Origin of the sequence: Veillonella dispar, assembly GCF_900637515.1 — a bacterium.
Lineage (GTDB): Bacteria > Bacillota > Negativicutes > Veillonellales > Veillonellaceae > Veillonella > Veillonella dispar.
The window spans coordinates 1,555,001-1,612,671 of record NZ_LR134375.1; the positions used below are offsets into that span (position 1 = coordinate 1,555,001).

The 57,671-nt window shown below is 39.1% G+C and carries 48 protein-coding genes, 3 tRNA genes and 1 rRNA gene; 4 read left to right on the forward strand and 48 right to left on the reverse strand.

From position 1 onward, the window contains the following. Positions 1–11: 11 nt before the first annotated feature. The 14 genes from EL171_RS07210 to cshA form a co-directional block, all read right to left on the reverse strand. Positions 12–1,574 (reverse strand): 16S ribosomal RNA (locus EL171_RS07210). Positions 1,575–1,907: 333 nt separating this feature from the next. Further along, positions 1,908–1,983: transfer RNA gene (locus tag EL171_RS07215), tRNA-Lys, on the reverse strand. Between the two features lie 4 nt (positions 1,984–1,987). Continuing rightward, positions 1,988–2,062 (reverse strand) — tRNA-Gln (locus tag EL171_RS07220). 24 nt (positions 2,063–2,086) lie between these two features. After that, a tRNA-His gene (locus tag EL171_RS07225) sits at positions 2,087–2,162 on the reverse strand. A gap of 217 nt (positions 2,163–2,379) precedes the next feature. Beyond that, positions 2,380–3,219 (reverse strand): polyamine aminopropyltransferase, encoded by an 840-nt coding sequence (gene speE, locus EL171_RS07230; protein WP_005385685.1) that lies wholly within the window; start codon positions 3,217–3,219, stop codon positions 2,380–2,382. Positions 3,220–3,301: 82 nt separating this feature from the next. Further along, positions 3,302–3,931 (reverse strand): hypothetical protein, encoded by a 630-nt coding sequence (locus EL171_RS07235; RefSeq protein WP_005385684.1) that lies wholly within the window; start codon positions 3,929–3,931, stop codon positions 3,302–3,304. A gap of 4 nt (positions 3,932–3,935) precedes the next feature. Further along, positions 3,936–4,370 carry a peptidylprolyl isomerase gene (locus tag EL171_RS07240; protein ID WP_005385683.1) on the reverse strand — a complete coding sequence of 145 codons (435 nt, stop codon included), beginning with the start codon at positions 4,368–4,370 and terminating at the stop codon, positions 3,936–3,938. Beyond that, on the reverse strand, positions 4,367–5,074 hold the full coding sequence (locus EL171_RS07245) for a tRNA threonylcarbamoyladenosine dehydratase (protein WP_005385682.1): 708 nt from the start codon (positions 5,072–5,074) through the stop codon (positions 4,367–4,369). The genes EL171_RS07240 and EL171_RS07245 overlap by 4 nt, the downstream gene beginning before the upstream one ends. After that, positions 5,074–5,448: a VOC family protein gene (locus EL171_RS07250; protein WP_004695332.1), complete on the reverse strand. Its 375-nt coding sequence runs from the start codon at positions 5,446–5,448 to the stop codon at positions 5,074–5,076. The genes EL171_RS07245 and EL171_RS07250 overlap by 1 nt, the downstream gene beginning before the upstream one ends. Positions 5,449–5,527: 79 nt before the next feature. Next, positions 5,528–8,611, reverse strand: a complete 3,084-nt coding sequence (locus EL171_RS07255; protein ID WP_005385680.1) for an AAA family ATPase — start codon at positions 8,609–8,611, stop codon at positions 5,528–5,530. Next, positions 8,612–9,847: an exonuclease SbcCD subunit D gene (locus EL171_RS07260; protein WP_005385679.1), complete on the reverse strand. Its 1,236-nt coding sequence runs from the start codon at positions 9,845–9,847 to the stop codon at positions 8,612–8,614. An 86-nt stretch (positions 9,848–9,933) separates the two neighbouring features. Then, positions 9,934–10,770 (reverse strand): deoxyribonuclease IV, encoded by an 837-nt coding sequence (locus tag EL171_RS07265; RefSeq protein ID WP_005385676.1) that lies wholly within the window; start codon positions 10,768–10,770, stop codon positions 9,934–9,936. Between the two features lie 177 nt (positions 10,771–10,947). After that, complete coding sequence (locus EL171_RS07270; RefSeq protein ID WP_005385669.1) at positions 10,948–11,367, reverse strand: Fur family transcriptional regulator; 420 nt, start codon at positions 11,365–11,367, stop codon at positions 10,948–10,950. 176 nt (positions 11,368–11,543) lie between these two features. Beyond that, entirely contained in the window at positions 11,544–13,109 is a 1,566-nt protein-coding gene (cshA, locus tag EL171_RS07275) for a degradosome RNA helicase CshA (RefSeq protein WP_005385668.1), read from the reverse strand. A gap of 792 nt (positions 13,110–13,901) precedes the next feature. Here cshA and EL171_RS07285 point away from each other — a divergent pair. Then, a complete protein-coding gene (locus EL171_RS07285; RefSeq protein WP_005385664.1) occupies positions 13,902–14,477 on the forward strand; it encodes a hypothetical protein in 576 nt (191 codons plus the stop codon). Between the two features lie 69 nt (positions 14,478–14,546). On the opposite strand, the gene EL171_RS07290 is transcribed toward EL171_RS07285, so the two are convergent. The 8 genes from EL171_RS07290 to recQ all read right to left on the reverse strand — a co-directional run bounded on the left by EL171_RS07290 (position 14,547) and on the right by recQ (position 24,183). Beyond that, on the reverse strand, positions 14,547–15,011 hold the full coding sequence (locus tag EL171_RS07290; protein WP_005385663.1) for a hypothetical protein: 465 nt from the start codon (positions 15,009–15,011) through the stop codon (positions 14,547–14,549). Positions 15,012–15,103: 92 nt separating this feature from the next. Beyond that, entirely contained in the window at positions 15,104–16,057 is a 954-nt protein-coding gene (locus EL171_RS07295) for a hypothetical protein (protein WP_005385662.1), read from the reverse strand. Between the two features lie 65 nt (positions 16,058–16,122). Further along, positions 16,123–16,515 (reverse strand): hypothetical protein, encoded by a 393-nt coding sequence (locus EL171_RS07300; protein ID WP_005385661.1) that lies wholly within the window; start codon positions 16,513–16,515, stop codon positions 16,123–16,125. Between the two features lie 159 nt (positions 16,516–16,674). After that, the gene (locus EL171_RS07305; RefSeq protein WP_005385660.1) at positions 16,675–18,159 is read right to left on the reverse strand and encodes an aldehyde dehydrogenase family protein; all 1,485 of its coding nucleotides are present in this window, start codon (positions 18,157–18,159) and stop codon (positions 16,675–16,677) included. A 285-nt stretch (positions 18,160–18,444) separates the two neighbouring features. Beyond that, the gene (locus EL171_RS07310) at positions 18,445–20,769 is read right to left on the reverse strand and encodes a Tex family protein (protein WP_005385659.1); all 2,325 of its coding nucleotides are present in this window, start codon (positions 20,767–20,769) and stop codon (positions 18,445–18,447) included. Beyond that, positions 20,766–21,260 (reverse strand): dihydrofolate reductase, encoded by a 495-nt coding sequence (locus EL171_RS07315; RefSeq protein WP_005385658.1) that lies wholly within the window; start codon positions 21,258–21,260, stop codon positions 20,766–20,768. Before EL171_RS07315 ends, EL171_RS07310 begins: the two co-directional genes overlap by 4 nt. 131 nt (positions 21,261–21,391) lie before the next feature. Then, positions 21,392–22,183: a thymidylate synthase gene (locus tag EL171_RS07320; RefSeq protein ID WP_005385657.1), complete on the reverse strand. Its 792-nt coding sequence runs from the start codon at positions 22,181–22,183 to the stop codon at positions 21,392–21,394. 116 nt (positions 22,184–22,299) lie between these two features. Next, a complete protein-coding gene (gene recQ / locus EL171_RS07325) occupies positions 22,300–24,183 on the reverse strand; it encodes a DNA helicase RecQ (RefSeq protein WP_005385656.1) in 1,884 nt (627 codons plus the stop codon). A gap of 323 nt (positions 24,184–24,506) precedes the next feature. Here recQ and putP point away from each other — a divergent pair, with 323 nt between their 5' ends. Further along, complete coding sequence (gene putP / locus EL171_RS07330; RefSeq protein WP_005385655.1) at positions 24,507–25,994, forward strand: sodium/proline symporter PutP; 1,488 nt, start codon at positions 24,507–24,509, stop codon at positions 25,992–25,994. A 75-nt stretch (positions 25,995–26,069) separates the two neighbouring features. Here the strand turns inward: putP and EL171_RS07335 are convergent, their stop codons facing one another. The 3 genes from EL171_RS07335 to nifJ all read right to left on the reverse strand — a co-directional run bounded on the left by EL171_RS07335 (position 26,070) and on the right by nifJ (position 32,873). Then, on the reverse strand, positions 26,070–27,098 hold the full coding sequence (locus EL171_RS07335; protein WP_005385653.1) for a helix-turn-helix transcriptional regulator: 1,029 nt from the start codon (positions 27,096–27,098) through the stop codon (positions 26,070–26,072). A gap of 349 nt (positions 27,099–27,447) precedes the next feature. Continuing rightward, positions 27,448–29,064: a methyltransferase regulatory domain-containing protein gene (locus EL171_RS07340; RefSeq protein ID WP_005385651.1), complete on the reverse strand. Its 1,617-nt coding sequence runs from the start codon at positions 29,062–29,064 to the stop codon at positions 27,448–27,450. Positions 29,065–29,336: 272 nt separating this feature from the next. Further along, positions 29,337–32,873, reverse strand: coding sequence for a pyruvate:ferredoxin (flavodoxin) oxidoreductase (gene nifJ / locus EL171_RS07345; RefSeq protein WP_005385648.1), 3,537 nt, complete (start codon positions 32,871–32,873; stop codon positions 29,337–29,339). Positions 32,874–33,258: 385 nt separating this feature from the next. On the opposite strand from nifJ, the gene EL171_RS07350 reads away from it, so the two are divergent. Both EL171_RS07350 and EL171_RS07355 read left to right on the forward strand, forming a co-directional pair. After that, positions 33,259–34,182: a LysR family transcriptional regulator gene (locus EL171_RS07350; protein ID WP_005385647.1), complete on the forward strand. Its 924-nt coding sequence runs from the start codon at positions 33,259–33,261 to the stop codon at positions 34,180–34,182. Next, complete coding sequence (locus tag EL171_RS07355) at positions 34,182–34,601, forward strand: hypothetical protein (protein WP_005385645.1); 420 nt, start codon at positions 34,182–34,184, stop codon at positions 34,599–34,601. The genes EL171_RS07350 and EL171_RS07355 overlap by 1 nt, the downstream gene beginning before the upstream one ends. 70 nt (positions 34,602–34,671) lie before the next feature. Here the strand turns inward: EL171_RS07355 and EL171_RS07360 are convergent, their stop codons facing one another. The 23 genes from EL171_RS07360 to EL171_RS07475 form a co-directional block, all read right to left on the reverse strand. Further along, a complete protein-coding gene (locus tag EL171_RS07360; protein ID WP_005385642.1) occupies positions 34,672–35,568 on the reverse strand; it encodes a hypothetical protein in 897 nt (298 codons plus the stop codon). Between the two features lie 156 nt (positions 35,569–35,724). Further along, positions 35,725–37,038 carry an MFS transporter gene (locus tag EL171_RS07365; RefSeq protein WP_005385640.1) on the reverse strand — a complete coding sequence of 438 codons (1,314 nt, stop codon included), beginning with the start codon at positions 37,036–37,038 and terminating at the stop codon, positions 35,725–35,727. Positions 37,039–37,279: 241 nt separating this feature from the next. Then, complete coding sequence (locus tag EL171_RS07370; RefSeq protein WP_024066296.1) at positions 37,280–37,636, reverse strand: cupin domain-containing protein; 357 nt, start codon at positions 37,634–37,636, stop codon at positions 37,280–37,282. A 28-nt stretch (positions 37,637–37,664) separates the two neighbouring features. Next, complete coding sequence (locus EL171_RS07375; RefSeq protein ID WP_004695284.1) at positions 37,665–38,540, reverse strand: DUF4261 domain-containing protein; 876 nt, start codon at positions 38,538–38,540, stop codon at positions 37,665–37,667. Positions 38,541–38,556: 16 nt separating this feature from the next. Further along, the gene (locus EL171_RS07380; RefSeq protein WP_005385633.1) at positions 38,557–39,060 is read right to left on the reverse strand and encodes a hypothetical protein; all 504 of its coding nucleotides are present in this window, start codon (positions 39,058–39,060) and stop codon (positions 38,557–38,559) included. A gap of 249 nt (positions 39,061–39,309) precedes the next feature. Then, positions 39,310–40,857, reverse strand: a complete 1,548-nt coding sequence (gene citF / locus EL171_RS07385; RefSeq protein WP_005385631.1) for a citrate lyase subunit alpha — start codon at positions 40,855–40,857, stop codon at positions 39,310–39,312. Further along, on the reverse strand, positions 40,847–41,812 hold the full coding sequence (locus EL171_RS07390; protein ID WP_004695279.1) for an HpcH/HpaI aldolase/citrate lyase family protein: 966 nt from the start codon (positions 41,810–41,812) through the stop codon (positions 40,847–40,849). The genes citF and EL171_RS07390 overlap by 11 nt, the downstream gene beginning before the upstream one ends. Further along, on the reverse strand, positions 41,812–42,081 hold the full coding sequence (gene citD, locus EL171_RS07395; protein WP_005385629.1) for a citrate lyase acyl carrier protein: 270 nt from the start codon (positions 42,079–42,081) through the stop codon (positions 41,812–41,814). Before citD ends, EL171_RS07390 begins: the two co-directional genes overlap by 1 nt. 103 nt (positions 42,082–42,184) lie before the next feature. Next, positions 42,185–43,588: a DASS family sodium-coupled anion symporter gene (locus tag EL171_RS07400; RefSeq protein ID WP_005385627.1), complete on the reverse strand. Its 1,404-nt coding sequence runs from the start codon at positions 43,586–43,588 to the stop codon at positions 42,185–42,187. A gap of 394 nt (positions 43,589–43,982) precedes the next feature. Then, positions 43,983–44,894: a LysR family transcriptional regulator gene (locus tag EL171_RS07405; protein ID WP_005385625.1), complete on the reverse strand. Its 912-nt coding sequence runs from the start codon at positions 44,892–44,894 to the stop codon at positions 43,983–43,985. An 11-nt stretch (positions 44,895–44,905) separates the two neighbouring features. Then, positions 44,906–45,649 (reverse strand): Bax inhibitor-1/YccA family protein, encoded by a 744-nt coding sequence (locus EL171_RS07410; RefSeq protein ID WP_005385623.1) that lies wholly within the window; start codon positions 45,647–45,649, stop codon positions 44,906–44,908. A gap of 35 nt (positions 45,650–45,684) precedes the next feature. After that, complete coding sequence (gene pyk / locus EL171_RS07415) at positions 45,685–47,433, reverse strand: pyruvate kinase (protein WP_005385621.1); 1,749 nt, start codon at positions 47,431–47,433, stop codon at positions 45,685–45,687. 75 nt (positions 47,434–47,508) lie between these two features. Beyond that, the gene (locus EL171_RS07420) at positions 47,509–50,916 is read right to left on the reverse strand and encodes a DNA polymerase III subunit alpha (RefSeq protein ID WP_005385619.1); all 3,408 of its coding nucleotides are present in this window, start codon (positions 50,914–50,916) and stop codon (positions 47,509–47,511) included. Between the two features lie 12 nt (positions 50,917–50,928). Then, complete coding sequence (locus EL171_RS07425; protein ID WP_005385617.1) at positions 50,929–51,696, reverse strand: M48 family metallopeptidase; 768 nt, start codon at positions 51,694–51,696, stop codon at positions 50,929–50,931. A gap of 143 nt (positions 51,697–51,839) precedes the next feature. Further along, complete coding sequence (locus EL171_RS07430; protein WP_005385615.1) at positions 51,840–52,349, reverse strand: hypothetical protein; 510 nt, start codon at positions 52,347–52,349, stop codon at positions 51,840–51,842. 154 nt (positions 52,350–52,503) lie between these two features. Beyond that, positions 52,504–52,881 carry a hypothetical protein gene (locus tag EL171_RS07435; RefSeq protein WP_005385614.1) on the reverse strand — a complete coding sequence of 126 codons (378 nt, stop codon included), beginning with the start codon at positions 52,879–52,881 and terminating at the stop codon, positions 52,504–52,506. A gap of 215 nt (positions 52,882–53,096) precedes the next feature. Continuing rightward, positions 53,097–53,546, reverse strand: a complete 450-nt coding sequence (locus tag EL171_RS07440; RefSeq protein ID WP_005385612.1) for a hypothetical protein — start codon at positions 53,544–53,546, stop codon at positions 53,097–53,099. A 166-nt stretch (positions 53,547–53,712) separates the two neighbouring features. Next, positions 53,713–54,144, reverse strand: coding sequence for a hypothetical protein (locus EL171_RS07445; RefSeq protein WP_005385610.1), 432 nt, complete (start codon positions 54,142–54,144; stop codon positions 53,713–53,715). Between the two features lie 59 nt (positions 54,145–54,203). Beyond that, positions 54,204–54,614: a hypothetical protein gene (locus tag EL171_RS07450; RefSeq protein ID WP_232013608.1), complete on the reverse strand. Its 411-nt coding sequence runs from the start codon at positions 54,612–54,614 to the stop codon at positions 54,204–54,206. Between the two features lie 102 nt (positions 54,615–54,716). Continuing rightward, entirely contained in the window at positions 54,717–55,589 is an 873-nt protein-coding gene (locus tag EL171_RS07455; RefSeq protein WP_005385606.1) for a hypothetical protein, read from the reverse strand. A 370-nt stretch (positions 55,590–55,959) separates the two neighbouring features. Further along, positions 55,960–56,724, reverse strand: coding sequence for a DUF3969 family protein (locus tag EL171_RS07465; RefSeq protein WP_005385602.1), 765 nt, complete (start codon positions 56,722–56,724; stop codon positions 55,960–55,962). Between the two features lie 75 nt (positions 56,725–56,799). Beyond that, entirely contained in the window at positions 56,800–57,048 is a 249-nt protein-coding gene (locus tag EL171_RS07470) for a hypothetical protein (RefSeq protein WP_005385601.1), read from the reverse strand. A 56-nt stretch (positions 57,049–57,104) separates the two neighbouring features. Then, positions 57,105–57,533 carry a hypothetical protein gene (locus EL171_RS07475; protein WP_005385600.1) on the reverse strand — a complete coding sequence of 143 codons (429 nt, stop codon included), beginning with the start codon at positions 57,531–57,533 and terminating at the stop codon, positions 57,105–57,107. Positions 57,534–57,671 lie beyond the last annotated feature (138 nt).

Here is a 57,671-nt window from a genome sequence, read left to right on the forward strand (position 1 = left end):
TGTCTCCCTAGAAAGGAGGTGATCCAGCCGCACCTTCCGATACGGCTACCTTGTTACGACTTCACCCCAATCATCGACTTTACCTTAGACGGCTGGCTCCCGAAGGTTACCCCACCGGCTTTGGGCACTTCCGACTTTCGTGGTGTGACGGGCGGTGTGTACAAGGCCCGGGAACGTATTCACCGCAGTATGCTGACCTGCGATTACTAGCGATTCCGACTTCACGTAGGCGAGTTGCAGCCTACGATCCGAACTGAGAGAGTGTTTCTCGGGTTTGCTCCACCTCGCGGTATTGCTTCCGTCTATTAACTCCCATTGTAGTACGTGTGTAGCCCAGGTCATAAGGGGCATGATGATTTGACGTCATCCCCGCCTTCCTCCGCATTGTCTGCGGCAGTCTCTCATGAGTTCCCACCCAAAGTGCTGGCAACATAAGATAGGGGTTGCGCTCGTTGCGGGACTTAACCCAACATCTCACGACACGAGCTGACGACAACCGTGCACCACCTGTTTTCTGGCTTCCGAAGAAGAGGAACTATCTCTAGTTCTGTCCATCAATGTCAAGACCTGGTAAGGTTCTTCGCGTTGCGTCGAATTAAACCACATACTCCACCGCTTGTGCGGGCCCCCGTCAATTCCTTTGAGTTTCAACCTTGCGGTCGTACTCCCCAGGCGGGGTACTTATTGCGTTAACTCCGGCACAGAAGGGGTCGATACCTCCTACACCTAGTACCCATCGTTTACGGCCAGGACTACCGGGGTATCTAATCCCGTTCGCTCCCCTGGCTTTCGCGCCTCAGCGTCAGTTTTCGTCCAGAAAGTCGCCTTCGCCACTGGTGTTCTTCCTAATATCTACGCATTTCACCGCTACACTAGGAATTCCACTTTCCTCTCCGATACTCTAGATTGGCAGTTTCCATCCCATCACGGGGTTAAGCCCCGAACTTTTAAGACAGACTGACCAATCCGCCTGCGCGCGCTTTACGCCCAATAATTCCGGACAACGCTTGCCACCTACGTATTACCGCGGCTGCTGGCACGTAGTTAGCCGTGGCTTTCTATTCCGGTACCGTCAATCCTTCTAACTATTCGCAAGAAGGCCTTTCGTCCCGATTAACAGAGCTTTACAACCCGAAGGCCGTCATCACTCACGCGGCGTTGCTCCGTCAGACTTTCGTCCATTGCGGAAGATTCCCCACTGCTGCCTCCCGTAGGAGTCTGGGCCGTGTCTCAGTCCCAATGTGGCCGTTCATCCTCTCAGACCGGCTACTGATCATCGCCTTGGTGGGCCGTTACCCCTCCAACTAGCTAATCAGACGCAATCCCCTCCTTCAGTGATAGCTTATAAATAGAGGCCACCTTTCATCTATCCTCGATGCCGAGGTTAGATCGTATGCGGTATTAGCAGTCGTTTCCAACTGTTGTCCCCCTCTGAAGGGCAGGTTGATTACGCGTTACTCACCCGTTCGCCACTAAGATTGATAGAAGCAAGCTTCCATCGCTCTTCGTTCGACTTGCATGTGTTAAGCACGCCGCCAGCGTTCGTCCTGAGCCAGGATCAAACTCTCCAAGATATCTTGAAGCTATTTGAATAGCTCATTATTTGTTGTCGTTACATTTAAGTAACTTTGAATTATGGTTGGTTTTGACTATGTCAAAACCCGCACTCTGGCATATGTTCAATCGTATTGATTGATTACCTATCATTGTTCAGTTTTCAAAGATCTGTTACGTTAGGTTGTTGCCCTAACGACTTGTATAGTATATCAATCTAATCTTAAATCGTCAACCTCTTTTTCAAAGATTTTTTCAACTTATTTTTGATTGATTTTATACATACAATCATAACCAAATACTCTATGAATAGAGATAGAAAACTCACAAACCGAAGTTTGTGAGTTTTAATTTGGTGACTCACCCGCGACTCGAACGCGGGACACCCTGATTAAAAGTCAGGTGCTCTGCCAACTGAGCTAGTGAGTCATGTTGGCAGGGGTGGCTGGGATCGAACCAGCGCATAACGGAGTCAAAGTCCGTTGCCTTACCACTTGGCGACACCCCTACAATGATTATGATGTGTAGGTTATGGGGTGAGTAGTGGGGATCGAACCCACGCGTAACGGAGCCACAATCCGCCGTGTTAACCGCTTCACCATACCCACCACCTTGTAGGTATCGAAGACGTTGTCTTCGTAACAAAGAGAATTATATCTGTTCTAGAGATTTGTGTCAACACCTTTTTCTCAATTTCATTTAACTTTTACAATAAAAATCAAGAAACGTATTATCTCTAATATAAACCCTTTAACCTTATATACATAAGGAAGCACTTCGGAAGCAAATGCCTCACGAATGGTGCTTCCCTATTATACATATAAATTACTTAGTTAGCAAATAGTTTTTTACAAAATTTGGCAAAGCAAAAGCAGCCTTTTGAATTTCAGCATTATAGTACTTAGTTTCAAAGTTTTGTTCACGGTTTGGAGTCCATGTTAATGGATCAAATGTTTTGGAGCCTAAAGTGAAGCAATGCATGCCTGCTGGGTAAATTGGAATAAATGCAGTATATAAACGTGCAATTGGGAAGTGATTATTTACGTAACCAAACACTTTTTCAACAAGCGGTTGATGTAACATAGGAGATTCTGTTTGTTGTACAAATAAGCCATCTTTTTTAAGAGCTTTTAATGTATTTTTATAGAACTCTTCAGTAAATAAACCTTCACCAGGACCGATTGGGTCGGAGCAGTCTACAATAATTACATCATAGTAATCTTCTGCTTCTGCCATAAAGCCAATGCCATCACCAATTTTTACAGTTAATTTAGGATTGTTTTCAATCATAGCTTTAGCAATAGTTGGTAAATATTGTTTAGCAAGCTCTACAACCTTACCATCGATTTCAACCATTGTTACTTCTTTTACACAATCATGGCGTACACATTCTCTAGCTACGCCACCATCACCGCCACCGATGATTAATACACGTTCAGGATTTGGATGTAAAAACAATGGAACATGACTCATCATTTCATGGTAGATGAACTCTTCACGCTCAGACGTTTGGAATACACCATCTAATGCGAGCATCGTACCGTACTCTTTAGATTTAAACACTTCAATTTTTTGGAACTCAGATTCACCAGAGTATAATACCTCTTCTGCTTCAGCGCTAAGACGTAAATGAGGAGTTTGTTCCTCTGTAATCCATTGACTCATGTAGTACCTCCTACTTTTATACTACAATACGCACCGCAGATGATTGCGATGCGTATGTATATTACGTTAATTGCTCTGTTTCTTAATCTTTACGACTAATATAACAGAAACCGCCACCTAAAATAGTGTCTTTCATCCAATTTGCTAACGAGAAATCACGGATTTCACCTTCATCAAAGATGCCACAGCGAATATCATCGCCATCCATAAATATCTTGTGAATTGGAACCCAATGCCATGTATAAAGAGCTTTTTCTTTACCCTTATGACGATTCAAAAATGCTACAGGCACATCTTGCGCCAATGCATCATGAATAAACTGAGCTGCAGCCTCCACCTCTACACGAGATGCGCAGAACGGAGATACATTCAACATATGTACATCATAAGATAGGCCTTTATCCTCCAGTAAACGAGTAAGACCACGTTCCATCCATTGAGTCTTATAAACACCACCACCAAAGCGTGGCTTTACATATTTCCAAACTAAGTTCATCCGTTCTAAAGCAAGCGTTTGATCGGATGTGGTTTCTAAATCTAATAAGCCATCCCTAAATAGCGAATAACTCAAAACTTGTGATGCCGATGTAGGACCACAACCAGACAGGCGTTGCCACTCATCTGTGAACCACTCTTGGTCATACCCATATGATGTCTTTCCGTCTACATCAATATATAGCCATTCCGGATGTTTAATAGATACATCATTCATGAGATTAACCTTCGATTACTTCAACAGTTTCCATGATAGCACCTTGATGGATACCATCAACTACGTCCATACCTTCAATTACTTTACCAAATACTGTATGTACACCATCCAAATGAGGTTGTGGTTCGTATACGATAAAGAATTGGCTACCACCAGTATTAGGACCACGGTGAGCCATAGACAATGCACCACGTTCGTGTTTGTGTGGGTTACCAATTAATTCATCTTTAATTGTGTAGCCAGGACCACCTGTACCATTGCCATTAGGGCAACCACCTTGAGCTACGAAACCAGGAATTACACGGTGGAAACGAAGACCATTGTAGAAACCTTTATTGATCAAATCAATGAAGTTTTGTACTGTGCCAGGAGCTTCTTTATCAAATAATTCAATTACAATATCGCCGCCGTCAGCCATATGGATTTTTGCTTTTTTCATTGTTCAGGTACCTCCAAAATTGTACGCAACACATGTGCTGCTAATATAAAACCTGCCACTGGTGGCACAAAACTACATGTACCAGGGCTTGTTGCTTCGCCGCGGAACTGTGGTTTTGTTGGTTTTTCTGTAGAAAATAAAACTAATTGCTTTTTAATACCCCGTTTTTTGAGCTCCCGACGCATAACGCGCGCCAAAGGACATGTATGAGACTTATTGATATCAGCAATCATAAGTTTTTCAGGGTAAAAGCGATTGCCGCCGCCCATACAAGAAATAACAGGGATGCTTTCACGTTGACACACCTCAATAATATTAAGTTTTGCCGTTACCATATCGATGGCATCGATTACATAATCAACGTTCAAGCTTTGAATAAATCCAGGGTAATTTTCCTCCGTATACATAATATCATGAGTTTCTATCACTACATCTGGATTAATAGAAAGTGCTCGTGCCTTTGCGACCTCTACCTTACGCTCTCCAATTGTGTCATGGGTCGTAATCATTTGGCGGTTTAAGTTACTAGGTGCAATAGAGTCGCCATCGATAAGAACGATGCGTCCCACACCAGCTCGAACTAGTGCCTCGAGGGCACCGCCACCAACGCCACCAACACCAAAGAGAGCCACAGACGTATCTTTTAAGGTTTTGATTTTATCAGGACCAACTAGCCACTCTAAACGAGTTAACATATATTCCATTAGTATTTACCTGCTGGAATGATTTCTGTCCAATACCCGTCTGGATCGGCAATAAAGTAAATGCCCATGTCAGCATTTTCGTACGCTACAACGCCCATCTCTTTATGCTTTTTTAGAGCTGCTTCGTAGTCATCTACATAAAATGCCAAGTGGAATTCATTGTCCCCTAAATTATAAGGGCGATCCCAGTCGCGTAACCATGTAAGTTCTAGTTCATGCGCTGTGTATGGACTTTTTAAATATACAAGAGTGAAAGCACCACTTGGATCTTCCAAACGACGAGATTCCTCAAGTAATAAGGCCTCTTTATAGAATGCTAAACTCTTATCAAGATCCTTAACATTTATATTATTATGAGCAAATGAAAACTTCATAGGACCTCCTTAATTAATTCCAGTATGTTTTTGTAGGAATTCTCCTCTTTTAATAGTATCACATTTGACAATTCTATAGCTAGTTAATAACAAATTTTGCCGTACTACCATCGTCACCACGTGTGACCTCTAAGTGGGCCGGTATACGAGTCTTTAATTCAGGTACATGGGAAATCATGCCGATAAGACGACCTGATGATTGTAATTTCACCAGTGTTTCCATGGCGAGTTCCAATGTATCAGGATCAAGTGTACCAAAGCCTTCGTCGATAAACATCGTATCCATATGAATACCACCTGCATAACTTTGGATGACATCCGCAAGACCTAAGGCAAGGGCCATAGAGGCCAAGAATGTTTCACCACCAGACAAGGTGTTCGCTGGTCTTGATTGACCTGTGAAAGCATCCATAACTGCCAAATCTAGGCCTTGTTTGCCTCGTCCACCACCAGTATAGTCAGAACGTTCCAAGGAATAGCGATTACGGCTCATCGTTTGAAGACGTAAATTAGCTGCATATACAACTTCATCTAAAATAGCTCCCAATACGTAGCGCTCAAAGGTTACATTTTTGAACCCTTGTTCACCGCCATTTGCCAAGTCATTTAGGCGACTTAAGAAAGTGACTTCCTCACGGGCTTCGCCCATAACCTGTTCAAGTGTCTCTAGGGAAGCCAGTGTTGTTTCAATATGTTTCGTTTCTTTATCCCAAGCCGCAAGAGAACCCACCAAATTATCGCGCTGCTCTACTGCCGCATCATATACTTCATTGGAAACCGTATCACTTGGCTCCACTACAGATTGAGCATGTTTCAATGCCGCATCATATACAGCTTGAGTTTTATTGAAAGCCTCGTCCAATGCATGTAGTTCAGTTCTAAACGTATCTAAAGCCTTATAATCATCCAACGCATCTATAAAATCATCTTCACTCAAAGAAATCGATTGCAATGATTCTACATATTCTTGATAAATTACATCAAGATTTTTTGTGTCTTCCTGCACTTGAGCAGATAAGGTTTCTAGACGTCCCCGTTTAGCATTAAGTACTTCTCTAGCAGAATCTAGATTTGCTTTACAAACCTTCACCTGTTCATCGTAGTCTGCAAGCTCAGATGCCAATGATTCTATCTCTTTATGCCATGCAGCTACATCCGTAGTTGGCAAGCTTTCAGAAAGAGCATCAATCTTAGCCTGTACAGTACTAATCTGAACCTCTAAATTATGCAAATTATCAAGTAGTTCCTTATGAGCCATCTCCAATTTCGCTAGTATATCTTTAGCCGCACTGAGGTCACCCTCAGTGTTAGCTATAGTGTTGCTCAGCTGTTCAGTGTCGCTACGCAAGGTTGAAAGCTGCTCCATTTGAGATACTAAGCCTTGTTGAACAGAAGCAAAAGCCTCTTCTGAAAAATTATCAATCCATGTTTTGAGTTTAGAGACTTGATCTTCAACTTGTTCATCTAACTCATGTAAACGAAGAGCTAACGTTTCTTTCTGACCAATTTCACTAGCTTGCTTTTGTAACTCAAGATCACGCACTGCACGAGCATCTTCTATCTCCTCTTTAGTAGGATATAACTCAGGCTTGACTGCCAACTGTGGATGCTCTGTAGAGCCGCATACTGGACAAGGTTCGTTATCTTTCACTAAACGAACGAGTTCAAAGGCACGCCCTTCTGCCATCAAATGTTCTAACCGTTCAAGCTGTACCTTTGAATTCTTTACGGATTCATCAATCGTCGCTAATGCCTTATCTTTAGCATCAATATCATTTTGAACCTTCTGTTTCTCAGCGACCAATTCAGAATATCGTTGCAAATGACTTAACTGTTCTTGGATACGAGGAATAGAGTCTAAGACTTTGCTATTACCTTGTAACTGTTGCCTGTCTGCAACTAACTTTGCCTCTAAATCAGCTACTGTCTTATGCTGCGCCTGTAACGCAGCTTCGCTTTTCTCACGATCCTGTGTTACTAATGTACTCTTTAATGTGCTCAATTCCTTATTTAGCAGTGCTAACTCATTAAATTGTCCTGATTGTTGTTCCATTTGGGCCAGCGTAGTTCGCTTAGTTTGCATAGTTTCAGCTTGAGCTTCTAATGCGGCATAAGCCTCTATACATTTAGACTCATATTGAGTTGCACTGTCCACATTTTTTTCAGCCTCTGAAAGTGACGTTTCCAAGGTTTTTAACACCGACTGTTTATCACTAACCTGTTTATATAGCTCAAAACTTGGCGTTAAAGAGGTCAGGAACTGTACCTTTTCACGTAAGCTAGCACGCTCCGCTTCTCTTGCTTTCACGAGGTCTAATTTAGAGGTAGCCTCTGCAAGAGATTGTTGTGCTTGGTTATATAAGGCCCACTCATTTCTCAACGTATTGAACTGCTCTACTACAATTACAGCTTTATCACGATCAATAACAAGAGCATCTCGGTGTGGCTCTCTATGTTTCAAAAGATCTCGTACATGTTCAATGGTTAGTACTGGTATATCTTCGTCATGTGGAATGGATTGTAGCAATGCATTCTGTTTTGTTACATTTTCTTCAATCCCTGCTTTTGCGTCATCATAAGCAGCTTTTAAGGCATCTTGTAATCTTCGGTATAACTCGGTTCTAAAGAGTGTATGTAATAACTCTTCCCGTTCACTGGTGGAGGCTACTAGTAATTTTCGGAATTCCCCTTGCGGTAAAAGAACCACCTGTAAGAATTGATCCTTACGAAAGCCTATGATACGTTGAATCGTATCGCGAATAGCAGCCGCAGAGGTGGCAATGACCTTCCATTTCCCATCTTTCATTTTGTATACAGTAGCACTAGCATTCTGCTCACGCATACCCGTACCACGTTTCTTTGCAACCATTTGCTTTGGCAATCGTTCAACACGGTACAGAGCATCACCGATAGCAAAGGAAAAATCTACCCGCGTCATACGATCAGGTTCTGCAAAGTCACTGCGGATAGCATCTGTTTTGCGCACTTCCCCACTAGGCTCACCATACAAGGCATACACCATAGCATCTAGTATAGATGTTTTACCTGCCCCCGTAGGACCAGAGATGAGGAACATAGAATGGGCTTGAAGCTCGTTAAAGTCCAAGGTAACCGAATCGCGGTACGGACCAAAGGCTTCTATAGTTAAAGATATAGGCTTCATTTAGTCCTCCTTTAAAATTCGGTCCCACACAGAGTTGATGTATTGTTGCTCTCGCTCTGTTAATGGTTCTTTCCATACAGTTTCGGCAAATTGATTAAATAATTCACGCTCGTTTAACTCTTTAAATACAGCTTCATCCATATCTGCCATAGGCGTTGCTACACGACCAACTAAATCAATGGTCATACAGCGATGGTATACTTGGCGCAATTTAGCCATTCCATCCATAATAGGCATCGTATCTAGCAAACGGGCCTGTACATAATCATCTTTATGCTTAGCCTGTAATTCCTTATTGTTTAACAGGTCTTCAAAATAACCTTCTAAAATCACTACGTCACGTTTCGCCTCTACAGGAATGGTGCTAATATCTACGTTACCTTTTTTATCCATATCTATGATGGTAAAAGACTTCTTCTGCGTATGCTCATCAAAGGAATATTTTAAAGGCGATCCGCTATAGCGAATATAGTCTGCCCCCATCCGTTGCGGGCCATGCAGATGTCCAAGGGCTGTATAGTGAAAGTCCTTAAAGACTTGTGGACTTACTTGTTCACTACCACCGACAGACAATGTGCGCTCAGAACCACCTACTTCACCGCCCATTACAAAAGCATGACTAATGGCAATGCTGCACATACCCTTTGGCACTTGTTTGTACAAGTAGTCACTCCAGGCCTGATACATTTGATCGTAATTATGTAAATTAAGTGAGGCTGGCTCTTGCTCCTCAGTCTCCACATAGGAGAACAGGGAGTCCTCGGTCATATCTATATCAACAGGTTTTGATACAGATGCACCCAAACCTAATGCATCACCTATACGACGCGGCTCGCTAAAGGGCATAGGGCAAATAGCGACCTTACCGTCAGCCCCTTCAAATTCAAACGGTTGTAATGCGTGATGAGGGGATCCCCAAATATGGATTCCAGAACGACTCAACATAGAACGCCCTACCTCAAGGCGTTCTGCGCCATCGTGGTTACCGCTAACTACAAAGAGTGGAACCTTGTAGTCCATAGCAAGACGAGTAATGATGGAATCCCATAATTCAATGGCTTCAATAGGTGGCACTGCTCGATCAAAAATATCCCCTGCTAGCAATATGCCATCGATTTTTTCATCCTTCAAAATAGTAAAGAACTGATTCTCCAACACATGAGCTTGGTCTTCGGTTAAGTACTGACCATAAAAAATACGTCCTAAATGCCAATCGGCAGTATGTAAAAAACGCATTTTAACCCCCTTTCCAGCTCTCCCTATATCTTATGTAAATGTAGTTATATAAATTATTATATAACTAAAACTACGTTTCAGCTTAATTATTGATTCTCTACAATAGAGCGCAACATAGCAATCTCTTTCGCATAGCCGTCTAATTCATTTGGCGTTTCCAAATAGAACGGCAAGTTCGTCAATTTAGGATGTGTCACAATGCGAGCGATGGCATCGATACCGATATGACCTTCCCCAATTTTTTCATGGCGATCTTTATGAGCGCCCATCGGATTTTTAGAGTCGTTCAAGTGAATCGCTTTCAAACGGTCTAATCCTACAATACGATCAAACTCGTCAATAACACCATCTAGATTATTGACAATATCGTAACCACCTTCGTGGATATGGCACGTATCAACGCATACGCCCATATACTCTTTAAGTTTAACACCATCGATGATGCGTGCAATCTCTTCAAAACGAGAACCAATTTCTGTGCCCTTACCAGCCATTACTTCCAATAGAACGGTTGTTTTCATGCCAGGGAATAAGATTTCGTTCAAACATTCTACGATATATTCGATGCCTTGATCCACACCTTGCTTCACATGGCTACCTGGGTGAAAGTTATACATTTGACCCGGTAAATATTCCATGCGCTCCAAGTCTTCTTTCATGGATTGTTTAGCAAAGGCGCGCAAATCTTCCTTTGCAGCACATGGGTTATATGTATATGGTGCATGAGCTAATAAAGTACCAAAGTTATGTTCTTTCATATATGCACCAAGGCTGTTCATATCCTCTAAGTCGAGAGCTCGCATACCACCGCCACGAGGATTGCGTGTAAAGTATTGGAATGTATTGCCACCAATTTTAGTAGCTTCCTTCCCCATATTTAAATAACCTTTGCTAATTGATAAATGACTGCCGATGACAAACATACTACTCCTTTATATTTATATAATTCTATAATTCTATAATTTTATAATTCTAACATACTTAATTCTAAGAACTATTCTATTACGCTTACATCTATTCCAAAAGCCTAATGAATATAAGACATATATAACTAATATAACCCCTACCGTGAAGGAGCCCTTCGCGACAGGGGTTATGTATTAATGGCTTTCTTTTTTAGCACACTCAGGGCATACACCTTCAAAGGTAATATGTTGACCTGTGATTTGATACTCGCTACCTTGATCAGCAATTGTTTTGATAGCTTGTAAATCAATGCCCATCATATCCTCTACCTTATTACAACGAATGCAACGGATATGGGAATGAGCTTGTGTGTCCCAATCGTAATGAGCGCGCTCATCACCTACTTCTAAAATTTTTACAAGACCGATTTTTTCAAAAATCTCCATCGTCTTGTACACTGTTGCCAAGCTCATGCTTGGATGTTCAGGGCGCAACGTATGATACAACATTTCTGCTGTTGGATGATCATGATGACCACGCAAGGCATCATAAATCGCAATACGTTGTGGGGTTACTTTGAACCCTTGGCTACGCAGAATTTGTGCGATATCCATAATACTCTACTCTACCTTTCTCCACTTGGAAATCTATAAGGCATCGACCATTATCGGCCATTCACAAGAAATAATTATTATCTATTATAGCAGAATTCTCAACACTTATCAAGATAGATAGTATTAACTATTAAGTAATAAAAAATGTGGATTGCCCGAAAGCAATCCACATTCTATTATTCTTTAAAGTAAGGTTTGAAACCTTCACCTTGATGACGAGGTTTTCTGTCACCACGTGGACGATCAGATCTACGATCATCTCTGCGACGGTCATCACGACGTTCACCTCTACGGTCATCACGACTGCGACGAGGGCGATCATCACGACGACGATCTCCATCACGGCGGCGATCACCATCTCTACGACGGTCACCACGGCGGCGGTCACCACGACCACCTTCACGGCGACGGCGTACACGTAATGGTTTTTCTTCTGTAATATTTACAGGAGTCGTATCAGGTTCTTTTGTTAACAATTTAAGAGCTGCTGCCAATAGTGTTACGGAATCTGTATCGTTTAACAATTCCTCTGCACTAGATTTGAATGGCGCTAATGCTTCTAAATTATCTGTCATTTCAACGAGGCTTTCAATTGCCAAACGTTGTTGACCTTCAAGAACTTCACCTAAGGAAGGTGCACGGCGGCGTGCGATTTTACGTTTTGTTAAACGCTCGATAGCATGTAAATGCTCCATTTCACGAGGGATAACGAACGTGAAAGCTTGACCAGCTTTACCGGCACGGCCTGTACGACCTACGCGGTGTGTGTAGCTTTCAGGATCTTGAGGCATATCATAGTTATATACGTGAGATACGCCAGAAATATCAAGACCACGAGCTGCCACATCAGTAGCCACGAGAATATCGATGGTACCTTCGCGGAATTGACGAATTACGCTGTCCCGTTTTTGTTGAGATAAATCGCCATGAATACCTTCCGCCATGTAACCACGTTTTTTAAGACCTTCAGTTACTTCATCAACACGACGTTTTGTACGTGTGAAGATAATAGCAAGTTCAGGTGTTTGAATATCGAACAAGCGGCAAAGAACATCGAATTTTTGACGGTCTTGCACTTCGATATAATATTGTTCAATTAAGTCCATCGTAACTTGAGTCGGTTTCATACGAATCAATGTTGGCTCTGTCAAATATGTTTCAGCTAATTGTTGGATAGCTTTAGGCATAGTTGCGGAGAACAACAATGTTTGATGGTCTTCTGGGATAGCACCCAAGATTTTATTGATATCATCAACAAAGCCCATGTTTAACATTTCGTCGGCTTCGTCCAATACCACAACTTTCACATGGTCAAAGTGGATAGAACCACGATCCATATGGTCCATCAATCGGCCTGGAGTGGCAACGATGATTTGAGGGTTCTTTTTCAATGCACGGAACTGACGATTGATATCTTGACCACCATAAATAGGTAGTGCTGTGATATTCGTGTATTGAGCCATTTTGTTAAGCTCTTCAGCTACTTGGATAGCTAATTCTCGTGTAGGGGATAAAATAACTACTTGAACGTGACGCTCATTTCCGTCTACGCGTTCCAATACAGGCAAGCCAAATGCTGCTGTCTTACCAGTACCTGTTTGAGCTTGACCGATCATGTCTTTACCGCTCATGGCTACTGGGATAGCTTCCTGCTGAATTGGCGTAGGCTCTTCAAAGCCCATATCGTTTAACGCTCTTAGAACAGGTTCGCTAATCATTAATTGTTCAAATTTTTCTAACATCTAAATGTGTTTCCTCCTATCGCGCACGAATTATGCGCGTTAGAATAGTATATCATATTTCAAAGGTGAGCGCTATAAGAGTAATTACGAATCTAAACTAAATAGGCTTTCTTCTCCCCCTAAAACGTTCTATTAAAACAATTCCACCTGAAACACACAAGAAAACAATATATGATAAATAAATAGGCATATACAAACATTCAACAAGAACAACCCATAGAAGTAATAGTAATTTAGAAATCCATTTCGTTGTTATTCTATCGGCCATCATAAATATAGATAAATTAATAATTATTTTAATGATTATCGCAGCGATTATAACGATTGACGTAAATTCTTCTCTATAATCTGTCAGTTCATATAAGGGATATAATAAATAACTCAAAAGAGCGCTAAGTATTATTAAGAGCCAAATATTGAGTCCCTGTAAAAGTTTAGCTTTACTATAGTAAAATACTCCAACCAAAAGAAAGAGTAAAATGCTAAGTAATATTCCTATAACTAATAGATAATCTATGTGAATCATGGTATATACCGCCCTCTCAAACAACACATTTTCATATGGCTACAATTATAACATAGCGTATACAGTCACAGGTAATAGACTCGTTAAGTACAAAAGAGGTGCCTCGTTGTTATAGTTTATAGGCGAATTGTATGGTATTAATCAACTATATAAGTAAAAATATGTTTTAGGTATAATATAATTAAAAGAATATACTTCAAAATATCGCCAATAATTAAGCAATTACGATTTAATGAACTTTCTAAAGTAGTATAAAAGGAATACCAATGAAACCATTTACTCTTAAAAGATTTGTATTACTACCGTTGATTGTACTATCCCTTATACTAACAACGGGTTGTCATCTTCTCTCACATTACAGCCAAGAGGAAGTTCAACAATATATAAGTAAGAATTATCCTAACCTAACATATCACTTGGAGTCACAAAGGAATAATACATGGCAAGTCACCTTTGACAAGTATCCACAAATGCCTATTGAAATATCTGAAGTCATGCACACCTCTGCACCTGTTGTACCACAAGTTGATCGAGTACTGATAACCAACATTCCGCTGATAACAGCATTCCCATTAATGAAAAACTATCTAACGGCAGAGGAGCTATCCTATGCCACATATGATACATCTTCTTTGTATATTGAAATGCCTATCCCCTATTCGGCTATACAACATCAAGATGTAATAAACTTTTACAATCGTATGGATCAATTCTGCAAAGAATATGCTGCAACATATCCAGATTTCAAAGAAAAAATATATATTAGAGTCATTATAAAACCATCTGATGGATCTGATGCACCGCAAGAGTATAGAAAAATATTTCGCTTATCCCAATATTAATAAAAGAGGTGTCGCCTGAGTGGCACCTCTTTTACTTATGAAACGATTAGTCAAGACTATATAGCATAGCTATTTGATTTCATAAAAAGTTTTTTTCTCATAATCATATCCTATTGCCCACTCTACTAAAGACACCGGAATATCCTCATTATCATAATCTTTACCTCTCCAAATTGCATTATCTCTAAAGTAACTAAGTCCATTTTGAACTAATTTGGTTTCTAAGCAGAATTCACCTGCCAAGCTTAGATTATTTTCTAAAAGTATGCCTCTTACTATTAAACATTCATATTCCCAACCTTCATAATTTAAGTACTCAAAATATCGCAACGCAATTTGAGCATCCCACAAGTCATTTAGAACCATAACTTTAAAGAGAGTATTTACTACTTCATACTCATTAGATATATAATAATCATTTATTAGCAAAAATCTATATATCTGCTCACCTTCATCTGCATTAACTTTGCCAGAACTCAAAATGTCTTGTAAATTATTCATTTTTAACATTTTACTTATTCGAAATTGATCCATAATAATGCTCCTCATTGCAACTATAGGCAAAGGATATAATTTTATACTTCTTATTCCTACCCAGTACAAATACTCTTCACTATATATTGATTCTATTTACTTAAGTATTGCTGTAAGGTCTGGTTTTCTAATGGTCCTAATTGTAATGCCTTCCTATTTTTAATTGCATTAATAGCTAATGCTTCAAAGGTATCTTTATCAAAATCAGAAAACTCATTAAAGGAATCAAATACTATGAATTGTTGATTCATTAAGTTAGGTAATACCGTTAAATCTTTCATCCTTACTTTATTTAACTCATTTTGTGCATAAGATTCATATCCCTCATCACCTAAATTATTCTTGCTAAACCTACCTATATTAAGATTGTCAGAATAATAGCTATATATGCCTTTCTGGGAAAAATCAATTTTAGTCAATTTTCCAAATTCAAAATTATAATAAGCATTATTTCTTAAAATATGCTCACTACCATACTTACCAATAATATGCCCTGTAGAAAGATCTACTATATCATTATGCTTAACCATATCTTCCTTTCTATATGATACATAGAAAGGTAGCTTTATAGTATATCCAGCGTGTGGACCTGTATATCGTTTCTCACTATCAAAAAAGATCTCATGCCATATATCTCTATCAGTTTCATCAAGACTAGAAATATTAGGGTATAACTCATCAAGGCTCACATTAAAATGTGTTTCTTTAACATCTATCCGAGGGATGAAAGTATTATATTTATTAAGATCTTTATTCCAAGTATCTAATAAACTTACATTTTCATCAAAAATACCAATACCATCTAAAGTTATATAATAAAGTTTATTATCCACCTCATGAACAGCAACTACTTTATCAGCAATCTTATGATCTTCATCGTCATAAAATAATGTACTATTACGAAATTCAGTTAAATGAATGGAGCTATTCTTAAACTCACTACTACCAACTAACAATAAAATTACTATTACCATTAAAGTAATATAAATTAATAATATGGCAGCAACAACACAACCAATCCATTTCAATACTCGCTTTGAATTCATAGGCACCCTCTCAAAACAATATCTATATTGATATTACCTAATAGTTTTCTATTTTTGGTTTACTACTAAAAAAATACATCACGAAATGCATACATATATACAGCAATAAATATCAATATCGACAATATAGCAATAAACCCCCGTTTAAAATATACACTATTTTTCTTTTGTAAAAATCCTGTACAGATAGTGAGAAGGCTCATAACAACCCATCCACCCCCATAAGTTATAATGAATCCATAATCCCAATAGATTATAAACTTAAAATCTATTAAAACAATACTTATAATACTAATTATACTTAGATACTTAGTTAAGGGACCAAAAGCTCTATGTTTTTTTATATATTCATACGCTTCGTCAACGATCTGCTTACTTATTTCAAGTTTATAAAGCATTACACTCAATACTATAGATACAATAATGAACTCTATACCTAATATATCTAATTTACTCATTGTCTCTCCAATCTCTTTTACAACACACTCTTAGTTGGCCTTAATTATAGCATACAGTATACATCCATATATAAGAAACTACCCTCAAATTAAACGCAAAAAAGGCACCTCTTATGAGGTGCCTCTTTATTATAGTTTATTGAAGAGATTTATATTTTATTAATCTAAGTCGTAGAATCCAGATGGTTTATCACTCAAGTTGATAATGATGTTTTTCATTTGAGTGTAGTGTTCAAGGATAACTTTATGAGTTTCACGGCCGATACCAGATTGTTTGTAGCCACCGAATGGTGCACCTGCTGGGATGGAGTTATATGTATTAACCCACATACGACCTGTTTCGATTGCACGAGCTACGCGGATGGCACGGTTAAGGTTTTGCGTGAATACGCCACCGCCAAGACCGTATAAGCTGTCATTAGCTTGTTCGATCACTTCTTCTTCGCTGTGGAATTTAATAACAACCGCTACAGGACCGAAGATTTCTTCGCGAGCTACGCGCATATCGTTTGTAGCGTCTACGATAAGTGTAGGTCTAATGAAGCAACCTTTACCAAGTTCGCCGTCAGTAACGCGTACACCACCAGCTGCAATGCGAGCGCCTTCTTCTTTAGCAAGATCTACATAGCTAAGTACTTTCTTAACTTGATCTTCATAAATCAAGGCACCAAGTTGTGTAGATTCTTCCCAAGGTAAACCAACTTTTACTTTATCAAATAAAGCGGAAAGTTCAGCTACAAATTTATCATAAATTGTATCTTGTACGAAGATACGGGAACCTGCGCAGCATACTTGACCCTGGTTGAAGAGGATACCGAGCATTGCCCCATCAAGAGCTTGTTTCCAGTTTGCATCTTCAAAGAAAATATTCGCAGATTTACCACCTAATTCCAATGTAGCAGGAATCAAGCGTTCAGATGCTGCTTTATATACATCAAGACCTACTTCAGTGGAGCCTGTGAAAGCAAGTTTGCTGAAACCAGGATGATCAAGGATATATTGACCAGATTTAGAGCCTTTACCTGTTACGATATTTACAACCCCTGCTGGCAAGATTTCTTTCAAAATATCACCTACTTCTAAAAGGCTAAGGGATGTATGGCTAGAAGGTTTGATAACAACTGTACACCCTGCTGCAAGTGCTGGTGCCAATTTCCAAGCTGCCATTAGGAACGGGAAGTTCCAAGGTACTACTTGACCTACAACGCCAATCGGTTCACGAAGGATGAGGTTCAATGTATTTTCATCAAATACTTGTGCGGAGCCTTCTTCGGAACGAAGTACACCTGCGAAGTAACGGAAATGGTCAGCACCAAGCGGAATATCTACATTTAAAGTTTCACGGATCGGTTTACCATTGTCATATGTTTCAACTTGTGCCAAGTGCTCTTTATGAGCATCAATAGCGTCAGCAATTTTTAACAAGTAATCAGCGCGCTCTACTTGAGATACTTTTTTCCAAGTTTTAAAAGCTTCTGTTGCAGCGTCTACCGCTTTATCAACATCGTCTTTTGTAGCCTCTGCACAGATAGCAAGTTGTTCGCCATTAGAAGGGTTATATACATTAAATTCAGCACCATCAGATGCCGCTACCCATTCATTATTAATTAAAAGTCCATATCTTTCTTTAAGGTTTAAGCACATAGCATTACCTCCTATTTAGGAACATATATTGAGGAAGATCTCCTCTGTAATTTCATCATACGCCTTATATCTAAATTTTTCAATAAGATATATCGTTTTCGATATATCCATTCCGCATTATTATACATAGTTTTAGGTTATATAGAAAAACCGCACCCTCTAAGACCATAGGGAGTGCGGTTTCGGGGACCATGATTTTTAGTCAAGAATAATTCTCAACTGATTATTATTTATATAATGTAATATAATATAAAATTCTATTCTTGAAGCCAAAAATATATGAGATTATCCGTTACGACGGTCCCCATTATTACGGTTCCCACCATTGCGATTATTATTTTGTCGACCACCATTATTACGGTCATTATTACGGTTATTGTCACGATTGTTATTTCGACGTTGACCATTATTATTTCTATTGCGGTTATTATCGTTATTCTTTGGTTTTTCTGGTTGCAATGCTTTTACAGATAAACCGATACGATTACGTTTTACATCAACAGAAATGATTTGAGCTTCGATGATGTCGCCTACAGCAAGCACATCAGATGGATGTTGACGGCTGTTACAAAGTTCACTGCGATGCAATAGACCATTAGTTTTAAGTCCAAAGTCTACAAAGGCACCGAAGTCAACTACGTTATGAACCGTACCTTTTACCACAGTGCCGACCTTGATATCTTCAAGGCTTACTACATGTTTTCTCGTAAGCGGTGCCGGTAAATCTTCACGAGGGTCACGACCTGGTTTTGCCAAAGCAGCTAGAATATCTCGTACAGTTGGTACCCCCGCATCAAGTTTAGCGGCCATTTTCTCCGCATCAACGAGCGGTAATTTCACTTGTAACGCTTCTAGTTGCGCCTTATCTTGCAAATCTTTTAAGGTAAAGCCCAATTCACCAATAATGCGTTCTGCCAATTCATAGGACTCAGGATGGACAGATGTATTATCTAGTGGATTTTTACCGTGTTGCAAGCGAAGGAAACCAGCACATTGTGTGAACGCTGCAGGACCTAAACGCGGTACTTTTAGCAATTCCTTACGACTTTTAAATACGCCATTCTCTTGACGGTATGCAACGATGTTTTTAGCCACTGTACTAGAGATACCTGCAATATGTTGCAAGATAGCTGGAGATGCTGTGTTGAGCTCTACCCCAACGTGGTTTACTACAGTTTCAACCACTTGATCTAGGGTATGAGTCAATTGCTTTTGATTTACATCATGTTGGTATTGACCTACGCCGATAGATTTTGGATCGATCTTAACAGATTCAGCTAATGGATCTTGTACTCGGCGCGCAATCGATACGGCACCGCGTATGGTTACGTCTAAATCTGGTAATTCATCGATAGCCAATTTAGAAGCAGAGTATACAGATGCGCCCGCTTCATTGGTGATGATGTAGTGGCAGTCTAATTTTTCCTCTTCAATCATGGTGGAAGCAAACTGCTCTGTTTCATAGGATGCAGTACCATTACCAATAGATAAGAGAGTAACCTTAAACTTACGGATTTTATCTGCCAATACCTTTTGCGCTTCTTTGCGAAGCTTTTCACTATTAGTTAAATAGTAGGCACCATAATCTAGCACATTACCTTGTTGGTCGATGATAGCCATCTTACAACCTGTACGGTAACCAGGGTCAAGGCCCATGATAACATGACCTGCCAAAGGCGGTTGTAACAATAGATTCTTAAGGTTTACACCAAATACCTTGATAGCTTGTTCGTCCGCATTTTCCGTCAACTCATTACGGATATCACGCTCTAGAGCAGGGAAAATTAGACGTTTATACGCATCGGCTACTGCAGCCGCTTTATAGTCTGCGAAGATGGATTTTGGATTTTTCTCTAACCGTTGCACCATGTAAGCAACATAAGTATCACCTGGTACGGTAAGGGCTAATTTCAAAGCTCCTAATTTTTCACCGCGATTAACCGCCAAGATACGGTGAGACGGCATTTGTCGAACCGGTTCAACATATTCTGCGTATTGCAAGAACTGTTGTTGTATCTCTTCATCACCAGTCAACTCAGCTTGAATAAAGCCTTCGTTCCACATCTTTTTACGCAAATATGCACGGAAGTCTGCACTATCACTAACAATTTCCGCTACGATATCTGATGCACCTTGAATAGCGTCCTCCGGTGTTGGCACCTCTTCCGTTACAAATTCTTTAGCGATCTCTAATGGATCGCCAGAGGTAACTGTATCGTTAAGGATCATTTCCGCTAACGGCTCTAATCCACGTTCACGGGCAATCATAGCACGGGTACGTTTCTTAGGACGATACGGTAAATAGAGATCCTCTAACTCTTGAAGCTTTGTTGCTGCTTCTAAGGACTTCATCAACTCGTCGGTCATCTTTTCTTGCTCTGTAATAGATGCAATGATTTCTTGGCGACGTGTTTCCAAGTTGCGCAGATATTTAATGCGTTCTTCAATGGTGCGCAATTGCTCATCTTGCAATTCGCCCGTTACCTCTTTACGGTAACGCGCAATAAATGGCACCGTATTGCCTTCGTCTAATAATTCTACGGCAGCTTGCACCTGCTTTGGCTTAACATTTAATTCACTGCCAATAATGGCAAACATTCTTTCACTCATTTAGATGCCTTTCTGCGATAGGTTACAAAACGATGAGGATATGTATTCTTCTCATCCACCACGCCGTCTACAACGGATTCAATGGTGAAAGCCTCCTCTGAGAACTCTGGGAAAAATGCATCCCCTTCAAATTCGTGGTCTACTTCTGTAATGTACATCGTATCCACGTAAGGCAAGAAAGCCTCGTATACTTGAGCACCGCCGATAACATAGGCCGCATCAAGAACACGCGCTGCTTCTGAAGCCGCCTCAGGACTATGGAAAATCTTAACTCCTTCTGGCGCATCAAAGCCCTTATCACGGGTAATCACCCAGTGCTCACGATTTGGCAACAAGAACGGCAAACTTTCAAAGGTCTTACGGCCCATAATGATGACATGACCTGTCGTTTTCTCTTTAAAGAATTTCAAATCATTCGGCAAGTGCCAAATCAAGGTATTATCTTTACCGATCACACGATTATGTGCTACGGCTACGATTAATGCTAACATACTGGCCTCTTTCGGTTAATGCTATATGGCAACAGTCATAAATTATGCTATTTAGCAATGTCTACGAACACAATACTATATAGCAACAGCCATACATATTATGCTATTTAACAATTGTCATGAATATAATGCTATACAGCAACAGTCATGGACAATTTACCTAGATGTTCATACCCGTCTAATGTAACGTCCTCTGGTGTGAAGTCATAGAAGTCTTTTACCTCAGGATTCACAATAATTTTTGGAGCTGACAATGCTTGATCGCGACGTGCTAATTGCTCGCGCAATGCTTCTACATGGTTTTCATAGACATGAGCATTGTTGATAACATGAGTAAATTTACCAGGTTTAAGACCGGTAACTTGGGCAATCATGCATTGTAATGCTGCATATTGAGCTGTATTAAATGGAACGCCAAGGCCCATATCGCCACTACGTTGGATGAGCATGCAGTTTAAGTGTCCATCAGCTACGTCCCATAATGTTTCATACGCACATGGTTGCAATGCCATATCATCTAAATCTTCAATATTCCACAATGTAACAATCATACGGCGGCTATCCGGATCTTCCTTGATAGTCTTGATGAGCTTATCAAGTTGTTTGTACTTTGCAATTTGGTAACCATAAGCCTTACCAATAGTACCATCTTCACGCATCCACTCATCCCATACGCGCACGTTCATTTCTTGTAATTTACGTACATCGTTAGATTGCATTTGCCAAATCCATAACAATTCTTTTACCGCCGTTTTGAAAGCTACAAATTTTGTAGTCAAAATTGGAAATTCCTCTTGCAAGTCGAATTGCATAATTTGATGTGGCAATTTATAAGTTGCAACACCGGTACGATTTTGACCATACGTGCCGTGTTCTAAAATATTTTCAATAATACCGAGGTATTGTGTATCTGCTAGACTCATATGTCCCCCTAAATCTTATATATAATACGTCGAATAATACTAACCTTATATCTTACAATATATAGTACTATCATACTAAAAAATACATCGTACTACCATATATACAGTAAAATTTATTATCTCTTATATTCTGTAATGGCCTGTAAAAAGCTGAGGCCATATTTTTTCAATTTTGCTTCCCCTACGCCTTTAACATTGCCAAACTCACCTAATGTGGTTGGTCGTAAATTAGCAAGGTCAATGAGCACTGTATCAGGGAAGATAAGATATGGTCGAAGACCTGCTTCTTCAGCTAAGCGCTTACGATGTTGTCGTAAATGTTCAAATAAACCACCCGCCCCGGAACTAGCTTTTCCTCGTGATGTAGTAGACGTAGACCGACTAGTTCGAGATGGTACTGATACATGTTGTCTGATTTCCTCTACCTCTTTATGCCCAGCAAGGACCTCCTCAGCACCAGCCGTCAAGGATAGCACAGGATACTTACCTGAAGAACTACGCAAGTACCCAGAAGCTACAAACTGTTGGATGAGCCCTTTAATAGATTTCTCGTCTACATTACTTAGCAAACCAAAGACAGGCAGTGCATCGTGGCCTGCCCACATAATGCGGTCAGTTCGATCACCACGTACTATAGAGGTAATCATAGAGGCACCATAGCGCTCATCGGTCCCCATAATAGCACGGAAGATGGCCTTCGCCTCCTTCGTTACATTTACCTTATCACCGGAGCCTTTACAAGAACTACAATTATCACAAGTAGTCCAAACGGTGCTTTCACCAAAATAGTTAAGCATATATTTACGTAAGCAATTACTGCAGAAACAGTAGTCAATCATAGACTGTAATTTACGAAGCTCTACCTCTTGTCGCTCAGGCGTCTCGATGGACTGTTCAATCAAATACTTATGAACCTGTACATCCTGCCCACTGTAGAGCAAGATACATTCTGCAGGGGCTCCATCGCGACCTGCACGGCCCGCCTCTTGATAGTAGGATTCCATGTTGCGCGGCATTTGGTAATGCAACACATAGCGCACATTGCTCTTATCAATCCCCATGCCAAAGGCATTGGTAGCCACCATAACCTGCAATTTGTCATCTGCATAGGCATTTTGCATCTCACGACGCACCTCGTCGCTGAGCCCTCCGTGATAATGACCCACCTTAATGCCTGCACGGGTTAGATTTTCATACACCCGATCTACATCCTTGCGCGTCGCACAGTAGATAATACCATTTTCATTGGCATGTTGACGCACATAATGGACTACATAATCCATGCGTTTAGGTGTACGGATGACAGAGAAGGATAAATTAGACCGGTCAAAGCCCGTTACGTACACATTCGCATTATCGAGACCTAATAGTTTCTTGATATCATTTTCTACATATTTCGTCGCCGTCGCTGTGAAAGCACCTACGATAGGTCTCTTCGGTAGCGAGTTGAGCCACTCACCAATGAGCTGATAGGACGGTCTAAAGTCATGGCCCCACTCAGAAATACAGTGAGCCTCATCAACGATAACTTGAGCTATAGGCAATGCTCGCAATACATTACAGAAGAAATTAGAACCTAGTCGCTCTGGTGCAATATATAAGAGCTTAATCTTACCACTACGTACCTCGTACATAGTCTTATTAAACTCCGCTTGGGTAAGGGTACTATTAATGAGTGCCGCTGGAATGTTCTGCACTAATAGACCATCTACCTGGTCTTTCATAAGAGAAATGAGCGGCGAAAACACGATAGTAAGGCCCGGCTTACAAAGCGCAGGAATCTGGAAACAGATAGACTTGCCAGCCCCCGTCGGCATAATGCCAATTACATCTTCGTTACGTAACAAGGATGCAACGGGCGCCTCTTGAGCCGGTCTAAAGGAGGTATACCCAAAGTAGGTTTCCAACATACGCAATGCGTGTTGCTTCATTTGGGCCTGTTGGTTCGCCCCATCACGCTGTGTTCCCACAACGTTCTTTGTGGTTTGTTGTTGTTCCATAGGGCCCTCCTTTCATGTTCCAGAAATATACATACAAGACCATAATTACGACTATCAATGACGAAATTTCGTATACAAAACACGAAATATCATTTTTCCATTCTTATATTTTAACATATTTCATATGCCATTGGGCTTATTAGTATAAACGATTTATTAGTCCAACGTCTAATACATATGTAGAAAACCAATCTTCAAAATTTGTATAGAAACTACGTAATATCACGAAATTTTTACACTCTAAAGTGCTAATATATGGTACAATAGGAATTATTTATAATACTATAGAATAAAACTACAACCTAAGGAGGTCTTATATAGGCATGACACAAGACAACTTAATGATTATGATCGCCTTTGCCTTATACCTAGGACTCATGATGTATATCGGAGTCTACTATTACAGGAAATCTAATAGCATTGGTGATTACATCCTCGGTGGCCGACAACTAGGACCATGGATTACAGCACTTAGTGCGGAAGCATCAGATATGAGTGGTTGGATGCTCATGGGTGTGCCGGGCCTAGCGTATACTACGGGGATTTCTGGTGTATGGATTGCCGTAGGCCTCACATTAGGTACATGGGCGAACTGGAAATTCGTTTCTAGACGCTTGCGTAACCATACAGAGGTAGCTAGCGACAGTTTAACCTTACCGGATTACTTGAAGAATCGTTTCCACGATCAATCCCATTCGGTAGCTGTCATTTCCGCCTTATTTATCTTGATTTTCTTCTTGATATATACATCATCAGGGTTCGTAGCAGGTGGCAAGTTGTTCAATACCATCTTTGGTCTTGATTACACAGTGTCCCTCTTTATTACAGCAGGCATCGTCGTATTCTATACATTCCTCGGTGGCTTCCTCGCTGTATCTTGGACAGACTGTATCCAAGGGGCATTGATGTTCTTCGCCATCTTAGCAGTACCAATTACGGCTGCCATGTTTATGGGTGGCCCTATTGAAACATTCCAACTCATTCAACATGAGTTTCCGCAAGGACTTAGCCTATTTGGTGATCCATCTGATTGGTTCACATGGGCTATTGGCTTAATCTCTTCTCTTGGTTGGGGTCTTGGCTACTTCGGTCAACCTCATATCCTCGTAAGATTCATGGCTATCTCTGATGCGAAAGAGCTTAAGAAATCTACAAACATCGCCATGGTTTGGGTTATCTTATCCCTTATGGCAGCCATCGCTGTAGGCCTCATCGGTCACGTATATATGTTGCCTGATGTATTAGTAGGCACTGATGCGGAAACCGTATTCCTCATCATGACAGAACGTCTCTTTACTCCATTTGTAGCAGGTCTCATCTGGTCTGCAGTACTCGCAGCTATTATGAGTACCGCATCTGCACAGTTATTAGTAACAGCTTCTGCTATTTCTAACGACTTCTATGCCAATATCATTCATCCTAAAGCAAGTGATAAGGAATTAGTACTCGTAAGTCGTATCGTAGTACTTATCGTAGCATTGATTGCCATCTATATGGCGATGGATCCTGATAGCTACATCTTAACAATGGTTGCCTATGCATGGGCAGGCTTTGGTGCCGCCTTTGGTCCTGCCATCTTGTTCTCCTTATTCTGGAAACGTATGACACGTCATGGCTGTATCGCCGGTATCATCGTAGGTGGTTTAACAGTGCTCATTTGGAAACAATTTGGATTCCTCGGCCTTTACGAAATCGTGCCAGGCTTCATCTTCTCTTCCATCGCAATCTACGTAGTGAGTATCATGGGCAAATTACCGCCTCGTCCAGTCCTTAAGGATTACCGAGAAGCAGAAAAAATGCACGTTCTATAAATTAGAAATCGTCCATTTGAAAATTACATATATAAAAATAGAGCTAGTTGATTCAACGATCAACTAGCTCTTTTATTATGAGTATTGTTCTAGGCCTTCCTTAATAGCTTCTTTTACTTCTGCTACGAGGGATGCTGGTGAAAGTACTTTCACACTTTGCATATATTGAAGTGCCCAATACTTAAAGGCATCGTGATTAACACGTACACGGCATACAACGTCATCAGCTGTAACGCTGGTGAATTCCACATTGCCATCGAACCAATCTAAAATTTGATTCACAATGGAGCGCTTCGCCTTAAAGCTTACAGTAACAGATTCACCGCCGAACATGTAGATATGTTCTTTTACATATTGCGACACATTAAAGGTGCGTTGCTGATGATAGCCCTTTATCTCCCGTAAAGGTTTTCTCCGTTCGCTAAGCACCGTAATGTGCGCAATTCGATCGACACGTAATGTAGACATGTCATCATAATTTTCGTGATTCCCAACTAGGTAATAATGTCCCCGATTCATAACTAGTTGGAATGGATTGAATACATACTTCCGCTCCTTGTTATCTGGACCAAGATTAATATGTAAACGTTTATCCACGTCAGGTTGGCAATAAGCCAAGGAAATTTTTCTCCCCTTTTGTATTGCTTCTTCTATGAGATCAATGTTAAGGAATAAGTCCTGACTTCTATGAAGGTAACCCGTAGCACTTTCAATATCAATACCATGAGGCTTGAAATGAGAGCTCCCCAATTTAGCAACACGACTAATTAAATCCTTACGTTGAGATGCGGTAATATGGCGAGAAGCCAAAATACCATCAATTAATAATCTCAATTCTGAATCTTCAAAGGTATGAATCATATAGAAATCAGTACGGCGAATCGTGCCATCTGCTCCTACGGCAGACTCTTCACATTGAATACCAAAATCACCAGATTCATATAAATCATTTAAATGACGGCCTAAGGTCTTCCGATCGACGGATACCTCGTACCGCTCGGCTAATATACTGCGAATCTCTTCTTGAGATAAAGTATGATTAGCATCCGTTTCACTTTTCAGGATTTCTAGTATATATACTAGAACGGCCTTCTTAGATGCCATAAAAGACTCCTTTTACAAATAATACAATAAAAACAACATTGTAACTAATACAATATATAATATCATCCACAACACACAGGATGATGTTCACAAAAATACCCATACATAGTATACCATACTTTTCATATATGGTTCATTTATTTCTCATTAATTTTATCGATTTACTATACTTATTCAGCAATATTAAATAACTAAATGTAATAATTATTAAAAAAGATTAAATTAAATTATATAAAATAAAAACCCATTACTACTTAATACACATAAATGTTATAAGTATAATGGGTTTTATGTTTATTCTGAAGATTATATGAACCTCAAAATATATTCTTAGAATTCTAGCGATAGATTAAGAAAGACCATCAGTTTTCTTACTTCTAATAAAGCCTAATTGCTCCATACGCTTAGTTAATTCATTATAGAAGGCTTCCGCCATGGCATTTTGATGCTTACCAGTTTGGGCCTTGTCAGCGCTAAAGAGAGAATCCTTTATCTTCTTGATCAATGTAGATTTAGCTTTAGGTTTATTCAACAATTCCATAAACAATAAATCCTCTTCGGAAATATCACCAATGGCATCATTGAACATGTTTGCGCCATAAATATATTCACTACCACCGTCAGCAATAGCTTTCACAAAATTTGTAAAACGTGCTGGTACATAGGATAAGCCTTCCATATATTCCTGTTTATCAGGGAATGTTTTATAGAAGCGAATACCCCCCCGTACCATATGTTCAACGATAGCTTTATACAAACTACATACAGCTGGTTCTAAATCATCTTCAGATGCCTTAGCAGCATCATGAGCAGCTTTTAAAATGGCAAGAGCTTCAATCATATTGAAAGTGCCACCATCTTTAATAAGCGCTTTGAATGTATCTCGTACAAGGTCATTTTCAAACATTTCTAATGCTTCTTCATCAAAGAGGATTTGGAATACAAAACTATTTACGATAGTCCGTACAGGTACTGTATTCACCTTATCTGGATTAGCTACATCATAGTTAATATCCTTTGCAGCACGTTCTTTGCAAATAATAGACTTGCGGAATGTTGTATCAAGCATAAAGTCTAAATATTGTTCTTGATCCGCTTGGCTATTAGGAGCCAATTTTTCAAGCTTATCGGCGATGCTTTCATCATAGGTACGAACCATGGATAATGTCAAATCTGCATCACATACATATGTAAGATTGTGAGCTTTCAAATGATCATTGAATTGATAGAAGTAACATGGATCATTATGAGGCTCTAAATGGTCATGACCTACATAATAATCATCCTTTTGCATAACAGAACGCAAAGCGCCTAAGAATTTACTATTACGTTCCTTAAGGTTGTCATAATTAAGAATTTGAGAACCTACTAAGCTGCCCACAGTCTTACCGCGCAATACCTTTTCTTTATGTGTTAATTCATCATGATCACGATTAGCAAATAGCATGAGCTGACGCACCTCTTCCATCGTATGCCAGCCAGGATATGTATTATATGACACATAGGCAATACCATTATCAGCCAAATGATTGGATATAATATCGAGCAATTTATCCTTCATCTCATCGCTAATCCAAGAGTAAAAACCATGAGCGATAATGTAATCAAAGGTTCCTAAGGTCTCATCAAAGTTCATAATATCCCCTTGAATTAGAGATACATTATCCAACTTAGCATCACTAATAATTTTGTTTCCCTTCTCTACTTGATCTTGAGAAAGCTCTATACCTACAAAGGTCGCTTCTGGATTATGTACAGCTTGAGAAATAATATTTCCACCATAGGTAGCACCTAATTCAAGGACACGAGCTGTCTTTGCAGGCGGAGTATTAAGACCTACAAGTGTACCATACGCTTCTAAATACGCAGGTGTTGTAAATGGAAATGGATAGGATTTATAGCCTAACTCTTTATATATTGTTTGTTGCATATCATCTGTTGTGATCTGTTGGTTATCCTTAGCCATAAGCACCTCTATATTACGATTAAAATTACCTAGTTATCTATCAATGTAACAATGCAATATACTTACGTATAACTGCATAACTATCTAATATTATATCAAATTCCTAATATATTACCTATGGTAAAAGCATTAGTAACATAGGAATAACAGATTCATGACGTGCCCCTATTAATGTAAGATAGACTCAAACATATGGAAGATATAATTTTATATACAAAAGAGGCACCCTCGAGAGGGTGCCTCTTATCAGTTCTTAGTCGTTAAATAACGAATTATTTTACGTCTTCGAAACCTTTTTGTAAGCGAACATAGCTTAAGCGACGATCTTTAGCGTCTTGTTCAGTTTTAGCGAACAATTCTTCTGCAACATCTGGAGCTGCTTTAGCCAAGGAAGCGTAACGAACTTCACCTTTAAGGAAGTCTTGGAAGTTTTCAGTTGGTTCTTTGGAATCCAAGGAGAATGGATTTTTACCTTCTTCTTTAAGTTGAGGGTTGTATCTGTAAAGATCCCAGTAACCAGCTGCAACTGCTTTACGTTGTTCTTCTTGAGCTTTACCCATACCAGCTTTGATACCGTGGTTGATACATGGGCTGTAAGCGATGATCAAGGAAGGACCTGGATATGCTTCAGCTTCTGCAACAGCTTTCATCAATTGGTTTTTATCTGCACCCATAGCTACTTGTGCTACGTATACATAACCATAAGACATAGCCATCATGCCAAGGTCTTTTTTCTTAGTACGTTTACCAGAAGCTGCGAATTGAGCAACTGCTGCGATATTAGTGGATTTGGAAGCTTGACCACCAGTGTTGGAGTATACTTCAGTATCGAATACGAAGATGTTGATGTCTTCGCCAGAAGCTAATACATGGTCAACACCGCCGAAGCCGATATCGTATGCCCAGCCGTCACCACCGAAGATCCAGTGGGAACGTTTGATCAAGAATTGTTTTTTCTCAAGAATTTCTTTCAATTCTGGAGTTGTAGCACCTTCAGCTTCGATAGCTGCTACTAAACGTTCGGAACGTTGACGAGTTGCTGCACCAAGGTTAGCGAATTCGATCCATTGTTCCAAAGCTGCTTTCAATTCGCCTGTAGCAGTTTCTACAGCTTTAGAAGCTACTTCAACTAATTGTTGACGGATTTTCTTAACGCCGATGAACATACCATAACCATACTCAGCATTGTCTTCGAACAAGGAGTTTGCCCAGGAAGGACCTTGACCTTGTTGGTTAGTTGTGTATGGAGATGCAGGCATGGAAGCACCCCAGATGGAGGAACAACCAGTTGCATTGGCAATCATCATGCGATCGCCGAACAATTGAGTTAACAATTTAGCGTAAGGAGTTTCACCACAACCTGCGCAAGCACCGGAGAACTCGAACAATGGTTGTTCGAATTGGGAACCTTTAACAGTTTCCTTCTTCATAGGGTTTTCTTTTACAGGAAGGTTAACACCATAGTTCCATGCTTCAGCTTGTTCGATTTCGGAATCGATGGAAGTCATTACGATAGCTTTGCCTTTAGGAGCTGGACAGATATCAACACAGTTACCGCAACCCAAGCAATCTAATGGGGATACTGCGATACGGAATTGAAGGTCTTTAGCGCCCAATGCAGGGATTGTATCGAAATGTTCTGGAGCTGCAGCCACTTCTGCTTCAGTTGCCAAGATTGGACGAATTGTAGCATGTGGACATACGAAGGAACATTGATTACATTGGATACAGTTTTCTGGTAACCATTTTGGAACGAACAATGCAGGACCGCGTTTTTCGTATTTAGCAGTACCAGCAGGTAATGTACCGTCTTCGTAACCAGCGAATGTGGATACAGGAAGATCATAACCAGCTTGTGCATTGATTGGTTGTGCAATGTTTTGAACGAAGGATGGGCAAGATTCGCAACCAGGTTTAACTGCGTGACCGCCTTCATCAACAGCGTTTTTCCAGTCAGCAGGAACATCTACTTTAACCAAAGCGTTAACGCCTTGATCGATAGCAGCGTTGTTCATGTCAACGATATTTTGACCTTTTTTACCGTAAGAAGTTACTACGGATTCTTTAAGGTATTTAACAGCGTCATCTACAGGGATGATTTCAGTCAATTTGAAGAATGCAGCTTGAGTTACCATGTTGATACGACCGCCCAAACCGATTTCGGAAGCGATTTTCGCAGCGTTGATGATGTAGAAGTTCAATTCTTTTTCTGCGATTTGACGACGTAATTTAGCAGGTAAATGTTCGTTCAATTCTTCAGGAGACCAAGTACAGTTCAATAAGAATGTACCACCTTTTTTGATGCCGCGGATCAAGTCGTATTCATGTACGTAGGATTGACGGTGACATGCTACGAATTGAGGTTCAGTAATCAAGTAAGGCAAGTTGATTGGGTTTTTACCAAAACGAAGGTGAGACATTGTTACGCCACCAGACTTTTTGGAGTCGTAGTCGAAGTATGCTTGAGCATACATGTCAGTGTGGTCACCGATGATTTTGATAGCGGATTTATTCGCACCTACAGTACCGTCAGAACCGAAGCCCCAGAATTTACATTCAGTCAAACCAGGAGTTTCAACTTCTACGCCTTCAGCACGATCTAAGGACAAGAATGTAACATCATCATTGATACCCAATGTGAAGAATTTCTTGCCGTTTTCAGCAGCCAAGTTATCGAATACAGCTACGATGTCTGCAGGGATAACGTCTTTGGAGCTCAAACCATAACGACCAGCGATAACTTTTACGTTACGGCCACCGTCGATTACAGCAGCTTGTACGTCCAAGAACAATGGTTCAGCCAAAGCGCCTGGTTCTTTAGTACGGTCAAGAACTGCAATGCGTTCTACTGTTTGAGGAAGAGCTTTCAACAAACGATCTGTTGCGAATGGACGGAACAAGTGAACGTTGATGAAACCAACTTTACGGCCCAATTTGTTTAAGTAGTCAACAGTGGATTGAACTACTTGAGCGGAGGAACCCATAGTTACGATTACGTCAGTTGCATCAGGAGCACCATGGTAGTTGAACAATTGGTAGTTAGTACCAGCCAATTTGTTAACTTCGTTCATGTAGTGTTCTACAACGTCAGGAACGTTCAAGTAGAATTTGTTGGATGCTTCACGATGTTGGAAGTAAACGTCAGGGTTTTCTGCAGTACCACGAGTTACAGGAGCATCTGGGTTTAAAGCGTTTTTACGGAAAGCTTTAACAGCGTCCATGTCAACCAATGGTTTTAAATCTTCATAGTCCCAGATTTCGATTTTTTGAATTTCGTGGGATGTACGGAAACCGTCGAAGAAGTTAATGAAAGGTACACGAGTTTTAATAGCTGTCAAGTGAGCTACAGCGGACAAGTCCATTACTTCTTGTACAGAGGATTCAGCAAGCATAGCGCAGCCAGCTGCACGAGCAGCCATTACGTCTTGGTGGTCACCGAAGATAGCCAAAGCATGTGCAGCCAATGCACGAGCAGCTACTTGGAATACACCTGGAAGTAATTCACCTGCTACTTTATATAAGTTAGGAAGCATCAATAACAAACCTTGGGAAGATGTGAAAGTTGTTGTTAATGCACCAGCTTGTAAAGAACCGTGAGTTGCGGCAGCAGCACCTGCTTCAGATTGCATTTCTACAACTTGAACAGTGTTGCCGAAAATGTTTTTACGACCAGACGCAGCCCATTCGTCAATGTGTTCTGGCATTGGGGAAGATGGAGTGATTGGGTAAATCGCAGCAACTTCTGTAAAACCATAAGAAACGTGAGCAGCCGCTTGGTTGCCGTCCATAGTTTTAAATTTACGACTCATGTGATTATTGCCTCCTTAAGCATTTAGCAAAAATAGAACACTTGCTTAATCTATCATTATGTTTAGGAATAACAACCATTACAAACTTGCGCACATGAAAAAATAATGCAATAATATATATGTTATATATAATATGGCATTATGTGTGAACATACTTTTGTAGTGGGCACAACCATAATTCCTAATATCATAACTTGATATAGCCCTATAAGCACATTATAACGTGCTGGGCCCTATCAACGCAACACATACAGTGACTGTCGCTTTGCCAATATTGCTATCCATGCTTTACATAAAGTAATAGCTAATTGCGTTATAGTAATAACTATTCTCATTTAGTTTAGGTCACTTCCTATAACCAAGTTTTATTTTTAGGGGGTTAATTATGGATTTTCATCATTTGAAATACTTCGTTGAAGTAGCTGATCAAAAAAGCTTTAGTAAAGCTGCGCGGAATTTGCACATCTCCCAATCCGCTATCAGCCGTACTATTAAAGCTTTAGAAGACGAACTTGGTGTTGTTCTCTTCATGCGTAATGCTAAATCTGTAGAACTTACTGATGGGGGTACCATCTTCTTAACCCACGCAAAACGCGTAGTATTCATGTTTGAACATCTTAAAACTGATTTTGAAAACGAGTTTCGTTTGGAGCAAGGTTCCATCAGAATTGGTATTCCACCAATTACCGATGCACCTATCTTTGCACAGCTTTTAGGGGAGTTCAAAAAAGTATATCCACAAATCGAACCAGAACTTTATGAACAAGGTTCTAAAAAAGTTGAGATCAGTGTTCAAGAAGGCTTAATTGATATTGGTATCATTTGTACGAAACCAAATCCTAAAGAATTTGAGTCCTTCTACCTCACTAGTGACCCACTTTCCGTTATCGTTCCAAAATCTAGCCCTCTAGCGAAAGAAAAAGAAATTCGTTTAGAAATGCTAGCTGATGAATCCTTCGTATTGCACAAAGACAACTTTAACTTGCATGACGAAATCATCAAAGCTTGTAAACATACAGGTTTCCAACCTCATATCGTATTTGAAACAAGCCAACGTGATCTCATGTTGCAAACAGTTAGTGCAGACCTTGCTATCGCATTGTTGCCATCTCGCCTCTGCCCTGAGGTTGGTGAAAACACTGAGGTTGGTTCCAAGGTCGTTGTACGTCCACTCGTACCAGAAATCATTCATACACTTTATGTTATTTGGAAAAAAGGTCATTACCTCTCCCACGCTTCTCGCTTTTGGTTAGACTTTGTAAATTCCAAATTACCATTACCTGGATTACAACTCGAGGATCGTCAATAATGAACAAACCATCTGGGCTCGCATCTAAATTGCGAGCCCTTTTGAAAGCTAAAGAAGCTCCCATGTGGGGCATTATCATTGTGCTGGTTATCGTTATCATATTCCAGCAAATACAAATCTCTGAATTACAATGGCGTGTCGATGAAGACCACGATGGCTCTACCATCGACAGTGTAGCAGGTCGTCTTTACATTCTTGAAGGGATGGCTAATAAACATAGCGACCAACTAGACGAAATCCTAAAAGATATTCGTCAGCTACAAAATGACGGTGCCAAGTACGACTGGGAACTAAAACAATTACAATGGTTACATCCAGAACTCAAAGTCCGGCCACCAGAAGCAAATCCTTCCCCATTTAAATCGACGGATTTAAACCTCGATATGAACCCTGGGAAAGTGCCGGATGTAACAAAATAATAAAAGCCAGATACGGTAAATACATACTTAAAAGTATTTACCTTGTATCTGGCTTTTTATTATATCTACCTTAATCCGTTTGAACTACAGTAATAGCTTTTATCTTTTTATCAAGGGGAAGGCGATTATATAACCAAAAATTTTTATTATAGTTTTTTTCCCATTCACTCACAACTGAATAGTGCCTATGATGAAAATTACCTTTATCATCTATATAAAGAAAGAGATCTTTTTGAGCCATAACACCAAAGCCCATGGCATCCAAAGTGTACCCCTTATGAACACCATCATTTGTATTTAAATAATCTCGTAACTCTGCTTCACGAGATGTATCAACCCATCCTAATTCCAACACTCTACTAACTAACGTATCTTCAGCAGCCTTATAAGCTTTATTTGCAGCTATAAGTCCCTTATCTGGAAAACCTTGAACATCCTCTTGATATCCAAAGGCTGTCACAACTATAAGTTTTCCCGTTCCATACTGATTCTCATAAGAAATAATCGGATCTGCTACTGTAATAACTTTCTCTACAAAAGGATTCCATAATATTGAATCAATATAATGCTCTTGAGTTTTATACTCTACAATATATTTAGTCTCACCTACATCATTACCGGTCGGTTTTATTTTAACCATACCATCATCATGAGTAAGAATATTAAAATCCACGTAATATGCTGATACATAGTAATTGCCTAATATAGGCTTCAATTGACTCTGTAATTTATCTATCGTCTTACGTTGTTCTATATCACTAATATATTTAGCACGCCCTAAATTCTTAACAGCTAACTCCCATGAATCATAAGGACCTGAAACTTTAACAACGTCACGGTTGTACACTGCAATTTTCTCAAAGGCAGCTCTACCTTCACCCGTCGGATCATGTAATGATATCGCACTTACAGATACGCCTAGTGTAAAAGTTGTTAATACGGTTGCTAATAATAACGTTCTATACATAGTATCCTCTCTCTATTTACTGTAGATTACATTACTCTTATTATACATAAAACAATATATTTACTAAAAGAAAAAGAGCTATATATTTATTCAATATCCGTCATAGAAAAGAATAAAAAATATAGCTCTTTTAAATTTGTAATTTTAATATTTAACTTAGTCGTCTTTGTGTTCCATAGATTTTGGTAATGTCAAAATCAAGAGCGCTGCAAGGAACATACAAGCACCCATTACATAGTAACCGTAAGTAAAGCTACCTGTATGACCATTGATGAAACCAAGCATGTAAGGACCTACCCAGCCCCCCATGTTACCAGAGGAGTTAATAAGGCCCATCGCACCCGCCGCAGCAGCACCGGATAAGAATGTAGTTGGCATAGTCCACCATACACCCATGCCACCGTAAACCCCTACAGCAGTTAAGCAGATAAAGAATAAACTAATTTCTGGAGATGGACTATGTGGTGTTGCTAAGAAGCCAATAGTACCAATGAATAATGTAGTGGCCACGTGCCAGCGTTTTTCATTGCGCTTTTCAGAGGAATAACCACAATATACTTGTACAAGTAATGCAGCAGACATTGGAATCGCAATAGACCATGCTACAACACTTGGTGGCCAACCAGATAAGCTTTTAAGCACTTGAGGCATCCAGAAGCTAAAGCCCCAGAAGCCAATAACCCATAAGAAGTAAATTAACGCTAAACGCAATACTTTGGGATCTTTTAAAGCTTGCCATGTAGTATATTTCTTTACAGCTTGCTTTTGTTGCTCTTCTTTTTCAAGTTCAGCCTTAATATACGCTTTTTCCGCATCAGTTACCCAAGACGCATGATCTGGACGTTCTTTCATCCAGAATGCGAAAATGAACGCAAAAATTACAGCAGGAATAGCTTCAACGATAAAGAGTGTGCGCCAGCCATGAAGGCCAAAGAATGTTGTATCAAGTAAGATACCTGCCAATGGACCACCGATGATATTAGAGAACAATAAAGATGTTAACATCAAGGAGATCGCCTTTGCACGTTCCTTTGGCAAGAACCAATTTGGAATCAATAATGAATAAATTACAGGATATAAAGAGGCTTCACATAGACCAAGGAGGAAGCGATAGATATAAAACTCCAATTCTGTGGTCATCGTCGTCATAAGAATACAGACTAGTCCCCAACTAAACATAATACGTGCCACCCAATGCATAGCATTACAGCGCGCAGCGATTAGAGATGCAGGGACTTCAAATAAAACATAGCCAATAAAGAATATGCCAGCCCCCATACCAAATACCTCTGGTGTCAACCATGGTAAATTCTCCTTCATGGTCAAGCCTGCATAGGCAATGTTTACACGGTCCAAAAAGGCAATAATAGAAACAATAAATAATGGCAGGACTACATGGAGCATACGCCGCGTCGTAAAGTCCTTAAAATCGATGGCCCCACTTTGAGGCTCTGGTGTAGATGAGTTCATATAATTCCTTTCTACTACTTAAGATATTACATACCTTATTATCTTAAGAAAACAAAAGTCCTCTGTCAATGGAATTTTATAGAGTATAGAAATAACAAATAGGAATAGTAAAACCAAAATAATGACATATAAAATAGAAAAGGTATATTCGCTAGAAATGACTGTATAAAATAAAAAAGCACTTTATAGTATGAATATATCTCTATCACAAGAGAAGAAAATACTATAAAGTGCTTTCATATTAATTAGTCTTAACAGGATCATAATCAGCAGGCACTGGAGCAACGATACTCACAAAGACAATATCTTCCGTTCCAGTATTTTTTGCACCATGACATTCACCCTTTTTAGATACTATAACTTGCCCCTTTGTAAAAGGCACCTCTGTATTAGGCGTTGGATAAAATACACCCTTGCCTTGCAATATAACCCATATATCATCAGAGTGATGATGATAATGTTTTGGTAAGATTTGACCAGGTTTAATAACCCATACTGAACCACCTGTGGAATCAGTTTGATAAAATGGCGTCCTAACAGCGTTCTCCAAACTTTCAACTTTCACAAGTTCCATATCAAAAACACGTTGATCACTCATAATGCTCACACCTTTCATTGATTAACAACTACCGAGTTCCAGATGCGTATTCACCCATATTAATATCTAGAACCTCTCGAACGGGCTGGATTAAAGAATCCTCGTATTGAACCTTCCACTGAATATCCTGATTCATCTCGCCATTTTGTAACCCCGCAATGGTTTCCCCATCACCTATTATATTACCGTGTTCGAAAATATAATTCAACACATTATAAGCATGAAATACTACATGATTAGGATCTACACCGTGAAAGTGATACTGTAAATCAGGTAAAAATAATGTACTCATACCCACAGAATCTACCATCATATCATTGGTACCTTGAATACTAAAATAACGCACATTTACAGCATAATACATGAAACGAGTCACCTCTTTATCAGGATGATTTTCAATCGATTCTCGACTTAAGAACTTACGAGATGGTCCAAATACAACGGCTTTACAAGAGGGATATAATTCTAGTAATGCATCTACATACTTTACAAGCATATCTGCACGTTCTTTGGCCGCTAAACCAGAGGCTAACATATCCGTAGCAAACACCCTGTATTGGCACTCTGCTAATAACTCATCCACATTTGGACAATCCCATACCTGACTACGATCAAAATCATCTAATACAGGCTTATCGATTTTCTCACAATTCGTCACCATCAAGGTCGGTGGAATATCTGCATCAGTATCCTCGTAATGCACCTTATAATTCTGAGGTGCAAAACCTGCGGAATCACGACGATGATCAAAACAATCCACAGGTCCTAAATACTTTGTGAGTACCTCTACCATTGTATCGCGGCCAGGCATATCACACTGCTCTGGCATCAATAACTCAACGAAAAAAATACCACCTGGTCGGACTGAAGTATCTGTTAAATCTTGTTTAAAAACTTGGCTCATATGCTCTCTCCTATAGTTAAAGCGTAATATAAAATGCATCCTTTATCCTATAGTATATCGGATGTTTATAAGTACTACAATTACGTAACCAATGTTTTATAAATAATATAAAGTCTATATTTTGACTACAGGTTAGAGTAATTTCTATATACTGTGACATCACGTTTATATGATTTAAACATAGGGATTCATATTCAGGTTCAAGCTGTTTACTATTCTCTAATGTTTGTAGAAATTTTGCATATAAATAATCAATACTTTCATAACGATTACCAACCTTACAATCCCCCATATCAAATAGGTTACGATAAGAAATATCTCCAGGCAATACAGACATCCAGTTTAAGGCATACTCTGATACACCGAATACTGTATTTTCTGGATTAGGCCCATCTAAATCATCCTGTAACCACGCTGATATTATTTGGTACATATTTAGTATTTCATATTCGCCTATTTCACCATAAAACTCACCTAACCCATCTAGATCAATCTCTAAATTGGCAATACAACGATACATAAAAACTACCTCCTAAAAGTCTCCAATCTTCTTATAGTAAAAGTATAACTATAATCATGTACCATATTTGCCACATTAGACTTTATTTCTATCTTTGAAGTTAATAATAAAACAACGCATAAATTCAAAAAGACCCGCTTCATGGTCCTCGAACTCATGGAGCGGGTCTTTGTATTAACTTACTAGCATGGGATGGTGAGTTGACAGCGAAACCCAAACGGACTCTACCGGACTCCAACCCCTACTCAATTATAGAGGTTTACGAACCACGTCAAGGATAGAACCATCGCGGTATTCTACGATTGCCACGATGTCTTCGTCTTTGTCGGATACAGGGATATCTTGTGGTTTACCTACCAAGTCGAATGCTAATTGTTGTAATTCTTCAATTGTGTAGATAGGCAAGTTGCTATCTTTGAAGCGTTCAATCAAATCAGTACGAGCTGGGTTGATTGCAATACCGTATTCAGTAACAAGTACATCAACGGAGGAGCCTGGTGTAATTACAGTTGCAACTTTGTCACGGATCATTGGCAAACGACCACGGATCAATGGACAAGTAATAACTGTACATTTAGCACCTGCTGCTGTATCGGAGTGACCGCCAGAAGCGCCCATCAATACACCGTTAGAGTCAGTCATTACGTTTACGTTGAAATCAAGGTCGATTTCAGTAGCACCAAGGAATACTACGTCTAGGTAGTTTGTAGTGCAGTCAGTCCATGGGTTAGCATACATGGAAGCGGACATTTCGATGTGTGCAGGGTTTTTATCTAAAGAAGCTGCTGCAGTTGTATCGAATGTTTGAGTATCGTAAATTGCACGAATCAAGCCTTCTTCAAGCATACCAGTCAAGATACCAGTAGCACCACCGATAGCGAAGCCACCTACTTCACCGCGTTTGCGAAGTTTTTCAGCGATGAATTTTGCAACTGTCAATGGAGCACCGCCAGCGCCCAATTGAAATACGAAACCATCTTTAATGATGCCTGCTTGGTCAAGGAATTCACCAGCTAGTTCAGCAATTTTAATTTGGATAGGGTTTTTAGTGAAACCTACCGCACCAGAAGCGATACCTTCTGGATCACCAATGCTTTCAACCTCAACAACATAATCTACATCAGTTTGAGGAATTGCATAGTTGTGTACATAATCAACCAAATTATCAGTGATGATAACAGTTTTGTCTGCATAGTGAGAGTCAACTTTAGCATAGCCAAGTGCACCACATGCGGATTTACCCATACGACCAGTAGCATTACCACGTGGATCAGCTGTAGGAGCACCCATAAAAGCTACGTCGATATGAACTTCGCCAGATTCGATAGCACGAGCACGACCACCATGAGAACGAATCACTACAGGGCGTTTCAATACGCCTGGGTTTTGAGTTAAGAATTTACCAAGACGATCGCGCAAGCCAGATGTTTCGATAGCTGTTACAGTACCATCTTGAATCATTTCTACCAAGAATTCATGGCATGGGGACAAGGAAGAAGATGCGATAGTAATATCTTTGATACCTTTTGCTTGTACGCGTTCCATAACCATTTTCATTACATAGTCACCGTTACGCAAATGATGATGGAAGGACAATGTCATGCCATCTTTTACGCCAACCTTTTCGATTGCTTCATCGATAGAAGCAAGTACTTTATTTGTACCAACACGGCTCATGTGTACAGGTTTACCTGCGCGATGAGCTTTAGGTTCGATTGCGAATTCACCTTGATATACTTCGCGACCTTCTAGTGCTGGGATATTTGTTGGGATATCGCGACCTACTTTATTTAACATCGTATTCTGCTCCTTCCTCTAATTCAACTTTAATGCCTGCTGCACGTGCTTTATCAACTACGCGTTGTGCACGAACTACGATAGGACCATCGATCATTTTACCATCTACGGAGATTACGCCTTTATTGTTGCGCAATGCATCTGCATAGCTGTTCAATACCTTAACGGAATGAGCGATTTCTTTTTCGTCAGGAGTGAATACTTCGTGGATAATTTTGATTTGGCTTGGGTGGATACAAGATTTGCCATCATAGCCCAAAGCTTTAATGAATTCAACTTCTTCGCGGAAGCCTTGTGGGTCTTTCACGTCGGAGAATACAGTATCGATTACGCGGATACCTGCTTCACGCGCCGCATGAAGGATTGTTTGACGAGCGAACAACAATTCAACAGCTGGTTTATGTTTACCTGTGCGAAGGTCTGCACGATAGTCTTCAGCGCCAAGAGCGATAGCAACTACGCGAGGACCATGGCAGATTTCACGAACATTATATAAGCCGCGGACGGATTCAATAGCCACGATAATGTTGATTGTACCTTCCGGCCAACCGTTAGCTTTTTCTACTTCTTCAATTTTCTTCGCTACGATTTCAACTTCAGATACGTCTTCAGTTTTAGGTAAACGAATCATATCAGGTTTAGCTGGAACGATTACATCAAGATCGTCATAGCCATAAGGAGTTTGTGTAGGATGGTTGATACGAACAACTGTTTCTGCACGGAATTTACGAGATTTCAATGCTTCTGCAGTTAAAAGACGAGCTGTATCTTTTTCTGTAATAGGCACAGAATCTTCGATATCGATCATAATGGAGTCAGCACCGTGAATGTCAGCACTGTTAATCATTTTAGGTGTATTACCAGGTACGAACATCATGGAACGAGACAAGCGTTTTTTAGCAGCCTCTGTTAATGGATTTGTTTTAACTTCTGGGAATGTTTTATCGTTAGCCATTATGCTTTGCTCCCCCTTTCCAATGCGCCTAATACGCGAGCTTTAATTGTGTAATCCCAAGCATTTTTGTCTTGTACAATTACTTTTACGCCATCAAAACCAGCTTCTTTTACTGTGTTTAAGATAACGGATTTAATTTGGTCGCCGTATTGGCGGATAACTTTGGATGTTAATTCAATTTCGATACCGCTAGCAATCGGTTCAACCGTTACTAATGCATCATTTTTTTCGTCGAAGCCAGCTTGTGCAGCTTTTACTAATTGTGCCATGTTGCATCCTTTCACTAAAAAATATATCAAAGGGCAAAGACCAGACGTGTCGCGAATGTCTGGTCCGTGCCGTTAAAACAATGTTAATTTTAAGATTGTATGATTAGCCAATCATACCGATGAAAGTCCACCAAGGGATACCTACTACAAAGAGTAGAATCCAACTCAATACCGCTAAGATAGCACCAGCAGTCCACCAATCTTTCAAGTTGTTATAACCTGCAGAGTAGATGATTGGACCAGGGGATGCACCGTAGTGAGTTACAAGACCACCAAACGCATTTGTTGCAAGTAATACAAGACCAAACATAACTGGGTCTACACCTGCCGCCATACCTACAGTTAAGAATACTGGAAGCATAGACGCAATGTATGCAGTACTGGAAGCGAATAAGTAACGAATTACAACGCTGATACCAGAAAGAATCAATACAACGATGAGCGGAGACACATCGAGTGCCAAGTTTGCTTGCATATATGCTGCAAGCCAAGCAAAGAATTTAGCTTTTGTTAAAGCAGTGGATAAACCAAGGATAGCACCAAACCAGATGAATGTGTTCCAAACAGCTTTAGTTTGAACCATGTCATCCCAAGTAATGATACCAGCGAAGAACACAATAGTCATAGCTACTAATGCTACTGCTGTTGGGCTCAAGTCAAAACCGATGGAAGGCAATGCCCAACCGATAAGAGCAAGAATAAATACAACTGCTAAGATTTTTTCAGACATTTTCATAGGTCCTAATTTAGCAAGACCATCAGCAGCTAATTTCTTATTATCAATTTTTACTGCTTCCGGACGGTCGATCCAGTAACCTACAAGTGGTACGAAGATCAACATTACAAGACCAGGAAGAGCTAAGGCTAAAGCCCATTCAGCCCATGTCATGTTAAGACCAGTGATTTTAGTAACAAAGTCCAAAGCCAACACGTTAGGAGCCATAGCTGTTAAGAACATGAAGGATGTAATTTTTGTTACGAAATAGCCATTCATCAAGATGAAGGAACCACCGCGTTTAGCAGTATCGCCAGGATAGGAACCGATAGATTCAGCGATGGATAAGTTAATTGGATATACGATACCAGCCGCACGTGCTGTGTTAGAAGGTGTAGCTGGAGATAATACTAAATCAAGAAGTGCTGTTACATAACCAAGACGTAATACAGTAGAACCGAATGCGTTAATCAAATGGTAAGCAACGCGGTGACCAAGACCAGTTTTACCAAACGCAACACTCAAGGAGAACGCAGCGATGATCATCCACAATGCAGTGGAGCCATAACCTACCAAGATATCTTTTGCATTGTCTAAGAATAATGCAGATGCAGATAATACAGCTAATAAAATAATTTGAATTGGGTATGGTTTTAAAATCAAACCTACGATACCTGCAATGTAGAAGCCTAAGAGGCGCCACGCCGTATCAGTGAGCCCATCTGGTGGAGTTGTAAACCAGAGGACAACAGGGATTAGCACAATAAGTGCTAGTTTTAAGAATTTTTCCATGTTTCTTCCTTTCTTAAAAACATAGGCATGTAATCATCCTAACACTACCCCAGAAATTCGTGATACGCGACTATCAGCTATTGAACTCTAGGAGTTTTTGTCTACACTCATTATATATGCTTAAAAGAATTATGAATAATAGATTACCTTTATAGGGGTTATAAAAACTTTTATATCTACTATTCATACTTTTTATGCATTTTGAGCATAGATTTGCAGCCCAAAATGAAAAAAATGCATGTATACGTCCCCAAAGGGGGTATACATGCACTTACATGGTCCTGCCTGGCTCTTTCGAGACACCTTTATTATGACTGATTATATCGAAAAAGTCTAATACTGAAATAGCATGAATAGGCAGTTACAAATTCTTATATTGGATCTATTTATAAATCTATGCTTTATATTCTCTAAAAATACTATCATCTACTACGGTATGCTTTTTATAATAATCGCGAACATACTCAATAAATGTTTTAACCACTACAAGATTTTCTGTATCCTTGGTGTACACCATGTTGGTATCACGAGTGATATATGTGCCATCTTTACTACGCAATGGACTTACATAGATATCTCTATCCTTGCAGGATCCAAGGCCCATATAGGTCAGAATCGACCAACCGAGCCCTGCGCGCACAAAGTGACGGCATGTACTCATAGAATTTACATCCATGGCAACACTAGGTGGCTCTTCAAAATGTTCTGCACACCATGTTTCGATGATATTGGCTACCGACGCATCAGTCTGATACTTGATAAATGGTACCTTCTCAAGGGATTCAGGTGGTACTAATTCTTTATAAACCAAGCAGTATGGTTCCTCTAATAGTAGCTCAGACTTACCAGACACATCATAACCGCCACGAGCAAAGGCAACCATACAGTCACCAGTATTAAACATTTTTACCACTTGATGGCTGAATGCCGTCTTAACTTGTATATGCACATCTGGATACAGTTCGCGGAAAGATCGTAACAAGGCCGGCAATTCATAGTCTGCAAAGTTGATAGATGACGCAATTTTCAAGGTTCCTTGAATCTTACCAGAAGCGGAGTTCATAGCATTTTCTAAAGCCTCTTGATCTTGCATCATTCTTTTACAGTAATCATAGAAAATCTCGCCTTGCGCCGTAAGGGCAATACCTTCAGCAGTACGCAACAACAGAGAATGGCCCAAGGCTTTTTCCATATGGCGCAACCGATAGCTAAGCGCTGGTTGCGATAAAAATAATTTTTCTGCCGCCCTTGTAATATTGCCTTCATCGACAACAGTGACAAAGGTTTGCCATTCTCTATCGTCCATAGTATCTCCTTTTATCGCTTATTACCAAAGATGCGCAATAAGGATAAGAATAAGTTAATGAAATCTAAATATAGGCTCAAAGCACCTGTGATTTCAATGCGGTCTAGAATTGTTTCATCCTCCATAAGAGCTACTTGTGTCACATTATTTTTAATGCGGTTCACATCGATAGCCGTAAAGATGGAGAATACTACAACCCCTACATAGCCTAAAACTAGACTAACAGTATCGCTAAAGCCACTGAGTACAGCCCAGTTAAAGTAGCGAGCTGCCATCATCACAAAGGATACAATGATCATACCGAGCAAAGCAGCCATTACATACGGTGTAAGGGATGATAAATTGCGTTTTGTAGTAGCCCCTACCACTGCAAAGCCAATGAAGAAGGCAAGAGTACCGATTAACGCAGGAATAACTACTTCAAACACATTATATCGCAAGGATATAAGTGTCAATGTAAGACCATTCAATGCACTATATAAGAAAAACATACCTCTCAATGTCATAACATTAGCTGCATATGCACGCGCACTGAATAGGAATACTACGCCAAGCTCAACTAATAGGATAATATTAAAGTTTTGGTACGCAAAGCGTAGCCAATTAGGATTTGCTAAAGCCGCTATACCAACGCCGATAGTCGTAAGTAAGCCTACCACCATCCACAAGAAAGAGCCTTTTAATCGTTGGGATACGATACTTTCAACCTGTGCAACCTCAGCTGCAGTAGGACCTGTTACATTATATGGATTCATACTATCCCTCCTTATTTAATTATCACTCATAGAAATTATCGAGCATTTGCAATGCCTGCAAACACCTTGCCACGTTCACCGTCGATAGTTACTTCTTGACCTTCTAAAAGCACTTCATGAGCATTTTTAGCGCCTAAAATAACTGGAATACCATAGGTAATGCCCGCAATAGCACTATCGGATGTATAACCATCCTCTACAGCAATAATGCCCCCTGCTCGTTTTGCAACAGACATCAATTCAGGCTCCATTGTACCTACAACGAGGATGTCGCCGTCTTTGAAGCTTTCATAATTACCCTTATGATTAGCAGCAATGAATACAGTGCCTGTAACGGATTTACGCAAAATACCATTGCCAGATAAGAGTACTTGGCCTGCAATATGAACGCGAATCATATTTGTAGTACCTGTCGCACCAGATGGTACGCCAGCCGTTACCACCACTAAGTCACCAGACTCAATGGCACCTGTGCCAAGAGCACCTGTAATGGCTTGTTTAACCATTTCATCAGAGTTAACGATTTCATGACCTTTAATAGCCTCTACACCCCAGCATAATTGCATGCGGCGAATTGTTTCTTCATGCGGTGTTACAGCAATAATTTTGCAAGCCGGACGATGCCGAGCAGTGCTAATTGCAGTATGACCAGATTCAGTACATGTCAAAATAGCAGCAGCTCCAAGGTTTTGAGCGATGCGCACGCTTGCTAAACATACAGCACTGGTAGTCGTCATATCCACATCTTGACGAGCACGACTCTTACTATCGTAAATAGCAGCTTGTTCTGTTACCTCAGCAATGCGTGTCATAGTCGTAACCGCCTCTACTGGGTAAGCACCATTTGCAGTTTCACCAGACAACATGATCGCATCAGTACCATCTAAGATGGCATTGGCTACGTCACTTGCTTCCGCCCGTGTAGGACGTGGATTTTGAATCATGGACTCTAGCATTTGGGTTGCCGTAATAACTGGTTTACCCAAGTCATTACATTTTTCGATCATCATTTTTTGAAGTACTGGCACCTCTTCGGCAGGGATTTCTACACCGAGATCACCGCGAGCAACCATGAGGCCGTCTGCTACTTCCAAAATTTCATCAATGTTTTTAACGCCTTCAGCATTTTCAATTTTCGCGATAATCTTGATATCTTTTTGTTCGGATTCAAGAATACGACGAATGGCTACAATGTCTTTACCGCGTTGCATAAAGGATGCGGCTACAAAGTCCACACCTTGTTGACAGCCAAAGCGTAAGTCCGCTTCATCCTGTTCAGATACAGGTGGCAAGCTAAGTGCTACGCCTGGTACAGCTACACGTTTACGGTTACCGATTTCACCGCTATTTTGAACTGTAGTAACGATATTATTACCTTCAATAGAATCGATAGTAAGGGTTACAAGGCCATCGGCCAATAAAATTTTGTCCCCTACGGACACATCCCCTACAAGACCTTTGTGGTTCACGGAGCTAAGCTCTTTTGTGCCTTCCACATCATCAGTAGTCAATGTAAACTTTTGACCTTCTTCAAGGAATACTTTCCCCTCTTTAAATAGACCGAGGCGCACCTCTGGACCTTTTGTATCGAGTAATAATGCGATTGGTTTATTAACAATCATCGCCGCATCGCGCACCATTTGCATGCGCTCGGCTTGCTCTTCATGAGATCCGTGAGAGAAATTAAAACGAGCCACGTTCATGCCCGCTCGCATCATATCTTCTAAAATACCAAATTTATCCGTTCCCGGACCTACAGTACATACGATTTTTGTACGTTTCATCTTTCCTCCTATGAAAGTAATTTCTATATTGAATCTTTCACTTCTTATTGTAGTAATGTTGGTGAAAGCTATTTATTATTGCACCTCTACGGATCCATCACCTAATATAGCTTCAATAGCCTTGATGGATTCATCACTAGGGTCAAAGCACATGTTCGGTGGCAAATTAATGCGTTTCCGTTGACGGTGCAAATATAGTGATGTTGGCACAGAGCCTGCGGTGTTCGTTAACAGCCGTTTTAAGGCTTCACTATTTTCTGGCGTGTCATATTGGCTATAAATATGGATTGCCACATGTTTTGCCTGACTATAGTTTACCTTTAATGGCATAATGCGGTCTGCAATAATTTGCACACCCTTTTCATCCGCATCAACGCGGCCTTTTACCTTAACGATCATATCGACCGCAAGGAACTGTTGACTTTGACTAAAGACCTTAGGGAATGCCACTACGTTAGCCGCACCAGAATAATCTTCGATGCGAAGAATGGACATAACCTCGTTCCGCCTTGTCATGCGGTCCGTCTTATTTTCAATCAAACCTCCAAAGGTAATGGTTTGGCCATCATATTGCTCTGGATTTTCTACGAGAGCCCCCAGTTCAAATAGGCCCTCTAGCTCCTTCGCATAGCCTTGCAATGGATGGCCTGTAATGTAAAAGCCTGTATATTCCTTTTCATCCTTTAATTTATCGTCTTCCGATAAATCCTCCACATTCGGTACAGGGATGAAGTCAACGGACTCCTCTATATCGCCAAAGAGACTCATGGTGCCCATAGCGGCATCCTTTTGCTCTTTAGCACCTACGGCTTGAGCGCTTTCATACATATGCAATAATTGGTTTCTGTTTTCCTTGAAACCATCCATGGCACCGCATCGAATGAGACTTTCAAGAAGTCGTTTATTAACAACCTTGTTGTCCACGCGTTTACAGAAATCTACGATATCCGTATAGAGGCCGTGCTCATTACGCTCGCGAATCAAACGATCAATGGCATTATCCCCTACGTTCTTGATGCCCCCAAGACCGAAGCGAATGGCATCACCTTGCACGGCGAAGCTGCGTTCAGAATAGTTAATATCTGGACCGAGTACCTTAACATTATGCTTCTTGCAGGCATTGATGTAGTACGTCAATTTCTGCATGTTTTGCATGAAGCTAGTCATGGTAGCGGCCATGAATTCAGGGAAATAGTGGGCTTTCAGATACGCTGTTTGATACGCAATGTACGCATAAGCCGCACTATGTGATTTATTAAAGCCATAGCCTGCAAAGTATACGAGCAAGTCAAATACTTCATTTGCAATGGACTCTTCTATACCATTATTTATGGAACCTTGAATAAAGGACTCGCGCTGCGCCTTTAGAACGGATTCTTTTTTCTTACCCATGGCGCGGCGCATTAAGTCCGCTTGACCAAGGGAGAACCCGCCCATGGCGGATGCAATTTGCATAACCTGTTCTTGGTACAAGATTACCCCAAAGGTATCTTTCAAAATCGGTTCCAATATAGGATGTAAATAGGTAACCTCTTTTTTACCGTGACGGCGGTCGATAAAATCCGCCACCATGCCAGAGCCCAATGGACCTGGACGGTACAAGGCTACCAATGGAATTAAATCCTCAAAATGTTCAGGCTTAAGGTCCATAACAAGCTTGGTGATACCTTCCGATTCGAGCTGGAATACACCAGAGGTGTCGCCTTTTGTGAGGATATCACAAGCAGCCTTATCATCGAGCGGTATTGCATCTAAATCGAGGTCAATACCGCGGTTCGCCTTGATGAGCTTTAAGGCATCCCCCATAACCGTCAAAGTACGGAGGCCTAAGAAGTCCATCTTTAAGAGGCCTAATTCCTCGATGTTATCCTTATCGTACTGTGTTACAAAGCCATCATCATTGGCATTTTGTACTGGTACGTGGTCATCTAGTGGATCCGCGGAAATTACGACGCCCGCCGCATGAGTGGACGAATTTCGTGCAATCCCTTCTAGCTTCTTACCAAAATCAAATAATTCTTTAACGTTTGGATCAGCTTCGTATAACGCTTTTAACTCTTTCCCTTGTAGAGCTTTATCTAAGGTAATTCCTAATTCGTTTGGAATCATCTTAGCAATGCGGTTTACTTCCGCCAGTGGTAAGTCGAGCACGCGGCCTACATCACGAATTACGGCGCGCGCTGCCTCAGTACCAAAGGTAATAATCTGGGATACACGTTCCTGTCCGTATTTTCGTGTTACATATTCGATGGCTTGGCCACGCTTTTCATAACAGAAGTCAATATCGATATCAGGCATGCTTACCCGCTCTGGATTTAAGAACCGTTCAAAGAGCAAATCGTATTTTAATGGATCAAGGCCTGTAATGCCAAGTAGATAGGCTACTACAGAACCAGCTGCTGAACCACGGCCAGGACCTACTAAGATGTCGTGCTCACGGGCATAGCGTACATAGTCCCATACGATGAGGAAGTAATCCTCAAAGCCCATCGTTCCAATAACATCTAACTCGTAATCGAGGCGTTTTTGTAACTCTTCAGAGGTCTCCCCATAGAGGCGAGGAATTTCTCGTTCACAAACCTTACGCAAATAGGTCTTAGACGTTTCCCCTTCTGGCACATCAAAGTGCGGCAAATGATGTTCATCAAAATTAAACTCTACATTACAGCGGTCTGCAATTTTTAAGGTGTTTTCCATGGCCCCAGGAATATGTCCAAATAGCTCTGCCATCTCATCCCCAGATTTTAGATAGAACTCATCATTTGGGAATTTTAAACGGTCCACTTCGGCACGACGACGACCTGTAGAAATACATACCTTAATATCCTGCGCGTCTGCATCCTCTTTTAAAACATAGTGGAAGTCATTAGACGCTACGATGCCAAGGCCGTATTCCTTGCTGAGCTTAATGAGCTCCTCTTGGGCCTTTGCCTCCTCTGGCAAGCCATGATTTTGGATTTCTAAGAAGAAATTATCCTTGCCGTACGTCTCGATATACCATTCAATGGATCGCTTGGCACCTTCCATATTATCTTGCAAAATATACTGAGGGATTTCCCCTTGAATACAAGCACTGAGGGCAATTATGCCTTTACTGTATTGGCGCAATAAATCGCGGTCTGCACGAGGCTTATAATTAAACCCTTCAGTAGAGGCTTTCGACACGATTTTTACTAGATTTCGATACCCTTCCATGGTCTCAGCTAACAGAATGAGATGTTTTAATCGTTCACGGCTGCGACCTTCCTGCTTATCAAGACGACTACCTTCTGTGACATATACTTCACACCCAATAATCGGTTTGATACCTTGGGACACACATTCCTTATAAAAATAAATGGCTGCGTACATATTGCCGTGATCTGTAATGGCAAGGGCCGGCTGATTTAACTCCTTCGCACGACGTACCATGTCAGGCAAACGACTGATACCGTCCAGCAAACTAAACTCTGTATGACTATGTAAATGTACAAATGGCTGCATGGTACACCTCCTTTAAGGGCGATGAGCAAAATACACGTTCAATGACTTCTTACGAGCCTTCCAATCTGGCAAAAACTGTGCTACTAGATTGTGAAAGTTCTTAGAATGGTCTAAATATTTAAAATGAGCAAACTCATGAATCATAACGTACTCAATATACGCCTGTGGCCCCTCTAATAAGCGAGTATTCATCTTGATGAGCTGCTTTGCTGGCGTACAAGAACCCCAACGACTCTTCATACGCTGCTGTTTTATGGTTGGCATAGGTACATCAATACCTTGCTTGTGGTAGCGTTGATACACGACCTTTGCCCAATGGACAAAGACCTTCTCCCCTAAATTACGCCAATAACTTTGCATTAATTTATGCTTAGCCTCAAAGGTAGTACCACGAGGTACCACCATAGTAAGGATGGCTTTTCCGTCAAAGCCAATATGAGGCTTTCCGTCCTGCTCAACTAGGCGCAACGTAACGGGAATGCCAAGGATTGATAAGCTTTCACCATTTACATACTGCAACGCATCGACGCGCTTGGCATTCAATGCATCAATCTTATAACGAGCTCGCTCAATGAAGGGCATATTCTCGATAACAAACTTGTCCACCCTATAATCCGGCACATAGGCATTCGCCGACACATGGATCACACCATCCTTTGTAATGCGCATGTTCATGTTCTTCACACGCTTGATGGTTAACTCATATTCAATTCTGTCGCCATTATAGGTAATAGACCTAGTTGTTGAAGTATTCATACCTTTTATTTTATCATAAAACACTCATAAAATCGTAAAATTCTGGTGATTTTAATAGGAATTATTCGATATAGGTAAAATGATAAAAAAATAACAGATAGCTGATTTTAGATAATCAGCTATCTGCTATAAATACTAAAAATATTATATTGTAACTTTAATGCTGATTAAATTATACATCCCCCATCAATAGGTGCTAAATCAATCATTCTATCTTTTTTTTCATAATATCGTTTATTAACACTATCATATCCAAGATTCCATTCAAAAGGGAATTCAGGTACAGGTTCATTACTATAATCAATACCATGCCAAATAGCATCATCTTTAAAATAACTTAATCCATTTAGAGTTAAATTATTCTCCAGACAAAATTTACCTGCCAATTCAATTTTATTATTTAATAATAATGATCGAATAATAAGACATTCATATTCCCATCCGCCAAAGTACAAATAATCAAAATATCTCAAAGCTATGTATGCATCCCATAAATTAATCTTAACCATATATTTAAATAGATTATCAATCAATGTATATTCATAACTTTTATAATATTCATTACCAATCAAGAAATTATAAATCTTAATATTATCACTATTTGTAAAATTAGAGGTTACTAATAAACTCTGTAAATTAGGTATATTAATTAATTTCTCTATTCTATTCTCTTCCATAAAAGCTTCTCCTATTTATTAAACTATACTCACAGGAAAAAATGTTGAGATTCTGATTATATTTCCAGTCTTTAAAACTCGCACTGCCAGATTAACTAATCCTGATTGCCCATAACTATTAACCATCACTATTAACTTTAGAGCTTATTAAATTTTACCAACTCCAGATTCCAAGAAGGATTAGAAGGATACTCTGTCCTACAAACACAGCAATTCGACCTTTTCCTATAATACTACTGCCATAGCTTTTCCCTTCCTTGCACATAAAATATTCATTGAGGTTTTTCTTTAGTGCAAACATTTCTACCCAAAGAAGGACCGCAAGTATGAACGAAAAAATAGAAAAACTATGTAAAATCCTCCCTCCAAAAACAACCATTAATTCAATCATCAATAATTGACCTAATTGTATCATCGTAAGAAGAAGACTTCTCTTAGTATTTACTCCTGCAATAGTTATTGTATTGTTCCGTATAATATATATTGCATACATACCAAGTAAAATACTACATAAGATGCGCCCAGCGTTCATAATCTCTCCTCACTAATCGTTTATACCATCGAAACCATCTTGACTATCTTCATTTGTATATGCAGTATTGTATACTAGTCTTTCTCTGATTTAGAAATGAACCAGTAATAACATGCTATATAGATCTTTTATAGCTATTTTATAGATATTATTAACATCTGCAGTATTTTAATAGGCTTATATACTATGGCATTTTATAATAAAAAAAACAGATACTACTCTACTGCATGAAATCTTTGAGATTTATCATCATAATAAATTTTCCATTTGGACAATGCTAATGGAATATTTTCATCGTAATAATCTCGCCCTCTCCAAATCGAACTATTTCTAAAATAGGAGTAACCATTTTTTACTAATTCTGTATCTAAACAAAATTCACTGGCTAGACTAATATTATTTTCTAAAAGCAAAGTTCGAACAATTAGGGCGTCATAATCCCAACCTTCGAAGAGTAAATAGTCAAAATAATTAAGTGCTATATAGGCATCCCATCTATTATTTAAAACAATTAACTGAAATAATTTATTAATCAATGTATAGTTGGGAGACATATAATATTCGTCACTCAAAAGAAATTGATATATTTGTGTAATTCTATTTTCATCTAGTTTTTTAGTCTGATCAATATCAACTAAATCAAGAAAAGCGTCTAAGGGCTCCATAAAAAAACTCCTATTTCACAATATTTACTGCAGTAAATATATAAGCATGATTACTATTGATAACCAGACACTCTCCAGTTTCAATTCATAAAGCCATTTGTAGTTCCAACTAATTAAAATCTTATTATTTAATACCAAAAGAACATCTTAGAATGAAGGCAATTAATTATAAATGTAATAGTTCTAACCAATTATTATGTGCTAACACTACAATATATCCATCATTCTCCGAATCCTTTGTAACATATACTCTATATGATTCATTTTCATATACATAACGAGACGCAGTCTGATCAACTAAAGTCCATTCTCCATTTAAGGGCTTTATTGATTTTATATCTCTATGTTGTGAATCTGGCTTTATATCAATTGATCGACCTATTGATATAAGATTTCTTCTATTCGTATCATGTACATCTCCATCGATTATATATTGATCTCGTGGAAAAGCTGCATTTAAAGCTTGTGTCAATTCCATTCTAGACTGCTCAACAGTATCATTAAACAAAAACTTATAGCCTAATCCACAAATTAGCCATAAACTAAAACAGCCTATAAAAATGTACCAAACAACAGAATAAATTGTTTTAAATTGCATACCTAAAAATCCTCTATATTACCTATATACTAGTTCTATCTAGCAGAGTAGCTAGAGAATTAAAGATATTCCCAGTTACCACTTTCAATTAAACGCCGATATCTTATAGGAAGGTGCTCATAATCATCTATCACCTTTATTCTTCCAATAAAATCATCATATTGTTTTTCATCCATATCAAATTTAAGATTTACAAATATATAGTGATCTAAGTATCCATCATAAATAATATATTTTTGTTGCATATGATCAACTTGACCAATAAAAATTTGATGATTATTAATTAATTTATATATATGATAATTATCTGATTCTAAGGAGTTTATGATTTTATATGACTTTATACCAGTTGCTATTCTAATCATTTGTCTATAATCATACAAAACACCTTCATTATTTAACTGAACTAAATAATCAGGCTTTATACCAACCACACTTCCTAATTCAGCATGAAAAAACCAAGAATTCAATAGAAAATAGATTCCAATTAAGAACAGCGAAAAAATGTTTCCTAATATGCTAAATATTAGTAATCTCTTTTTCCACATCTACTAATCACCCTTTACTTTCATTTATTGCAAATAATTTTCTAACCCCATTTTATGTTCTGGTTTTAAGCTCATACTCTCTCGTGCAGTAACTAACTTAATAAACAATTCTTCTATAACGTCCTTATCATATTTACTAAATTGACTATAATGATCTATAGCTATAATTTTATCTTTTAGTTGTTCATCATGATTTCGTTCTTTGATTAATTCATTAACACTAAACTCTTTTGTTTTACTAGAAACCGTCTCATTAAGAAAATTATAATATAATAAGTTGTTAGAATAGTACTTCCAAACTGTACCCGTTTCTAAATCTATCTTTGTAATACTACCAAAATCAACATTATAGAATATATTATTAGAAATTTTATACTTATCAATTTTCGATAATTTAGCTCCTGTTGCAAGATTATAAATCCCACGTGTTTCACTAGAGAAAAAGAATGGAAATTTAATTATATTCCCTTCCTCTATTGGAATTCTTTCCCTAAAGTCAGCATAAAATTTGCTTTTCCAAACTTCCTGTTCCGAATCAGAGAAACGACTAAATTCTGGATACACATTAGTAATGTCATTCATTCTGATTTCATTAGGTGGCTCTTTATGTAATATAAATACATGATCGTTATTTAATTCATTATATATACCAATACCATTTGTAGTTATATAATATATTTTCCCTCGTACTTCATCAAAACCAAGAACATTAGAAGCAATTATATTAGTTGGCTCTTTGTAATATATTATACTTCCCCTCAGATCCAAATAGTGGATAAATGGGTGTATAAAATTTGTAGAAAAGAAAAGCCAACCATAAAAAATAATGCCTACTACTATTAAACAAGAAAGAACTATTCTCTCAAGCCATTTTTTTGAGTTTTTTCCTATCTTCATGAAGGTCTATTACCTTATTTCATCTATCTTTTTCTAATTTAACGATTATAAACTTATTCTTTATATCTCTTATAAGTTCAATTTCCATCTTATCATCAAAATCATATCCTATAAGGTGACTCTTGTTGACTTCATACCATTTATCTTTTCTTCTGAATACATATTCGTAACTGATTACAACGTAACACCTTCATATATGTTTTTAAAAATATTTATCTGACAGTCTCTACCTATAACATAACGCTCTCCACTTACTTTATACATCAATATACTTGTTAACTTTTGCTCATATGCTTCTAACAAACCTTATAGCTTAATTTTTCTAAAAAACAATCATAAGTATATAAACAACTCAATAATCTTCTAGAATCTATAATCCCAAGTCTATAAACTTCCCTGAAACTTTGATCTGCCAAAACATCCCTTTAGTGGCTTTTAAATCAATGCCTATTTCTAACTTGTCAGAACTCACATCATAAAATGGTAATAATAGCTGTAATGATGCTAATTTTGCTTTCATAGCAATTAAATCTTTACTTAATTGCCCCGATATATTAGTATCAGCTATCTCCTGTAAATTGGAAATACATGTTTGAAAATCTTCATTCTGAATACGTTCACACGTATATATTTCAGACAAATAGGACTGTTTAATACAACTTAAGATTGATTCAGAAATGAATTCAGGTTTTTGTAAGACTTCATACAATCCTAACAAAAACAACGCCCAAAATATCTCCTCTACATAATCGGTAAAGAAATAGATACCGAACTTATTTTCATCATGTGTAGAAATCTTTAACGCCTCAGATAAAGTATCCCCCTCTAACTCCCGTTCTATTAAAGCAATCCAACTACTGCATTCAATATCATCTAACGTATCATTTAATGCTGGTATAGGGATTCTACGAGCCATCCACTCATCAACATCCTCTAAACTCATCCCATCTCCAATTATATTTAACAGTTTATCGGACAGATGTGCTTTTCTACACATTAAACGAATTAACATACTAAATATGTAATATTCTAGAATGGTCAAATCAATATAATTTCGTCTATACGCCTTAACAGCCCCCAATATAAAGACCATTAAAAATGTATCTAAACTTTTTTTATTTTTAAAATAAATCATATTTATACCTCTATACACTAATTTATTCTAGCTTTTAATCTATAGGTTCATCATTAACCTTTTTTACTTAGTGAATTATAATAGTCCATTATCCATTAGTAACCCCAATAAGGTAAATATTGCAAAAAACAAAAGGATACTTAAAATAATCCGTACTATACGTCTCACTATAGGCTTAGCTAGAGTGAATGACTCTACACTATCATGATTACCAATCAACTCAGGAATACAAATAAATGCAATAGTAAGACCTATAGCCTGAATTGTATCTTTAACCTCATAATTTGTATTATATAAATTTAGTAAAGAATCAAAAAACTCCATTTATATACTGAATCTCCTTATAGTTTCGATAATACATAATAAATACAAACTTTAAATTATCGGTCTTTTTCTAATATAACGATTATAGCCTTAGTATTTATATCTCGTATAATTTCAATTTCAATCTTATCATCTAGATCATAGCCTATGAGATGCCGCTTTTTTACTTCACGCCATGTTATATGTTCTTCTGAAAGTATATCCTTTACTGTTTCCAAAGTAATACCTTCATATGTATTTTTAAAAATATATATCTGTCCATTTCTACCTGTAGCAAAGTGCTCTTCACTTACTTTATACGCAGATATACCTACTAACTTTTGTTCATATACTGTTAGTTTTTGTATTTGCTCCGGCCTTTTAATATACGCATGTAGAGAAACAAATCCCATTAAGAAGAATCCAAACAAGATAAACCCTATATAAAATTTAACTGTAAAAGGTGCTCGATTCAATATAGATTTTACACCGCTCCATACTTTCATAATGTCTCCTATAAGACCAGTAAATATTTAATCCGCTTCTATATTTCAATTATATATTAAACCAACTTATATCACCAACGGATATTTTAATATTGTTATCTTTTATTTATTTTATATTTAGCTTTAATAAAGAATACT

Excerpts from the sequence above, each read along its gene's own strand:
- EL171_RS07320 (WP_005385657.1), bottom strand. The coding sequence starts at position 22,183 with ATGAGTCTAGCAGATACACAATACCTCGGTATTATTGAAAATATTTTA.
- EL171_RS07300 (WP_005385661.1), bottom strand. The coding sequence starts at position 16,515 with ATGAGTAAATTAGATATATTAGGTATAGAGTTCATTATTGTATCTATA.
- pyk (WP_005385621.1), bottom strand. The coding sequence starts at position 47,433 with ATGAAACGTACAAAAATCGTATGTACTGTAGGTCCGGGAACGGATAAA.
- EL171_RS07475 (WP_005385600.1), bottom strand. The coding sequence starts at position 57,533 with ATGAAAGTATGGAGCGGTGTAAAATCTATATTGAATCGAGCACCTTTT.
- EL171_RS07235 (WP_005385684.1), bottom strand. The coding sequence starts at position 3,931 with ATGAATGATGTATCTATTAAACATCCGGAATGGCTATATATTGATGTA.
- EL171_RS07270 (WP_005385669.1), bottom strand. The coding sequence starts at position 11,367 with ATGGATATCGCACAAATTCTGCGTAGCCAAGGGTTCAAAGTAACCCCA.
- EL171_RS07355 (WP_005385645.1), top strand. The coding sequence starts at position 34,182 with ATGAACAAACCATCTGGGCTCGCATCTAAATTGCGAGCCCTTTTGAAA.
- EL171_RS07265 (WP_005385676.1), bottom strand. The coding sequence starts at position 10,770 with ATGTTTGTCATCGGCAGTCATTTATCAATTAGCAAAGGTTATTTAAAT.
- EL171_RS07245 (WP_005385682.1), bottom strand. The coding sequence starts at position 5,074 with ATGGAATATATGTTAACTCGTTTAGAGTGGCTAGTTGGTCCTGATAAA.
- EL171_RS07255 (WP_005385680.1), bottom strand. The coding sequence starts at position 8,611 with ATGAAGCCTATATCTTTAACTATAGAAGCCTTTGGTCCGTACCGCGAT.
- EL171_RS07435 (WP_005385614.1), bottom strand. The coding sequence starts at position 52,881 with ATGAACGCTGGGCGCATCTTATGTAGTATTTTACTTGGTATGTATGCA.
- EL171_RS07295 (WP_005385662.1), bottom strand. The coding sequence starts at position 16,057 with ATGAATTCAAAGCGAGTATTGAAATGGATTGGTTGTGTTGTTGCTGCC.
- citF (WP_005385631.1), bottom strand. The coding sequence starts at position 40,857 with ATGTTAAATAAAGTAGGTCGCGATATCCCAACAAATATCCCAGCACTA.
- EL171_RS07470 (WP_005385601.1), bottom strand. The coding sequence starts at position 57,048 with ATGGAGTTTTTTGATTCTTTACTAAATTTATATAATACAAATTATGAG.
- EL171_RS07285 (WP_005385664.1), top strand. The coding sequence starts at position 13,902 with ATGAAACCATTTACTCTTAAAAGATTTGTATTACTACCGTTGATTGTA.
- EL171_RS07445 (WP_005385610.1), bottom strand. The coding sequence starts at position 54,144 with ATGCAATTTAAAACAATTTATTCTGTTGTTTGGTACATTTTTATAGGC.
- EL171_RS07390 (WP_004695279.1), bottom strand. The coding sequence starts at position 41,812 with ATGGCTAACGATAAAACATTCCCAGAAGTTAAAACAAATCCATTAACA.
- EL171_RS07340 (WP_005385651.1), bottom strand. The coding sequence starts at position 29,064 with ATGGCTAAGGATAACCAACAGATCACAACAGATGATATGCAACAAACA.
- EL171_RS07410 (WP_005385623.1), bottom strand. The coding sequence starts at position 45,649 with ATGAATCCATATAATGTAACAGGTCCTACTGCAGCTGAGGTTGCACAG.
- EL171_RS07310 (WP_005385659.1), bottom strand. The coding sequence starts at position 20,769 with ATGAGTGAAAGAATGTTTGCCATTATTGGCAGTGAATTAAATGTTAAG.
- EL171_RS07420 (WP_005385619.1), bottom strand. The coding sequence starts at position 50,916 with ATGCAGCCATTTGTACATTTACATAGTCATACAGAGTTTAGTTTGCTG.
- EL171_RS07260 (WP_005385679.1), bottom strand. The coding sequence starts at position 9,847 with ATGCGTTTTTTACATACTGCCGATTGGCATTTAGGACGTATTTTTTAT.
- EL171_RS07380 (WP_005385633.1), bottom strand. The coding sequence starts at position 39,060 with ATGTATCGTTGTATTGCCAATTTAGAGATTGATCTAGATGGGTTAGGT.
- EL171_RS07405 (WP_005385625.1), bottom strand. The coding sequence starts at position 44,894 with ATGGACGATAGAGAATGGCAAACCTTTGTCACTGTTGTCGATGAAGGC.
- EL171_RS07375 (WP_004695284.1), bottom strand. The coding sequence starts at position 38,540 with ATGAGCCAAGTTTTTAAACAAGATTTAACAGATACTTCAGTCCGACCA.
- EL171_RS07430 (WP_005385615.1), bottom strand. The coding sequence starts at position 52,349 with ATGGAAGAGAATAGAATAGAGAAATTAATTAATATACCTAATTTACAG.
- EL171_RS07365 (WP_005385640.1), bottom strand. The coding sequence starts at position 37,038 with ATGAACTCATCTACACCAGAGCCTCAAAGTGGGGCCATCGATTTTAAG.
- nifJ (WP_005385648.1), bottom strand. The coding sequence starts at position 32,873 with ATGAGTCGTAAATTTAAAACTATGGACGGCAACCAAGCGGCTGCTCAC.
- EL171_RS07455 (WP_005385606.1), bottom strand. The coding sequence starts at position 55,589 with ATGAAGATAGGAAAAAACTCAAAAAAATGGCTTGAGAGAATAGTTCTT.
- EL171_RS07370 (WP_024066296.1), bottom strand. The coding sequence starts at position 37,636 with ATGAGTGATCAACGTGTTTTTGATATGGAACTTGTGAAAGTTGAAAGT.
- citD (WP_005385629.1), bottom strand. The coding sequence starts at position 42,081 with ATGGCACAATTAGTAAAAGCTGCACAAGCTGGCTTCGACGAAAAAAAT.
- EL171_RS07335 (WP_005385653.1), bottom strand. The coding sequence starts at position 27,098 with ATGGCATCTAAGAAGGCCGTTCTAGTATATATACTAGAAATCCTGAAA.
- EL171_RS07290 (WP_005385663.1), bottom strand. The coding sequence starts at position 15,011 with ATGGATCAATTTCGAATAAGTAAAATGTTAAAAATGAATAATTTACAA.
- EL171_RS07465 (WP_005385602.1), bottom strand. The coding sequence starts at position 56,724 with ATGATTTATTTTAAAAATAAAAAAAGTTTAGATACATTTTTAATGGTC.
- EL171_RS07440 (WP_005385612.1), bottom strand. The coding sequence starts at position 53,546 with ATGGAGCCCTTAGACGCTTTTCTTGATTTAGTTGATATTGATCAGACT.
- EL171_RS07315 (WP_005385658.1), bottom strand. The coding sequence starts at position 21,260 with ATGTTAGCATTAATCGTAGCCGTAGCACATAATCGTGTGATCGGTAAA.
- EL171_RS07250 (WP_004695332.1), bottom strand. The coding sequence starts at position 5,448 with ATGAAGTTTTCATTTGCTCATAATAATATAAATGTTAAGGATCTTGAT.
- speE (WP_005385685.1), bottom strand. The coding sequence starts at position 3,219 with ATGAGTCAATGGATTACAGAGGAACAAACTCCTCATTTACGTCTTAGC.
- recQ (WP_005385656.1), bottom strand. The coding sequence starts at position 24,183 with ATGGAACAACAACAAACCACAAAGAACGTTGTGGGAACACAGCGTGAT.
- cshA (WP_005385668.1), bottom strand. The coding sequence starts at position 13,109 with ATGTTAGAAAAATTTGAACAATTAATGATTAGCGAACCTGTTCTAAGA.
- EL171_RS07360 (WP_005385642.1), bottom strand. The coding sequence starts at position 35,568 with ATGTATAGAACGTTATTATTAGCAACCGTATTAACAACTTTTACACTA.
- EL171_RS07305 (WP_005385660.1), bottom strand. The coding sequence starts at position 18,159 with ATGTGCTTAAACCTTAAAGAAAGATATGGACTTTTAATTAATAATGAA.
- EL171_RS07350 (WP_005385647.1), top strand. The coding sequence starts at position 33,259 with ATGGATTTTCATCATTTGAAATACTTCGTTGAAGTAGCTGATCAAAAA.
- EL171_RS07400 (WP_005385627.1), bottom strand. The coding sequence starts at position 43,588 with ATGGAAAAATTCTTAAAACTAGCACTTATTGTGCTAATCCCTGTTGTC.
- putP (WP_005385655.1), top strand. The coding sequence starts at position 24,507 with ATGACACAAGACAACTTAATGATTATGATCGCCTTTGCCTTATACCTA.
- EL171_RS07240 (WP_005385683.1), bottom strand. The coding sequence starts at position 4,370 with ATGAAAAAAGCAAAAATCCATATGGCTGACGGCGGCGATATTGTAATT.